Origin of the sequence: Psychrobacter sp. NPDC078631 (genome assembly GCF_050268165.1) — a bacterium.
Lineage (GTDB): Bacteria > Pseudomonadota > Gammaproteobacteria > Pseudomonadales > Moraxellaceae > Psychrobacter.
In genome coordinates, this window is sequence record NZ_JBNNGG010000001.1 from 1,076,110 (window position 1) to 1,133,780 (window position 57,671).

At 42.5% G+C, this 57,671-nt stretch carries 48 protein-coding genes (2 of these 48 only partly in view); 20 read left to right on the forward strand and 28 right to left on the reverse strand.

Annotated elements, in window-relative coordinates; all coding sequences use genetic code 11:
• The 3 genes in view from mutL to ACQKCP_RS04275 are tightly spaced (at most 53 nt apart) and all read right to left on the reverse strand, a layout consistent with a single transcriptional unit that may run on beyond the window.
• On the reverse strand, window position 1 holds a 1-nt sliver of the coding sequence (gene mutL / locus ACQKCP_RS04265; protein WP_427611406.1) for a DNA mismatch repair endonuclease MutL. Its footprint begins 1,778 nt before the window's first position; a 1-nt sliver of its 1,779-nt coding sequence is all that appears in the window; only part of the start codon is in view: it crosses the left edge, with 1 base visible at window position 1; its stop codon lies off the left edge, out of view.
• Window positions 2–54: 53 nt separating this feature from the next.
• On the reverse strand, window positions 55–585 hold the full coding sequence (gene tsaE, locus ACQKCP_RS04270; RefSeq protein WP_427611407.1) for a tRNA (adenosine(37)-N6)-threonylcarbamoyltransferase complex ATPase subunit type 1 TsaE: 531 nt from the start codon (window positions 583–585) through the stop codon (window positions 55–57).
• Window positions 585–1,205 carry a 6-pyruvoyl trahydropterin synthase family protein gene (locus tag ACQKCP_RS04275; RefSeq protein ID WP_427611408.1) on the reverse strand — a complete coding sequence of 207 codons (621 nt, stop codon included), beginning with the start codon at window positions 1,203–1,205 and terminating at the stop codon, window positions 585–587. Before ACQKCP_RS04275 ends, tsaE begins: the two co-directional genes overlap by 1 nt.
• Before the next feature lie 351 nt (window positions 1,206–1,556).
• Here ACQKCP_RS04275 and ACQKCP_RS04280 point away from each other — a divergent pair, with 351 nt between their 5' ends.
• Complete coding sequence (locus ACQKCP_RS04280) at window positions 1,557–1,679, forward strand: hypothetical protein (RefSeq protein ID WP_021815223.1); 123 nt, start codon at window positions 1,557–1,559, stop codon at window positions 1,677–1,679.
• Between the two features lie 108 nt (window positions 1,680–1,787).
• On the opposite strand, the gene ACQKCP_RS04285 is transcribed toward ACQKCP_RS04280, so the two are convergent.
• Entirely contained in the window at window positions 1,788–2,120 is a 333-nt protein-coding gene (locus ACQKCP_RS04285) for a YnfA family protein (protein WP_057760460.1), read from the reverse strand.
• Between the two features lie 221 nt (window positions 2,121–2,341).
• Here ACQKCP_RS04285 and htpX point away from each other — a divergent pair, with 221 nt between their 5' ends.
• Window positions 2,342–3,256 carry a protease HtpX gene (htpX, locus tag ACQKCP_RS04290; RefSeq protein ID WP_427611409.1) on the forward strand — a complete coding sequence of 305 codons (915 nt, stop codon included), beginning with the start codon at window positions 2,342–2,344 and terminating at the stop codon, window positions 3,254–3,256.
• 92 nt (window positions 3,257–3,348) lie between these two features.
• Complete coding sequence (locus ACQKCP_RS04295; protein ID WP_427611410.1) at window positions 3,349–4,308, forward strand: hypothetical protein; 960 nt, start codon at window positions 3,349–3,351, stop codon at window positions 4,306–4,308.
• A gap of 177 nt (window positions 4,309–4,485) precedes the next feature.
• Here the strand turns inward: ACQKCP_RS04295 and ACQKCP_RS04300 are convergent, their stop codons facing one another.
• Window positions 4,486–5,760, reverse strand: a complete 1,275-nt coding sequence (locus ACQKCP_RS04300) for a saccharopine dehydrogenase NADP-binding domain-containing protein (protein ID WP_427611411.1) — start codon at window positions 5,758–5,760, stop codon at window positions 4,486–4,488.
• A 275-nt stretch (window positions 5,761–6,035) separates the two neighbouring features.
• Window positions 6,036–7,277, reverse strand: a complete 1,242-nt coding sequence (nspC, locus tag ACQKCP_RS04305) for a carboxynorspermidine decarboxylase (protein ID WP_427611412.1) — start codon at window positions 7,275–7,277, stop codon at window positions 6,036–6,038.
• Window positions 7,278–7,376: 99 nt separating this feature from the next.
• Between nspC and ACQKCP_RS04310 the strand changes: the two genes are divergently transcribed.
• The gene (locus tag ACQKCP_RS04310) at window positions 7,377–8,042 is read left to right on the forward strand and encodes a DUF924 family protein (RefSeq protein ID WP_427611413.1); all 666 of its coding nucleotides are present in this window, start codon (window positions 7,377–7,379) and stop codon (window positions 8,040–8,042) included.
• Between the two features lie 136 nt (window positions 8,043–8,178).
• Here the strand turns inward: ACQKCP_RS04310 and ACQKCP_RS04315 are convergent, their stop codons facing one another.
• The 3 genes from ACQKCP_RS04315 to lpxB form a co-directional block, all read right to left on the reverse strand.
• On the reverse strand, window positions 8,179–9,420 hold the full coding sequence (locus tag ACQKCP_RS04315) for a CAP domain-containing protein (protein WP_427611414.1): 1,242 nt from the start codon (window positions 9,418–9,420) through the stop codon (window positions 8,179–8,181).
• 322 nt (window positions 9,421–9,742) lie between these two features.
• Window positions 9,743–10,621, reverse strand: a complete 879-nt coding sequence (locus ACQKCP_RS04320) for a ribonuclease HII (protein WP_427611415.1) — start codon at window positions 10,619–10,621, stop codon at window positions 9,743–9,745.
• A 22-nt stretch (window positions 10,622–10,643) separates the two neighbouring features.
• The gene (lpxB, locus tag ACQKCP_RS04325) at window positions 10,644–11,960 is read right to left on the reverse strand and encodes a lipid-A-disaccharide synthase (protein ID WP_427611416.1); all 1,317 of its coding nucleotides are present in this window, start codon (window positions 11,958–11,960) and stop codon (window positions 10,644–10,646) included.
• A gap of 428 nt (window positions 11,961–12,388) precedes the next feature.
• Here lpxB and ACQKCP_RS04330 point away from each other — a divergent pair, with 428 nt between their 5' ends.
• Window positions 12,389–13,471 (forward strand): 3-deoxy-7-phosphoheptulonate synthase, encoded by a 1,083-nt coding sequence (locus ACQKCP_RS04330; RefSeq protein ID WP_057760477.1) that lies wholly within the window; start codon window positions 12,389–12,391, stop codon window positions 13,469–13,471.
• 230 nt (window positions 13,472–13,701) lie between these two features.
• On the opposite strand, the gene pepN is transcribed toward ACQKCP_RS04330, so the two are convergent.
• The gene (pepN, locus tag ACQKCP_RS04335; RefSeq protein ID WP_427611672.1) at window positions 13,702–16,302 is read right to left on the reverse strand and encodes an aminopeptidase N; all 2,601 of its coding nucleotides are present in this window, start codon (window positions 16,300–16,302) and stop codon (window positions 13,702–13,704) included.
• 421 nt (window positions 16,303–16,723) lie between these two features.
• Here pepN and ACQKCP_RS04340 point away from each other — a divergent pair, with 421 nt between their 5' ends.
• The 3 genes from ACQKCP_RS04340 to ACQKCP_RS04350 all read left to right on the forward strand — a co-directional run bounded on the left by ACQKCP_RS04340 (window position 16,724) and on the right by ACQKCP_RS04350 (window position 19,016).
• Window positions 16,724–17,332: a DUF6231 family protein gene (locus ACQKCP_RS04340; protein ID WP_427611417.1), complete on the forward strand. Its 609-nt coding sequence runs from the start codon at window positions 16,724–16,726 to the stop codon at window positions 17,330–17,332.
• 141 nt (window positions 17,333–17,473) lie between these two features.
• On the forward strand, window positions 17,474–17,992 hold the full coding sequence (gene pal / locus ACQKCP_RS04345) for a peptidoglycan-associated lipoprotein Pal (protein WP_057760480.1): 519 nt from the start codon (window positions 17,474–17,476) through the stop codon (window positions 17,990–17,992).
• 208 nt (window positions 17,993–18,200) lie between these two features.
• Window positions 18,201–19,016 carry a 4'-phosphopantetheinyl transferase family protein gene (locus ACQKCP_RS04350; RefSeq protein ID WP_427611418.1) on the forward strand — a complete coding sequence of 272 codons (816 nt, stop codon included), beginning with the start codon at window positions 18,201–18,203 and terminating at the stop codon, window positions 19,014–19,016.
• Between the two features lie 137 nt (window positions 19,017–19,153).
• Here ACQKCP_RS04350 and ACQKCP_RS04355 read toward each other — a convergent pair whose 3' ends face one another.
• Entirely contained in the window at window positions 19,154–19,987 is an 834-nt protein-coding gene (locus tag ACQKCP_RS04355; RefSeq protein ID WP_427611419.1) for a hypothetical protein, read from the reverse strand.
• Between the two features lie 593 nt (window positions 19,988–20,580).
• Between ACQKCP_RS04355 and ACQKCP_RS04360 the strand changes: the two genes are divergently transcribed.
• Window positions 20,581–21,339 (forward strand): IclR family transcriptional regulator, encoded by a 759-nt coding sequence (locus tag ACQKCP_RS04360; RefSeq protein WP_341609202.1) that lies wholly within the window; start codon window positions 20,581–20,583, stop codon window positions 21,337–21,339.
• Between the two features lie 173 nt (window positions 21,340–21,512).
• Here the strand turns inward: ACQKCP_RS04360 and mmsB are convergent, their stop codons facing one another.
• The 8 genes from mmsB to ACQKCP_RS04400 all read right to left on the reverse strand — a co-directional run bounded on the left by mmsB (window position 21,513) and on the right by ACQKCP_RS04400 (window position 33,388).
• Window positions 21,513–22,433: a 3-hydroxyisobutyrate dehydrogenase gene (gene mmsB / locus ACQKCP_RS04365; RefSeq protein WP_427611420.1), complete on the reverse strand. Its 921-nt coding sequence runs from the start codon at window positions 22,431–22,433 to the stop codon at window positions 21,513–21,515.
• Window positions 22,434–22,626: 193 nt separating this feature from the next.
• Window positions 22,627–23,892 (reverse strand): enoyl-CoA hydratase/isomerase family protein, encoded by a 1,266-nt coding sequence (locus ACQKCP_RS04370; protein WP_427611421.1) that lies wholly within the window; start codon window positions 23,890–23,892, stop codon window positions 22,627–22,629.
• A 55-nt stretch (window positions 23,893–23,947) separates the two neighbouring features.
• Window positions 23,948–24,730, reverse strand: a complete 783-nt coding sequence (locus ACQKCP_RS04375) for an enoyl-CoA hydratase (protein WP_427611422.1) — start codon at window positions 24,728–24,730, stop codon at window positions 23,948–23,950.
• Between the two features lie 32 nt (window positions 24,731–24,762).
• A complete protein-coding gene (locus ACQKCP_RS04380) occupies window positions 24,763–25,923 on the reverse strand; it encodes an acyl-CoA dehydrogenase family protein (RefSeq protein ID WP_427611423.1) in 1,161 nt (386 codons plus the stop codon).
• 219 nt (window positions 25,924–26,142) lie between these two features.
• On the reverse strand, window positions 26,143–27,627 hold the full coding sequence (locus ACQKCP_RS04385) for a CoA-acylating methylmalonate-semialdehyde dehydrogenase (RefSeq protein WP_427611424.1): 1,485 nt from the start codon (window positions 27,625–27,627) through the stop codon (window positions 26,143–26,145).
• 342 nt (window positions 27,628–27,969) lie between these two features.
• Window positions 27,970–29,991 carry a propionate--CoA ligase gene (locus tag ACQKCP_RS04390; RefSeq protein WP_427611425.1) on the reverse strand — a complete coding sequence of 674 codons (2,022 nt, stop codon included), beginning with the start codon at window positions 29,989–29,991 and terminating at the stop codon, window positions 27,970–27,972.
• 315 nt (window positions 29,992–30,306) lie between these two features.
• Complete coding sequence (locus ACQKCP_RS04395; protein WP_427611426.1) at window positions 30,307–31,977, reverse strand: fatty acid--CoA ligase; 1,671 nt, start codon at window positions 31,975–31,977, stop codon at window positions 30,307–30,309.
• A gap of 220 nt (window positions 31,978–32,197) precedes the next feature.
• Window positions 32,198–33,388, reverse strand: a complete 1,191-nt coding sequence (locus tag ACQKCP_RS04400) for an MFS transporter (protein ID WP_201568044.1) — start codon at window positions 33,386–33,388, stop codon at window positions 32,198–32,200.
• Between the two features lie 536 nt (window positions 33,389–33,924).
• Here ACQKCP_RS04400 and ACQKCP_RS04405 point away from each other — a divergent pair.
• From ACQKCP_RS04405 to ACQKCP_RS04415, 3 genes are all read left to right on the forward strand, one after another.
• Window positions 33,925–34,857, forward strand: a complete 933-nt coding sequence (locus tag ACQKCP_RS04405) for a dienelactone hydrolase family protein (protein ID WP_427611427.1) — start codon at window positions 33,925–33,927, stop codon at window positions 34,855–34,857.
• Between the two features lie 309 nt (window positions 34,858–35,166).
• Window positions 35,167–35,913, forward strand: coding sequence for a hypothetical protein (locus ACQKCP_RS04410; RefSeq protein ID WP_427611428.1), 747 nt, complete (start codon window positions 35,167–35,169; stop codon window positions 35,911–35,913).
• A gap of 132 nt (window positions 35,914–36,045) precedes the next feature.
• A complete protein-coding gene (locus tag ACQKCP_RS04415; RefSeq protein ID WP_427611429.1) occupies window positions 36,046–36,792 on the forward strand; it encodes a hypothetical protein in 747 nt (248 codons plus the stop codon).
• A 113-nt stretch (window positions 36,793–36,905) separates the two neighbouring features.
• Here ACQKCP_RS04415 and ACQKCP_RS04420 read toward each other — a convergent pair whose 3' ends face one another.
• The 4 genes from ACQKCP_RS04420 to ACQKCP_RS04435 all read right to left on the reverse strand — a co-directional run bounded on the left by ACQKCP_RS04420 (window position 36,906) and on the right by ACQKCP_RS04435 (window position 41,147).
• A complete protein-coding gene (locus ACQKCP_RS04420) occupies window positions 36,906–37,421 on the reverse strand; it encodes an Rrf2 family transcriptional regulator (RefSeq protein WP_427611430.1) in 516 nt (171 codons plus the stop codon).
• Window positions 37,422–37,693: 272 nt separating this feature from the next.
• Window positions 37,694–38,941: an NnrS family protein gene (locus ACQKCP_RS04425; RefSeq protein WP_427611431.1), complete on the reverse strand. Its 1,248-nt coding sequence runs from the start codon at window positions 38,939–38,941 to the stop codon at window positions 37,694–37,696.
• A gap of 316 nt (window positions 38,942–39,257) precedes the next feature.
• Window positions 39,258–39,695: a DUF3429 domain-containing protein gene (locus ACQKCP_RS04430; protein ID WP_427611432.1), complete on the reverse strand. Its 438-nt coding sequence runs from the start codon at window positions 39,693–39,695 to the stop codon at window positions 39,258–39,260.
• A gap of 69 nt (window positions 39,696–39,764) precedes the next feature.
• Window positions 39,765–41,147 (reverse strand): DASH family cryptochrome, encoded by a 1,383-nt coding sequence (locus tag ACQKCP_RS04435; protein WP_427611433.1) that lies wholly within the window; start codon window positions 41,145–41,147, stop codon window positions 39,765–39,767.
• Window positions 41,148–41,346: 199 nt separating this feature from the next.
• Between ACQKCP_RS04435 and ACQKCP_RS04440 the strand changes: the two genes are divergently transcribed.
• On the forward strand, window positions 41,347–41,595 hold the full coding sequence (locus ACQKCP_RS04440; RefSeq protein WP_057760515.1) for a hypothetical protein: 249 nt from the start codon (window positions 41,347–41,349) through the stop codon (window positions 41,593–41,595).
• A gap of 109 nt (window positions 41,596–41,704) precedes the next feature.
• Here the strand turns inward: ACQKCP_RS04440 and ACQKCP_RS04445 are convergent, their stop codons facing one another.
• Window positions 41,705–43,183 (reverse strand): aldehyde dehydrogenase family protein, encoded by a 1,479-nt coding sequence (locus ACQKCP_RS04445; RefSeq protein WP_427611434.1) that lies wholly within the window; start codon window positions 43,181–43,183, stop codon window positions 41,705–41,707.
• A 428-nt stretch (window positions 43,184–43,611) separates the two neighbouring features.
• On the opposite strand from ACQKCP_RS04445, the gene ACQKCP_RS04450 reads away from it, so the two are divergent.
• From ACQKCP_RS04450 to ACQKCP_RS04480, 7 genes are all read left to right on the forward strand, one after another.
• A complete protein-coding gene (locus ACQKCP_RS04450) occupies window positions 43,612–44,211 on the forward strand; it encodes a TetR/AcrR family transcriptional regulator (RefSeq protein ID WP_165596853.1) in 600 nt (199 codons plus the stop codon).
• Between the two features lie 369 nt (window positions 44,212–44,580).
• Complete coding sequence (locus tag ACQKCP_RS04455; protein ID WP_101205076.1) at window positions 44,581–45,792, forward strand: iron-containing alcohol dehydrogenase; 1,212 nt, start codon at window positions 44,581–44,583, stop codon at window positions 45,790–45,792.
• A gap of 167 nt (window positions 45,793–45,959) precedes the next feature.
• Window positions 45,960–47,009 (forward strand): NADP-dependent oxidoreductase, encoded by a 1,050-nt coding sequence (locus ACQKCP_RS04460; protein WP_427611435.1) that lies wholly within the window; start codon window positions 45,960–45,962, stop codon window positions 47,007–47,009.
• Window positions 47,010–47,248: 239 nt separating this feature from the next.
• Window positions 47,249–47,926, forward strand: a complete 678-nt coding sequence (locus tag ACQKCP_RS04465; protein ID WP_427611436.1) for a type 1 glutamine amidotransferase domain-containing protein — start codon at window positions 47,249–47,251, stop codon at window positions 47,924–47,926.
• 30 nt (window positions 47,927–47,956) lie between these two features.
• Complete coding sequence (locus tag ACQKCP_RS04470; RefSeq protein ID WP_160021176.1) at window positions 47,957–48,586, forward strand: glutathione S-transferase family protein; 630 nt, start codon at window positions 47,957–47,959, stop codon at window positions 48,584–48,586.
• 401 nt (window positions 48,587–48,987) lie between these two features.
• Window positions 48,988–50,676 (forward strand): MFS transporter, encoded by a 1,689-nt coding sequence (locus ACQKCP_RS04475; RefSeq protein WP_427611437.1) that lies wholly within the window; start codon window positions 48,988–48,990, stop codon window positions 50,674–50,676.
• Window positions 50,677–50,761: 85 nt separating this feature from the next.
• Entirely contained in the window at window positions 50,762–52,024 is a 1,263-nt protein-coding gene (locus tag ACQKCP_RS04480; RefSeq protein WP_427611438.1) for an HlyD family secretion protein, read from the forward strand.
• 142 nt (window positions 52,025–52,166) lie between these two features.
• Here the strand turns inward: ACQKCP_RS04480 and pdxH are convergent, their stop codons facing one another.
• The 4 genes from pdxH to ACQKCP_RS04500 form a co-directional block, all read right to left on the reverse strand.
• Window positions 52,167–52,829: a pyridoxamine 5'-phosphate oxidase gene (gene pdxH, locus ACQKCP_RS04485; protein ID WP_427611673.1), complete on the reverse strand. Its 663-nt coding sequence runs from the start codon at window positions 52,827–52,829 to the stop codon at window positions 52,167–52,169.
• 87 nt (window positions 52,830–52,916) lie between these two features.
• Window positions 52,917–54,284, reverse strand: a complete 1,368-nt coding sequence (glmM, locus tag ACQKCP_RS04490; protein WP_427611439.1) for a phosphoglucosamine mutase — start codon at window positions 54,282–54,284, stop codon at window positions 52,917–52,919.
• 212 nt (window positions 54,285–54,496) lie between these two features.
• On the reverse strand, window positions 54,497–55,969 hold the full coding sequence (gene guaB / locus ACQKCP_RS04495) for an IMP dehydrogenase (protein ID WP_057760534.1): 1,473 nt from the start codon (window positions 55,967–55,969) through the stop codon (window positions 54,497–54,499).
• A 277-nt stretch (window positions 55,970–56,246) separates the two neighbouring features.
• A protein-coding gene (locus tag ACQKCP_RS04500; RefSeq protein ID WP_427611440.1) for a mechanosensitive ion channel family protein crosses the window boundary here: on the reverse strand, window positions 56,247–57,671 show its 3' portion. Its footprint extends 561 nt past the window's final position; 1,425 of the gene's 1,986 nt are visible here — the last part of the coding sequence; the start codon falls outside the window, past its right edge; it ends in the stop codon at window positions 56,247–56,249.

Genomic DNA, 57,671 nt, shown 5'->3' on the forward strand with positions numbered 1-57,671 from the left:
TTGATAGATGTCATATTTTTGGAAAGTAGCGAGTGGTATAATTTAGATATTCATTTAGATGCTAAGTTGTGATAAATCCAAACCTTGCGCTTGACCTGCCTTTGACAACCTCAACTGCACTTGGCGAGTTTCAGTGTCGTTATCATCACTGACACTTTGAGTCATATCGATGAATAACGTGGGCGGCGGAAGATAGCTATCAGCGCGGCTAGCCCATTCGATAATGACCAGAGCATTTGGCTCATCCAGATATTCATCAAACCCAATGAAAGACAGTTCTTCTGGATCTTGCAAACGATATAAATCTGCATGATAAACTGGCTTAATCGAGCCATCACTTTTCTGAATACTGTAAGGCTCAACCAAGGTATACGTTGGGCTTTTTACTGCACCTGTATGACCAAGCGCTTGCAGCCAATAACGAGTCAACGTGGTTTTGCCTGCACCCAAGTCACCTGCCAGCCACACACTGCCTGTCAATGGCAGATCAGCTAATTGCTGCGCCAATGATTGAGTATCTTGCTCAGAGTTCAGTATCAATGTTTGCGAGTATGTGTCGTCTTTTATAGATTCATCAGTGTGCATCAGTCTGAACCTGCCTGTGCTTGCTCTGTCTGTACCTGCATGGTCACAGTTGGATTGGTAAAGCTTTCACCACGAATCAGCTTGGCATACAGCTCAGGGTCAGTCCACTCAGCACGAACCTGCTCACTGAATTCAAAATCTTCTAAGACCAGTTTACCCATTTGATCGTTTGCAACATCATCAGCAAAGCACTGCGCATACCCTGTCGCCGTCTCGTGGGCAATCACTGAGTACACGCTGACATCAGCTTCACCATTTTGCATTTGTGTCTGACGTAGTATTTCTTGCGCCCAAAAGAATATCACTCGTGAAAACTGCTCTGCCGATGGTGAAACTGGTAAGCTGATCCAACGTGCGCTAAATTTCTTACACGCTGCGACATACTCAGGATCATCTTTGTTCCAAAAACAAATAGCATGATCAAAGCTATCGATAATGTCTTTGATCGAGGATTTTAGCAGACCAAAGTCATAAACCATTTGCCCATGATCTAAACGAGTGGCCTCAAGGATTAGCTCAATCTGATAGCTGTGGCCATGAATCGAGTGCTTACAACGCTCAGAACTACAGTTACGAACGATGTGAGCATTTTCAAATTTGAACAGTTTACGAATACGCATAATAATTTGACCAAAACAGTAAGCACTATGGTGCTAAATGTTAATAAATAAGAGTTTGCCGCGTTTATGAATCGGTTTATGACGCATTATAGCAAATCGCCATGTATCCGTAAGTAAGCACTTATTAATACAATGATTGATTGAACGAATCAATTGATAAACTAGGACTGACCGTAAACATAAAGGATTTGAATGATACTTGAATCGTAGACGAATTGTGCGAGCGCTATCTATTACTAAAGCTTAAGCCTATACTCTATTCAGTAAACAGCTATGTTAGCTGTATTCACACTGTCTTAGATTCGCTTAACTTGGCGTCAAGAGTAGTGTGCTGTAAAAAAGGAAACGATGATGAGCAAAGGTCAAGATAGTAAGAAGAACGTTAAGAAAAAGCCCCTTTTGACTGCTAAAGAGAAGAAAGCTGCCAAACAAGCCAAGAAAGACGACAATGGTAGTATTTTAGGCAAACATTAATAATCAATACATCAATATGCCAATCTGACCTAACCGTTCGATTGGTATTTTTTTGTTTCGTCATTGGCCTCTAGCTAAGCACTGTCTTTAATTAAGCTTAGGTTTTGATTAAGCTCCGCGCGGCGCAAACATAATAATCGCCATTCCTAATAGCGCAACTACCGAACCCACTATATCCCACATGGTTGGTCGTATACCATTGACCGTCCACAACCATAAAATCGCCATGCATATATAAACACCACCATATGCAGCATAGACCCTGCCCGCAGCAGTCGGATGTAATGACAGCAGCCAAACAAACGCGACCAAACTCAGCGCACCAGGTATCAGTAGCCAGATTGACTTGCCTTCTCGCAGCCAAAGATAAGGCAGATAACATCCTGCAATCTCAGCCAATGCAGTAAGCGCAAATAGCCCAACCGTCTTTAATTCTGTCAAAACTTACCACTCCTCATCTACTACTTTTCTAATCTGCTAAAACCAGTCAGGTATTGTACGGCATTCCCCAAAATAATCACTCTATCTCTGTCACCTCTTATAAAAGGCTATTTTTTCTAACATGACAGTCAAAATCACAGTAAAATCTATCATAACAAACAAACCTCTTGGATAACCATCTATCGAGGCCATACCGACATTGTCAATAGGAAGTTAGCATCATGATGCGTATTGGATTATTTTTATTAACCAACTTAGCAGTGATTGTGGTATTTAGCATTGTGTTTGGTATTTTATCGAGGTTTTTTGGAATCGGTGGTGTACATACTGCAGGCGGGCTTAATTATATTAGCCTTGCCATTATGTGTGGTATCTACGGTATGGTCGGCTCGATGATGTCGCTATTTATATCAAAATGGATGGCTAAAAGATCCACTGGTACGGTAGTCATAGAATCGCCACGCACCGCTACTGAGCAATGGTTGGTCGATACAGTGGCAAAACAAGCGCAAGCGGTAAACATCGGTATGCCTGAGGTTGGTATTTTTAACAATTCGCAGCCAAACGCCTTTGCGACTGGCTGGAATAAAAATAAAGCGCTAGTGGCGGTTTCGTCTGGTCTACTACAAAATATGAATCAAGATGAAGTCGAAGCGGTACTGGCGCATGAGATTGGCCATGTGGCGAACGGTGATATGGTAACCCTCGCCCTCATTCAAGGCGTAGTCAATGCGTTTGTGATGTTCTTTGCACGTATTGTCGGTAGTTTCGTTGATCGTACTGTGTTCAAAAACACCAGTGATCGCCCAGGTATCGGTTACTTTATCACCAGTATCGTAATGGATATTCTGCTTGGGTTTTTGGCGTCTGCCATCGTGATGTGGTTCTCACGCTTACGTGAATTCCGTGCGGATCAAATGGGCGCAAAACTTGCCAGCCGCGAAAAAATGATCAGTGCGCTTGATGCGTTGCGTCCTTCTGCACAGCGACCGGATCAAATGCCTGAGAGTATGAAAGCGTTTGCAATCTCGTCTGGGCAAACCCAGGGATTTAGTATTGCCAACCTATTCCGCTCACACCCCACGCTTGATGACCGTATTGCAGCGTTGAGAAAATATAATCCAAGTGAGGGATGAACTACCTCTTTTATGAATTACTATGAACATAGTTTTAAAAAGTGCTGATTTATACCGTCTCTATTAATCCAAAGCTCAATATTGAGATATTTATGGCTGAAAACAAAGATAGTACAGAAGAGCAATATATAGATAAGTTTTTTATTATTATACCTTCAGTTATAATATTTGCGTACTTAGGAGTTCCAATCTATTTTATATTTCTAAAAATTATTGAGTTTAACGAAGATTATTCTTTACTTACAACAATAGCTATATGCATTTTTCTTGCTTACAAATATTTCAAATATGATAAAAAAGATGAAATTATTGATAAAAAGGATAAAGCTATTGATAAAAATTCTGAAAATAAGCAGCAGAAGTCACATCGCGGCTTTACATACAGAGAAATACATGACATACCCGTAGAAGAAAATAATCATAAATATAGGAATACAACATTTAATGAAAACAAAATCAACCAGAAAGAGCTCGATAAATACGTTAGTAAAAATCATTCTAAAGAAGAAATTGGTCTATTCTACGAGAGGTATGTTGGTTATGTTTTCGAATCAAAAGGATGGCACGTAATATATTATGGAGCTAAAAAAGGAAAGAAAGATGAAGGTATAGATCTAATTTGCATTAAAAAAGATAGAGTGCGCTTAGTTCAATGTAAGTACTGGTCACAGAACAAAAGTTTATTTGAAAACAGTATATTCCAATTATACGGTACATGGCAGCTACGAGTTAAAAATAATGAATTTGGCTTTAAAAAAATAGACGCCTACATAATTACCTCGACAACATTAGGAGCAATTGCAAGAAACAGCGCTAAAACTTTAGATGTAAAATTTACGGAAAATTTCAATTTAGATAAAAACTATCCTAAGATAAAATGTACAACTACTAAAAATGGTGAAAAGATATATCACCTCCCTACTGACCAACAATACGATAATATAGGCATCAATAAAGATTCAAGACGTTTTTACGTACGTACTGTTGCTGATGCTGTCGCGAAAGGACATCGAAGAGCTTATCGTCATGCGTTTCATAACCACGACTTATGAAGTAAAATCATAAAACATTTTCTATCCAATCGGAAATTATATCCATTCTATAAGCCGCTCCTGCATTCAAACACGATCGATAGTAGCAAGAACGTAATGTCACCGCTAGCTCTCATTACCTAGACATAAAAAAAGCCTATCTATATAAGACAGGCTTTTCTAAATACAATTTGCTATTTAAATATCAAACTCAAGCGCTCTATCGCCTTCGCTATCTTTGATACGCGTTGGTAGGCCAATCTTGTTGAGCAGATTAATAAATGGTTTGGCATCTAGCTCTTCGACGTTGACCATTGTGCCTGCATCCCACTCACCAGTTGCAACTAGCATCGCCGCAGCAACAGGTGGTACGCCTGCAGTATACGAAATACCTTGGCTACCAACTTCATTGTAAGCATCTTTATGATCTGAAACGTTATAGATAAACACTTCAGTCTCAACGCCATTGATCTTGCCTTTGACTTTGTCACCGATGCAGGTCTTGCCTGTATAGTTCGGTGCAAGTGAGCTTGGATCTGGTAGTACCGCTTTAACGACTTTTAGTGGTACCACTTCTTGGCCTTCAGCAGTCATTACTGGCTGCTCAGACAACAACCCTAGGCTCTGTAGGACAGTGAAGACGTTGATATAGTGCTCACCAAAACCCATCCAAAAGCGAATATTTGGTACATTTAGATTGGCTGACAATGAATGTACTTCATCATGACCACTCAGATAGCTGTTTTGCACACCCACAACTGGCAAGTCGTCAGTACGTTTGACTTCAAACATTTTGTTAGACTGCCACTTGCTGTCTTGCCACGAGTAAACCGTACCGGTGAACTCACGGAAGTTGATCTCTGGGTCAAAGTTGGTCGCAAAGTATTTGCCATGGCTACCCGCATTGATATCAATAATATCGATATCCGTCACAGATCCTGCATCCATCATGTCATAGCCCAGACGCGCGTAGGCGTTGACCATACCAGGATCAAACCCTGCACCTAAAATGGCAGTGACATTGTTGTCTGCACAGCGCTCTTTACGTTGCCATTCATAGTTGTTGTACCACGGCGGTGTCTCACAAATCTTACGTGGATCTTCATGAATAGCCGTATCTATGTATGCAGTACCTGTCTCAATGCAGGCTTCTAGTACAGTCATATTGATAAATGCCGAGCCAACATTGATGACTATTTGTATTCCTGTGTCTTGTATCAGCTGCACGAGTGCTTGGCTGTCCATCGCATCGACTTGATGCGTATGCAAGACCGCAGCCTGCTTAAAGCTGTCTTTTTCTTTTACACTTTGGGCGATGGCATCGCATTTGTCTTTTGTACGTGAGGCGATATGAATCTCACCAAGTACATCATTGTGCATCGCACATTTATGCGCGACCACTTGAGCGACACCGCCTGCTCCGATGATCAGTACGTCTTTTTTGTTAGGCTTAGCTTGTTGGTTTGTGTTCAATGAACAATCCTCCTTTGTGTCCCTGTCGATACCATTGATAGCGGCTATGCAAAACAGAAACGAGTGAATGATATGCGTGAATTAAAAAGGAAGACCGAGGAAAACCCACGCACCCGTCGGGCAAATAATACTCCATTATTTGCCCGACGCGATTATAACAATTTTTATTCCCTTATCGGTAAAAAATAATGTATCAATAGCAGATACCTTAAAATCACCCATTATTAAGACTAAGCCTTTGTTTTCTAATGTAGAAAAGGCGCCAAAGTATCGCGTTAAGACAAGCTGGCTTTATAATCTTGATAATCAAACTCACGCTGGATATCGATACTGCCATCCAATCGGCGGATGACTATCGCTGGCATGTTGACACCGTTGAACCAGTTTTTCTTAACCATCGTATAACCGGCAGCATTGCCAAAGGCAATCTTATCGCCTATCTGAAGCTTACTCGGTAATGCATACTCGCCGAAGATATCACCTGCTAAACAAGAACGACCATAAATAATGGTATGGTCTGCTGACTCAGCATTCGCTTCAGACGGTGCAGCTTCTGCAGGATTGCCAATAGGCGCAATATCGGCAGCTGTATGGTTAATCGCAGCAATCGGTGCGGACTCACGATAAATCAGTAAATCAAGCATATGCGCTTCGATAGACGCATCGACGACTGCTAGATTTTTTTCATTATGCATGGTATCTAATACAGTAGTTACTAACGTGCCTGCACCATGAATACTGGCTTCACCTGGCTCAAGATACACTTGCACGCCATAGGTTTCGCTAAACGCTTTCAAACGTGCAGCTAGCTTCTCTAATGGATAGTCAGGCGCGATAAAGTGGATACCACCGCCCAAACTCACCCATTCAAGCTGCGCTAAGATATTACCAAATCTTTCTTCAATATCAGCCAAGCTTTCACTAAAGGCTTCAAAACTGTCATTTTCACAATTGTTATGAATCATAACGCCAGTGATATCACCAAGTACTGCTGCAATTTTATCTTTATCATGCTCACCAAGACGGCTGAATGGACGCGCAGGATCAGCAATCAAAAACGATGAATTGCTGGTCTTTGGATTGAGTCGTAGACCTACAGGTATATTTTGTGCGGCGGCTTGCGCTTTAAAAGCGTTGAGCTGTGAGATTGAGTTAAAGATTATTTTATCTGCATAGTTCAGTACTTCAGGGATTTCATCTGCACTATAAGCGACGCTATAAGCATGTGTTTCTTTTCTATCTTGGCTATTGGCATCATCGTTATTGCCAAAGGTCTCATAGCCCAATCTCACTTCATTAAGTGAAGATGAAGTCGTGCCATGTAGATAAGGCTGCATCACATCAAACACGCCCCATGTGGCAAAGCACTTTAGTGCCAATAATGCTTTTGCGCCAGACAGCTCACATAGTCTTGCGATGATTTTCATATTGGCAACGATGGCCGCTTCATCAAGCACGTAGTAAGGCGTTGGTGGCAATGTCGCGTTGATAGAATTCTCTAGATTTTTTGCATTCATAATAGATTACCTAATAGACACTCTGCTGTTGGTATCTTGACAGACAGATATAAATATTTGCGCTATAGTAGACTAAATTCATCATAATTAGAATATCTTATGGCACTCTCAACCGATTATTCCACCTCAGCCAGTCGATCCCATTCATCACAATTGGATCCGAAAAACATAGATTTGACTTATCTAGATCCTGATGCGCGTGCCGTGTTGGATTTTTGGTTTGATAAAAACAATGAAGCTTACTGGTTTGAACAAAACGATCGTTTTGATAAGCAAATACAAGATAAGTTTGGCGGCATTTGGGAAGCAGCGAAACAAGGCGAATGTGTCACTTGGCGTATCGCAGAGTCTTCATTGGATGGTAATAGTTCAATAACGGCATTGGCAGGACGCTTGGCAGAAATTATTGTGCTGGATCAGTTTTCACGCAATTTATGTCGCGGACAAGCAAGTGCATTTTCGCAAGATGGTATGGCGTTAGCACTCGCCCAAGAAGCCATTCAACAGCCTTATTTTGATACTCTACCAATGCAATGGCGTAGATTTATTATCATACCGTTTATGCACTCTGAGTCAGCCATAATTCATAAGCGTTATTTACCACTATTTGAACAATTAGATGATGCAAACACGTTAGACTTTGAACATCGTCACAAACAAATCATTGATCAATTTGGGCGATATCCACATCGCAACGAGGTACTAAATCGCGACTCAACTGAAGATGAAAAGAACTTTTTAAAACAGCCTAACTCATCGTTTTAGGCGAGACTCCTAGTATTGTATGAAGATAATTAAAGTTATTACAAAAAAAATCATCACATAAAAAGAAGGTCTGAATCATATCACTGGTTCAGACCTTCTTTTTTACGACAAATATTTAGAGCGTATTAAATGCTTATTAGTAATTTACCTTACCAGTAGTAAACGTAAATGACTGCTGCTCTAATACTTTATCGTCAACCAAAATATCAAAGCTGACCTTATATTCGCTATTACCATAAAGTCCACAATTACCACCTTTATTACTACCTGATTCACAGCTCTTGAGCGCATCCGTTAATGGCAAAATAAATGCTTCATTCGCTGGCAATGCATAATTCGTACCTTTGTACGGATCATTGTCAGAATCAAGCAGTTGAATCGGCAAATCTATATTACGCTGCACATCTCGGAATTTAACGTTACTCACTTTAACTTTATCAGCGGATGGCATGTTGATATAAACCGGCTGTCCGATAGGATCAGTACGCAAATTGCGCCCAGAGCCTCTGACTGGATTTGGGGTTTCGTTATAAAGTGCAGTAACTGTCCCCGTCACATCTTGACATGGGTACGTAAAAACACCTTCAAGCGTTTTATTTGTCGTGGTTTTTGTTCCTGCAGCATTGCTTACCAAAACATAGCCTTTGTTGTTAGCAGCATTTTTACCACTAGGCGTATAGGTAACCATTCCTGTTCCTACTACGCCTGAGGTTGGCAACATTAAAGAGCGTAGATGATAAGGCGCTGACAACAACGACTTTGCCATAGAACTTGCCACAGCTTCTGTACTCAAAAAATTGCCTGCCGAACTGTAATAGACAGACTGGGCAATGTTTTCAGTAACACTATATTGCGAGTTGCCATAGTCTGCATTGATCAATCGATCTGCCAGATCTAACCCACTGAAAAAAGGATTATTAGAACCTGTCACACTAGCAATATCGCTGATTTCATTTTCAAAATGCGCGTTAAAGCTGGTTGGCGAGCTATGGGCAAATACATGTTTAATATAATTTGCGTGCTGAATAGCAATATCATCTAGTTCTGTATCAACAGATAAACCATTTAGACCACAACTGGTTCTTGCTAGACTGAACTGATTGTTCGCACTTAATGCTGCTTGTACATTGTTCTCAGCTGACCCATTGCCACCAGCGTTAGGAGCACCACCACTTTGTTCAGTTGGTGTCGCTATAATCGGAGCAGAAATAATAGGTTCCGACGTTGTTGGCTCGGCAGTTTCATCACTTTGTGAGTTATCTGGTGTATTAGCAGATGTAGAACTGCTGTCAGAATCACCGCCTCCTCCGCACGCGCTGAGAAATATGGTTAAAAATAGCACTGCCGCAAGATTTTTCTGAGAAGTATAAGAAGTCATCGCTCATCCTATAAAATAATAACTTGCTTGTGAAAAGCAATGAGAATAAAAATCAGTTACAGGGTGGTTAGTGATTGATTTAACAGTGTTTTATTTCAATATAATATCTATTGTATTACAAGTTATGAACTTTTGCTCGTTATTTTGTAAAAAAACCTGTTACTTGCTGATTGCAAGTAACAGGTTCCTTTTTAAGTATATAAATCAACACTAAGCTTAGGCTATTTTTAAGGCAAAGACATCATCTATAAAGCACGATTCTTTTGTATCCGCTATACAGTCACTTTTTCATGAACACGTTTCTATAGTCACTTTTTTATAGCTACTGTATTTCTAGCGCTTTTCTTACTGGTGCAAAACTACGTCTATGCATTGGCAAGATACCATGTTTTTCGATTGCTGCCATGTGCGCGCGCGTCGGATAGCCTTTGTGTTTGGCAATACCGTATTCCGGATATTTAGCATCCAGTGTATACATTGACTCATCACGACTTACTTTTGCCAATATACTGGCCGCTGCAATACTAGTATGACGCGCATCGCCTTTTACCCATGCTTGACAATCAATTGCAAATGGCGCTACCTCTAACTTTTTAAAGCTATCATAATTCAACTCAGGGCAACGATTTCCATCAAATAGTACTTCGACTTTAAATTGATTGAGCGACGTGCTTTTAGCATTTTCCGCGGTCGAAAAGCTTTTAAAAATCACTTCTAGCAATGATTCAGTACATAAGCGCATACCAAGCATTGTTGCCTGCAAGATATTCACTTGATCGATTACTGCTGCTGGTATATCAGCGATGATATAACCGATAGCATGCTGCTGAACCAATGGATAAAGGATATCGCGCTTTTTTTCACTCAGTTGTTTGGAATCTGTCAGTATCGATAACGGCGTGTCTTTGAGCGGTTGTTCCTCAATCAATCCTGACCAGGTCGCAGGTAATATTGCCGCCGCCACATTGACACTACCTAGTAATGGCCCACGTCCTGCTTCATCAACGCCGATTTGCAGTATTGACTGCTCTGTCTCTTGGTTATCATAACTGAGATATTGGGTAAGCAGCTCAGCGGTATTCATTTGCCCATATAAACGTATGGGCGCTGCTAACTGTATATATTGTCCTTTCACATCAATATGCTCAATATTGATGTCAATCGTTTGAACTGAGTTTTCTGTATGTTGGTTGATATGCATAATGTTAGTAGGTCTTTCTCATTTAATTGGGATTAATAGTATCGGTATTTTGGATAAACCACTGTTCAATCACGCTGTTTGCAGGCTCATGATTACTTTGCTGCTGTAATGACTGCTTTGTCACTAGTAAGTCATGTAATTGCTCGGCATAAGCGCGTGGTTGCAGCAATCGCATTACGGTGCGGCAAATATTGTCACCGCTCGCTTGCTCTTGAATGAGCTCAGGTACGATTGGCGCGTTAGCCAATATATTAGGCAATGCCACATATGGCACTTTTACCAGACGCTTGGCTATTTGGTAAGTCAGCTGATTTAATTGATAGACCACTACCATCGGACGTTCAAGCAGCATTGCCTCCAGCGTTGCTGTCCCAGATGCCAGCATCACGATATCTGATGCCGCCATGGCATGTTGGCTAAATTCCGGCTGGGTATCATCATAGACCACAACGATTGCCGCACGCAGCTGTTCTGAGCGTTGGTCGATTACCTCTTGCACAATATATTGATGGTTTTGATCGACCGTTGGAATAATAAAGCACAGCTTAGGATCTAATAGGATTAACTTTTGGATGCCATCAAGCATCAATGGCAGAATAGCTGTAATTTCACCGCGCCTAGAGCCTGGCATCACACAAATAAGCTGACTCACATCATCGAAGCGTTCAATAAAAAACTGCTGCAACCCATCATTGTCCCAAACGAGCTCACTGCGACGTTGGTTGATTGGCGTATCGATTAGGTTCTGATCAATGGTTCGTAGTAAGGGATGGCCCACACAAATCGCCGGATGGTTATGTCGCTCATAAACTGGCAACTCAAACGGGAATAGGCATAGCACCAAATTGGTCGCCGCTTTAATATTATGGATACGCGACTCGCGCCACGCCCAAATAGAAGGACTGACGTACTGCACACAGAACACGCCTTGGGGCTTTAGTTTTTTGGATACTCGCAAATTAAAATCAGGCGCATCAATACCGACGAACCAATCAATATTAGCAGCCTTAAATGCGCTCAGTAGCTCGCGGCGCGCTTTGAGCAAATCGGGTAGCTGCGACATGACCTCAACCAGACCCATCACTGCCAAGCGCTCCAACGGAAAAATACTCTGTAGCCCTTGCGCTTGCATCTTTGTACCGCCTACGCCTACCCAGACAATATCATCACGTAGATTATTCATCTGCCGCATAAAATCTGCGCCTAAGCTGTCACCAGATACCTCACCTGCGACGATGCCTATCACTAGCGGCGTAGCATTTATATTTGCTACTTGAGAATCCGTCTCGGCTTGATGAATGAGGTCAGTATGGTGATGAGACGTAGCAGAATCTGTCATGACAAGTTCTCGATATTAGAAATACACAAAATAAAATAAACCGTTATTATAAAATATAACGTGATAAATCAGCGATACAGCATCACGGATAATGTGCGCACTCATCCGTACTGTTTTAATGCCACAGTTTGGGCCACCCATGCTAATGTTGCTATCATACTTGACGACGGTACAAATAGCGAAATTCACGCATAAAATCTGAGCGTTATGCCCCAGAAACTCAACCAACTCTTATTAATAGATAGAAAAACCAAATGCTAAACGTGCATTTAGAACGTCAAATATCACGCTAAGTCTCTATAAGTATAACTAAGTTTTAGTTTTCTCATTCCAGTTATCAGTCAATTAACTGCTCGACTACCCTTGTCAACCAACACTTTTGTCCGCATAATGAATGTTCCTATAAATCAGCTAGACGATATATAACCATGACAACATCAGTTACCCATAATGCAGATATTGACGACGTGAATATTGAAAAATTTATTCCTTTGATTACCCCCGCCGAGCTAAAAGCCGAGCTGCCTCTGTCAGACGACGCGTATAACACCGTACTAAAAGGTCGTAATACCATTCAAGATATCTTGGATGGTAAAGACAAGCGTTTGTTTGTGGTCATTGGCCCTTGCTCTATTCACGATATCAAAGCCGCTCACGAATATGCCGATCGTTTGGCCGTATTGGCAAAAGAAATTGAAGACAGTGTATTTGTGGTCATGCGTGTTTATTTTGAAAAACCTCGTACGACGGTTGGCTGGAAAGGCATGATCAACGACCCTGACATGAATGACAGCTTTGATATAGAAAAAGGCTTGCGCACGGCTCGTAAACTGCTACTTGATTTGAATGAAAAGGGTCTACCTTGTGCAACTGAAGCACTTGATCCAAATACACCGCAGTACATCCAGGATCTAATCAGCTGGTCAGCCATTGGTGCACGTACCACTGAGAGCCAAACGCATCGCGAAATGAGCTCTGGTTTATCGTGCCCAGTTGGCTTTAAGAACGGTACTGATGGCGGCATGACAGTTGCTGTAAATGCCATGCAAGCGGTTAAAGAAGGTCATAGCTTCTTAGGTCTATCATCAGATGGTAAAGTCTCTATCATCAAATCTAAAGGTAACCCTTACGCGCATGTGGTACTTCGCGGTGGTAATGGCAAGCCTAACTATGATGAAACTGCGGTTGCTCAAGTCGAAAATGAGCTAGCAAAAGGCAAGACCAATAGCAAGATTATGATTGACTCAAGTCATGCTAACTCAGGTAAAGACCCTTACCTACAACCGATGGTTATCAAAAACGTTGCCGAACAAATTCAAAATGGTAATAAATCAATTATTGGTATGATGATCGAGAGCCATTTAAAAGGCGGCAATCAAAAATTGACTGCTGATTTAAGTCAGCTTGAGTATGGCAAATCGATCACCGATGGCTGCCTAGATTGGGATAGCACCGTCACAGCATTACGCGAATTACGTGATATGGTAAAAGATGTACTACCAAATCGATAATAGCTATCAGCGATAATTTGTCGTCGAGCAAGCCATAAAAAGCCCCTTTTGCACTGATGCGAAAGGGGCTTTCTATTGGGAGAATTTTAAGAAAAACACTTTCTTGAGCAGCTTAATTCTTAATGATAATTAATGCTATACACTCAATTAAATAAAGCCAACTCTAATTTGGGGCTGGCTTTATTTTAAAATTAATACTACAGCTAAAATTATTTCCTAGCTATTATCAGTCAGCTATTTGCAGCACCTAACACGCTCTCTAAGCTTTCGAGCACATGCTTAGATGAGACATTCTTTTGTAAATTTACTAGTTGCTTATGCGCCATTTGACGACGCGGCTGAGTCAACGTATTCCAGCGGGCCAGTACTTGCAGTAAGCGTGAGGCTAATACAGGATTGGCATCATCTAATTTCTGAATCACGCCTGTATACATCTCTAGACCTTCTGCCGTCCAGAGTACCGTCGGTTGCGAGCTAAAAGCGCTGACAACTGAACGGACACGGTTAGGCGTATTCCAATCAAATTCCGTGTGCGTCAGTAGCGACTTGACCATATCAGGCGTTACATCGTCAGCCGCAGCTTGTACACTGAACCACAAATCGATAACCAGATCGTTTGCTTGGAAACGATCATAGAAGTCTGCTAAGTACTTATCTGCACCTGCCAATTGATGATTGACCATGGCCTTCAATGCACCAAAGCACTCAGTCATACAGCTCGCATTGTCATACTGCTGCTGTGCCCAGTCTGCTGCTGCATCTACATTGGCCGTCAATGCCATATCAAGTACGACATTACGCAACGCACGAATGCCTCGTGCTTCAGCGCTGTCTTCATAAGACTGCATTGGCAAGTTGTTGTACAGCTCAGCCCATTGATCTTTTAACTTATCAGCTACTTGCTTGTATAGCCCATCGCGCTGCTCTTTAACCAGCACTGGATCGTAGTCTTTAGAAATAGCAGAAGCCAACTCTTGCGCTGATGGAATATCAAGCAACCGTGCGGCTAGCATCGCATCGTCAGTCGCTAAGACAGGCAGCGTCTGCGCCAATGCTTCTAGGTATACATCAGGGCTGCTCTTCGTACCTTGTCCTTGTAGTAAAATACGATTTACCAGCATTTGAGTAACTTGCCAGCGGTTAAACCCATTGGTTTCGTGCTTGAGCAAAAACGCTAAGTCTGCATCTTGGTAGTCATAGTTAAGCTGTACTGGCGCGCTAAAGTCACGTAATAGTGACACAACAGGCTCGCTCGCGACATTCTCAAAGACAAACGTTTGCGTCGCCTCGTCAAGCAATAACATACGCTCAGCAACGATAGCGCCTGAGTCTTTATCAAACAATGCTGTTGCTACAGGTATCGGCAATGGTTTTGGTGCATCAAAGCCTTTGACATGGCGTGTCTGCTGATTCAAAGTAATGGTCAGCGTCTGTGCAGTGCTATCATAGGTTTGAGAGCCTGATACCACTGGCGTACCTGGCTGACGATACCAATCAATGAAATTCTCGATTTTGTCATCAGTGATACTCAGCGCTGATAAAAAGTCCTCAACCGTTACCGCTTGTCCATCATAGCGACGGAAATACTCATCTGTTCCTTTGCGGAAATCATCTGGCCCTAACGTATTGGCAATCATGCGTACAATTTCAGCGCCTTTCTCATAGACAGTCGTCGTATAAAAGTTATTAATCTCAACGAAGCTCTCTGGACGTACTGGATGTGCTAATGGGCCTGCATCTTCGCTAAATTGATGGGCTCGCAGTGTCGCTACGTCATCAATACGCTGCACTGCACTTGACTGTTGATCTGCTGAGAATGACTGATCACGGTAAACGGTAAAGCCTTCTTTCAAACAAAGCTGAAACCAATCACGGCAGGTAATTCGGTTACCAGTCCAATTATGAAAGTACTCATGAGCAATAATGGCTTTTACGCTGAAACTACGTGCATCGGTGGTCGTCTCAGGGCTAGATAACACGCAAGCAGTGTTAAAAATATTCAAACCCTTATTTTCCATTGCACCCATATTGAATTGGCTGACCGCCACAATCATGTAGCGATCTAGATCGTAGGCTCGCCCGTAATTGACCTCATCCCATTTCATGGCATCCTTTAAGGCTTGCATACCAACATCGCATTTATCAATATCAGCAGACTTGGCATACAACTCAAGCAATACTTCTCGACCTTCGCTAGTCGTATAAGAATCTGTCAATACATCTAAATCGGCAACCACACAGGCAAATAGATAGCTTGGCTTATTGGTTGGATCATGCCAGATTGCGTAATGACGGTCGGGCTCATCGGCTACTTCACCTGCTTCGACTAAGTTACCATTGGCCAATAACGTCGGATAGCGCTTATCTGCTTCAAGTCGCGTGGTAAATATCGCTAGCACATCAGGGCGATCAGGATAAAAAGTAATCTTACGGAAACCTTCTGGCTCGCACTGAGTCACAAACATCGTGTCGTCACCGCTACCGGCCATATATAAGCCTTCAAGCGCCGTATTGGTCTGTGGGCAGATACGCACTTGAATATCTAAAGTAGCTCGCTCAGGAGCATTATAAATCGTCAGCTTACCCGCTTCCTGCTGATAATCCTCAGTGCTCAGTGCCTTACCATTCATCGTAATCGTTAACAGCTCTAATGACTCGCCAAATAAGACAATATCCCCTGCCGTTTGGCGTACCATCTCAAGCTTACTGTCTACCTGCGCGTAGTCTTCAAACAGCTTAATATCTAAATGTACCGTATCGACATCAAAACTTGGTTTGGTATAGTCTTTTAGATTAATCTTGCTTGGCGCATGGGGCGGTACATCTGGCATTTCAGGATTGATGATTTGTGCATCAGTTTCAGCAGTAGACATATGGTGTCCTATTATTATCGTTGATTTGGTTATAAGTTATTTTTACTAGGGGTGAATAATATAATAATGAGTAGTATCATTTCGCTATTTGCAAAAGGCAATAGTGTAAATAAAGACTTTATCTCTAGGCTAACTAATCAGCTAAGCGCTTAATAAACTAAGCATATACACAAAACTTTGCAATGATTAAGCTAATTTTACTTTCTCTTTAAGCTTATAGCTAGATTGACCTGAATCGCCAAATTTCAAGTATGTAGAATAAGATATCGTCGGTTCAAGATAATTTAAATATGAAACATACGTTATCAATTGGATAATGTCGTTGAAAATGATTTAATAGTCGTACTGATGACCAACCATTTAACTAACGGCCTATTATATGACAAAAAATACGGTGAAACGCGCAGATATAACCCTACCTTTGCTTATAGAGTATGTTGACGCGCTACTACCCTCATTGACGACTCAGACAGAACTGTCACCTGAGCATAACAAAGATAATAGTGAAGCATTATGGGTAACACATAACAATGCGGATTTATTGGCACTACAAGCACAACTTGACGATACTACATCTACTAATGAGAACACCGAATCAAGGCTGAACGCAGTACACTTATCAACGTTATCAGATCTTGCTAAACAGCATGTACCTGATCGTTATGAGCTTGCTTGCTTTTGGATTCCCACCTTGTCAGAAGAGTTGACTCAACACTATGTACCGCTACTGATGCGTTACCGTGACCTGTATGCCGCGCATTTACTTATTGCATTAGATAGCTCGATAGACCTAAAACCTTATGGCTTTACGCCATTTGATATATTGAATGAGCCATCTCTAAATATTGATGACATTCAATCTATTACCTCATCAACCGTTACTGCGACGCTTTGGCAATTTAATCTATATGACTACAAAAAACTGCCAAATTGGCTCAATGCTGATTACTGGGCTAACCCTGAAAACTGGGGCAAGCACCGCTGGTAATACGCTTAATTTTATCTATCGTAATTTACAGTAAAAATACTTACATAAATTAACATTTAGTATATTATAGATAGAGATTGCCTAAGTTTTATCGGAAGCAGTTTAAAAAAACAAATTTAATTAAAATTTTAGGAGCTCGTCATGTCAATCAGTTTTTCTAAGATCGCTGTTCTTGCTGTACTATCAAGCGCCGTTGCACTGACCACTGGTTGTGCTACCAAGCGTTCTACCTCAGAAGTTGTCGTTGCCCCGCTAGGTATTCCAGGTGGACAAGTTGGCTATAATGGTGCGGTTATCGTTGATAATTCAAACGCTGTCATCACTGGCGCTGAGAATATTCAAGCAGTGGTCTACTTTGCCTTTGATAGCAGCGAAATTACTGCTCAATCAGCGAGTGTCCTTAACCAACACGTAAGCCTGCTAAATTCAAACCCAGCAGCAACTGTCGTTATCGCAGGTCACACTGATGAGCGCGGTAGCCGTGAATACAACATGGCACTAGGTGAGCGACGCGCACAAGCTGCACGTAACTACCTTGCTGCTCAAGGTGTCACTGCAAACAACATCCGTGTGATTAGCTATGGCGAAGAGCGCCCTGCAGCAGCTGGTAATACAGAAGACGCGTATGCACAAAACCGTCGTGCTGAGCTGTCTTACTAAACGTTATTTATAGCGTTCAATAGTTTAATAAAAGCCCAGCAATAGTATATTGTTGGGCTTTTGATATTTTTGACCAGATAATTAAATATAGATTATTTAGACGTAGTTATTGAGATCTGACTATCTACGTATCAAATACATAGCGTTCAGACTTACGCAATTTTATATACTCGATTCTATAATAATCGTTTTTGACGACTAGTACTATATGCCGACTTCCAACCTTACCCAGATACAGTACACTCAGCTCGACACCATGACATGGTGTGTGACGGCTCAAGTGAGCGAGTCAATCAGTCATTTAGTCACTGGAAACTTGTGCAATACATCCTCATGGTTGTCATCATGTAATACGTCGTATAAAGATATCATCAAGTTCAGTAGCTTAAAATGGCACTATCAGATAGCGACAGCAGTGCCTAGACACTCAGTACCTACTCTAGCGCGTAAACAACGTCAGCAGCAGCGACAAGGTGTCAGGCAACTATTGCAAGAGCTGCTTAAAAAACTAGAAATAGATGACATCCTAGATGAGTCAAGCTTTCCCTATCGGCTCGTCAACAGTCAGTATTATGTATGCTTTAGCCATACAGACGATAGTAGTACAAAGCAAACTACAAAATCGAATCAAACAAATTTGACGCGTTTACGGAGTAAAATAGCTGTCGTGATCAGTCGTCAGCGTCCTGCTGGTATCGATATAGAGACCAATAATATTGCATGGCATGTAGTCAAGCGTTTCTATTCAGAAAGCGAGCTAGCTATTTTACAGGAGCTATCTACAGATCAGCGAGAACGCACTGCCAAACTGTTATGGCAAATAAAGGAAAGCTTTATCAAAGTCAACCAATATACATTAGCTCAAGGCTTGGGTATGGATTACTCTCACCTTATTCCTAGCTTGACTGAAAATAACAAAGAGATTAACTCTCCTTCTATACTCAGTGATATTGAAAATATGAAGCATCAATCTGTTTATCGTATTACCACGTTACAATCTCAGCAGACTGTCATCGTTTTCTGAGCAAGGTTTTCCGAGCAAAGTTTAAACCTAATTTTTAGCATATCTTTTAACACTTTATTTTAAGCATAAAAAAAACGACCCTAAAAAGGATCGTTTTTTTGTTTTCTACTAATGACAGTCTTTAAACTGTGATTAGATTAGAAACGGTAAGTTGCACCAACTTTAACAATTGGGAACCACTCTAACCAATCTTTATCTTCTAGCTCTTGCTCAGCAGCTTGTGCAGCAGCAGTTGCTTCAGGAGTATTACCTGTAGCAGTTACGTTAGCATCTGTTTTGCCCATATAAGCTGCACCAACTTCACCAAATACACCGAAGTTATTTGTGATGTTTGGACGGAAGCCAACAGTAGCATAAGGAGCTAGCTTGTTACGATGCTCAATAGTACCTTGTAGAGTACCTACATCGTCTGCACTATAATCAACGTCATTAATTCTGTAGTTATTATCTTCAGAGTTCGCACGTACATCAATATCGTTATCAGGAACGATGATACCAGCACCCATTGTGAACCAGTTACCAGTAGGACGTAATTGTACGCCTAGGTATGGGTTGCTAAAATCAGTATCAACATCATAGTTTACGTCGTCTGCATCAAAGTCACCGCCGAAAAGGTCAGCAGCATCGCCACCTGCCCAACCAGCTTGCAGTTCAGTTTTCTCATTCACTGACCAACCGATGTTAGCACCGTAACCTAGAGTACCAACTTCAGCGCTAACAGATGCTGGGTTAATAGCTGTTTGGAACAAAGTTTTAGTGCCACCAAGTACCGCACCAGTAGTGTTGCGTACTACACCAGCGTCAGCATTGTATGCATAAGCAGCAGGTTCTGCTTCATAGGCTACAGCAACTGGCTCAGCTTCATATGCAACTGCAGCGTTGTCATCAACAACGATAACTGGATCAGCAGCTAATGCAGCAGTTGATGCTAGAACAGCAGCAGAGATTGCCGTCAATTTAATCAATTTCATAATTATTCTCCTAAAGTGTGAAATAAATCCGCCCATAAAAAACGATGATTATGCTTTTTTTAAACCATCATTTTGTTGAGGTGATTAAAACAATTCTGACTTAAAAAGTCACCCCTACTGATGCTGTTTTTATTTGCCATTATGTAAAGATTGCATAGGTACTGTAATAATTACTACACCAATCTGCAAAAATTTGCCTTTATGTTACATAACGTCCTTAAAGTAACCAAACAGCGTAAACATGAGACTTTGTTCGCTTAATGTTTATGTGAGGGTATTGCAAAATATGTCCACATAATTATCTACAACGCCTTTTGACTCAATGACAGTTATATGGCTTAACCTTACAGAATAGTGTGCTTTGTTAGTTGACGTATCTATTGTTACTTGTATAAGAAAATTTACGACAACAAATAAAACGATATAAATGATCTCATATAACGTGACTAACGCTTGCCTCAAGCGAATATTATGCTAAATTAGTTGTTATAATAGATTTGTTATAGAACGTCATTAATGTCACCATTTGTCTTATTTATGAAAATCTTGTGATGTTGTCTGCTCTATTTCTTTACTCCTACTGAGTCATATATATGCCTAAAGTATCTTCGATTACCCGTGTCCTAGAAATCATCGAAGCAGTGTCCTATGCTTCAAAACCGCTTTCTCCACTCGAGCTTTCACAAGAGCTAGATATACCTAAACCGACCATTCATAGATTGATTCAAAATTTGGTCGATGATGGTTTTTTGACTGTTGATATTGGTGGCGGTATTATCCCTGGTAAGCGCGTACGCAATTTGAGCGTTGAGTTATGGCAGCAACGACTGTTCTTTAATGAACGTCAGATGATTTTGCAAAAATTGGTTGATGAGCTAAAAGAAACCTGCGGTATTGGCATTCCCTATCATATGGATATGATCTATACCAACCGAGCTCAGACAACCTTGCCACTACAGATTTATCTTCCTGTCGGGGCAAAGTCACCTATGTGGTGTACCGCGACTGGCAAGCTCTATTTAAGCCAATTATCTACGACTAGCCGTATGAAAATCCTACAAGGGTTGCCATTAGATAAGTTCACTAAGAATACGATTACTGATATCGATGCATTAAATGCCGAGCTTGATCGCATTGCTGATACTGGTATCGGCATCGATAATGAGGAGTTTATCTCTGAGATGGTCGCAGTGGCTGTACCTATCTTGGATAAAAAGCAACGCTATCTGGCCTCACTCTACTTACATGCGCCCACCATACGCGTCTCATTAGATGATTTGCTGACGCACGTACCAAGACTGCAAGAAGCAGCACAAGACGTTCAGAGTCTCGTATATGATCTGCAAAGCTAATACTATCTATTAGCCATAAAAAAGGTCTACGCTATGATTTTAGCGTAGACCTTTTTCTTTTCAGCAAATACATTCTCTTAATTAATGCCACCTACTAGTGATACTAAAAATTCGTAATACTAGTATGTCTAAGAAGGTTATATTCAAAAGAGGCATAGTCAAGGTAGTCATGTTTAAGACAATAATGAGACATCATGACGTCCGATAATACTAGAAAAGTCTTTATCACCATTCTCTACAGTATGTGAGGCATACAACTCTGTTGCTTTAGCACCCATTGGCGTTTCTACTTCAGTGTCTTGAGCAGTTTGCATCGCAAGGTTTAGATCTTTTTGCATCAATTTGCTCATAAAGCCGCCTTGATAGCCATTGCTAGAGGGCACATTTTCCATGACTTTTGGATAAGGATTATAAACTTCTAGTGTCCAATTACGCCCTGAGCTCTGTAACATGATGTCTGATAGCACTTTGGGGTCTAAGCCGTTCTTGACGCCTAAATTAATTGCCTCTGCCGTTCCTGCCATTAGAATTCCTAGTAGCATATTGTTGCAAATTTTTGCGACTTGTCCTGCGCCGTGCTCGCCTGCATGAAAGATATTTTTTCCCATCACGGCAAGTATTGGCTCAGCCTTAGCAAAAGCAGCATCATCGCCACCAACGATAAAGGTCAAACTACCAGCAACTGCCCCGCCTGTGCCACCAGAGACTGGCGCATCCAAAAAGTCGATGCCAAGCTTACTTGCCGCCTCTGCTACTTTCCTTGCATCAGCTGCCGCAATGGTACTACTGTCAATTACAAGCGTACCTTTTGGCAGTTCTGCAAGTAACCCATTAGATCCGCTATCGCCTAAATATACAGAATGTACATGCTGGCCTGCAGGTAACATACTAATCACAACTTGAGCATTACTTGCAGCATCTTTAGGACTTTTTGCGACACTAGCCCCTGCTTGTTGCAAGCGCTTAGTAGCTGTCTCAGACAAATCAAAGACAGATAGCGCGTAACCTGCCTTTAATAAGTTCTCTGCCATTGGTGCACCCATATTACCAAGCCCAATAAAGGCGATATTCGGTTTAGAGTTATTATTATCCATCGTACTTATATCCTTTGTACCCATCTCATCACTCCTTGATGATTTATGATGTAACTATTGCTACATACTATTTAACAGTGTTTATCAGTGAATATTGATTATTAATGAATGCTGCTATCTTATGTCTTAGCATCATTATTTAAAACTTTATGAAATCGCTGACAGTCTTACGTTATAAATTTCTTTTAGGCAGTCAGCCGACGTACCGACTACCCAAGGCATCGTTACCCAGCCAATCGCTCAAAGGATGCTCACCTTTTGGATAAGGATTGACAAAATGCTGATCGATATACGCTTGCCCTTCTATACTGAGACAGTCTGCTAATGGTCGCGACCATTTAGGACTTCTATCTTTATCAATCAATAATGCCCGCACGCCTTCTTTGAAATCAGGATTGGCCGCGCAATGTACTGCGACGTTGGTTTCTAAATACAGTACTTGTTCGATCGATAGGTCAGCGACTTTGTGATACAGCGCATAGGTCAATGCTGCCGTCACTGGGCAACCATGACGATAAGTGGCGACTGCTCGCTGTGCCCAGCTGTCTGCTGCAAAGTCTTGGTTTAGCTGTGCGAGCGCAGTATCGCTTTGTAGCAACGCATCGATATCGACCAGACCGCCACTATTCATCAGTTGCTGAATAGGCTGCCAGTAAGTTGCAAGCTTACTATCAGGCAGTTCGGCTACGGGCAGTTCAGCAAGTGCACGACTGACAATACTATGTGCGCTATTGTCATGACACTTATTCGAACTGCTTGCGTTATCAACTACCTGCCAGTTGCTCTGTTTGAGGCATTGGATAACGGCATCATAGTCATGGCTGGCAACAGCGTACTCTGCGAGATTGGCCAATAGCGCGTCACTGCCATTACACATCGCGCCAGTTAAACCCAAGAACAGTCCTGTTTTGGCAGGCATGCGCTGCAAAAACCAACTGCCAGAAGCATCAGGGAACAGTCCAATTGTGACTTCAGGCATGGCAAAACGTGTGCGCTCAGTGACCAGACGATGACTACATCCTGCCATCAGCCCCATGCCGCCACCCATGATAATACCGTCACCCCAAAGTATTAGTGGCTTTGGATAAAAGTGCATTTGACGATAGAGACGGTACTCGTGACTAAAAAACTCAGTGGCATACGGGTTTGGCATTGGTGCACTGGTAGACATGCTGTCATAGAGCTTACGAATATCGCCGCCCGCACAGAACGCTTTATCGCCCGCACCTTTTAATACAATCGCTACCACTTGCTCGTCCGCTTGCCACTGCTCTAGCTGTGCTGACAATAATTGACACATATCAACGCTAAGTGCATTAAGCGATTTGGGTGTGTTGAGTGTCATGACCCCAATCAAGTGCCCGCAATCTGTCGGTTCAGTATTGAACAATACAGGCGCTTCTTGTGCTGCATTATTTACTGAATTTTGGGAGTTAATATCCTTCGTCGCTGCTGTCATAAAAGTGACCTACAAAATTAAATAATAAAAATGGCTTAAGTGTTTTGACTGCTGTTTATTTGTTTTGCCAATTGGGTTGACGCTTTTCTAAAAAGGCCTGTACCCCTTCGCGCTGATCTTTGGTATCAAACAACTTCACGAACGCTTCACGCTCATGGATAAGATTTTGCGCAGGCGGCATATCTCTAGCCGCTTGAATAAGCTTTTTAGAATAACTGACAGCGACGGGTGATTGCTTTGCGACTTTTTTTACCAAGGCCTGAGCTACTTGCAACCCCTCACCTTTTGCAGCGACTTCTTCAACTAGGCCGATACACAATGCCGTATCTGCATCAACACGCTCACCGCACAGTATCATACGCTTTGCCCACCCTTCCCCTACTAACATAGGTAGGTTTTGCGTGCCGCCAGCACATGGCAATAATCCTACGCCTGTCTCTGGCAGTGCCATCTGGGCGTGCGCTTCTGCAATACGAATATCACATGCGAGCGCACACTCTAATCCGCCGCCCATCGCATAGCCATTGATGACAGCTATGCTGACACCGCGATAGGCAGATAGCGCTTCAAATGCTTCACCAAATGCAATCGCCATGCTGATGGCGCGGCCTTTATCGCCGTCTGAAAAATTGTTTAAATCTGCACCAGCTGAGAAAAACTTTTCGCCATCTCCATGCACGATTAATGCGTAGACATCGTCGTTGGCATTGAGGTCGGTGATGAGCTGCCTAAGCGCATGCAAACTGTCCATCGTCCACGTATGCGCAGGTGGGTTGTTCAACGTCAATGTTGCGGTATGACCATCAATTGATAGCTTTATATTGGTATAATCTGTCATAAAACATCCTTGTTTCAGTAAATCAAGATAAATTAGCGGAGCTGACTTAACCCTTCATCTTGCAAGACTTGACGTGAAATAATCACGCGCATGATCTCATTGGTGCCTTCTAAGATTTGATGTACACGCAAGTCTCGTACATGGCGCTCAAGTGGATACTCATTTAGATAACCATAGCCGCCGTGCAACTGTAGGGCTTCATTGGCAACATCGAAACAAAGATCTGTAGACAGACGTTTTGCCATTGCGCAGTAGGTAGACGCTTGTCCATCTTTATTGTCAACTTTATCAGCTGCTAGATACAGCATTTGGCGTGCGGCAATGGTCTGAGTCAACATATCAGCAAGTTTAAACTGTACCGATTGTAAGCTAGCAATCGGACTACCAAACTGGCTACGCTCTTGTACGTAACTGGTTGCGGTTTCTAACGCAGCTTGTGCCGTACCTACCGCACAAATACCGATATTAATACGACCACCATCTAGTCCTTTCATCGCGATACGAAAGCCCTGACCTTCTTCACCTATCAGGTTCTCTACTGGCACTTTTACATCTTTAAAGCTAATCGTGCGTGTTGGCTGTGCTTTCCAGCCCATTTTGTGCTCGTTTTTGCCATATTCGATACCAGCACTATTGGCGTCTACAACGAACGCTGACACGCCTTTGGGCCCAGCGCCACCAGTACGTGCCATTACTACCAATACATCGGTTGAGCCTGCGCCAGAAATAAAGGTTTTTTCACCGTTTAGTACGTAATGATCGCCTTGCTTATCCGCTTTGGTACGTAAGGAGGCTGCATCAGACCCTGCATTTGGTTCTGTTAAGCAGTAGCTGCCAAGCCACTCACCGCTGACCATATTGGGTAGATATTTTTTGCATAGCGTATCGCTACCATATTCACCAATCATCCATGCAGCCATGTTATGAATACTCATATACGCTGCCACAGCCGTATCGCCCCATGCAAGCTCTTCGAATACCATCGCTGAGTCCAGTCTTGGCAAGCCTAATCCGTCATATTCTGGATTGGTATACAGTCCCAAAAAGCCAAGCTCACCAGATTTTTTAATAACATCTATTGGGAAGTGCGAGTTGCGATCCCATTCGGCAGCATTTGGCTTTAGCTCTTTTTGCGCAAACTGACGGGCGGTTTGGCGAAAGGCGACTTGGTCATCGGTCAATGAAAAATCCATAGGGTCATCCTTGTTCTTATAGATCAAATATAGGGCTTAAATCTCGGATAAACGTTGATAAAAGCGCTAATAAAAAGGTTGGTCAGAGATTTTATAAGACATTAGCGCGACATGATAGCGGTATAACGATAATAAAATTGCGTTCAATATTACCGCAAGTCGCATTATCGTCATACCTAAAACACAAAATGTCATACTGATAAAACAATGAGCTGACGATTACATTGAAATCGTTGTATTGACACCGCGGCTCGCTTCATCATCAAACCAACGTGCAGTCACTGTCTTTGTCTGAGTATAGAACTGTACGGCTTGCTTACCATAAGGACCTAAGTCACCAAGCTTGCTGCCACGTGAACCTGAGAACGAGAACATAGGTAGTGGCACAGGGATTGGCAAGTTAATACCGATTTGACCAACTTGAATGTCTTGCTGGAATTTATGTGCAGCTGCCCCTGACTGAGTAAATATCGCCGTACCATTGCCATGTGGATTGGCATTCAATAGTGCAATCGCTTCATCTAAGCTCGCAGCACGCATGATACACAGTACTGGGCCAAAGATTTCTTGTTGATAAATTTGCATATCGCTTGTGACATTATCAAAGATAGTCGGGCCGACAAAGTTACCTTTTTCGAACCCTTCAACGGTAATGCCGCGACCATCTAGTATCAAGCTCGCGCCCTCTTCTACCCCAGTCCCAATCAAATGCTCGACACGGGCTTTTGCCGCAGGAGAAATCAGTGGGCCCAAATCCTTGTCATTTTTGCCAGCTGAGACGACCAAGCTTTCTGCTTTGGCTTTAATCTCATCAATCCACTCACCAGCAGCGCCTACTAAGACGACGACCGATAGCGCCATACAGCGTTGACCAGCTGCACCAAATGCTGCGCCTGCTAACTGATTGAGCGTTTGCTCTTTATTGGCATCTGGCAGGATAACGCCATGGTTTTTGGCACCCATCATGCACTGGGCACGCTTACCTGATTGACTGGCACGCTCATAGACGTGTTTGCCTACATGAGTAGAGCCTACAAAAGAAACGGCTTTGATATCTGGATGGTCGCAGATAGCATCGACGGTTGCTTTGCCTCCATGTACCACGTTTAGAACGCCTTCTGGTACGCCCGCTTCAATCGCTAGCTCAACCAAACGCATAGTCACCATCGGATCTTGTTCAGACGGTTTTAGGATAAATGTATTACCCGTAGCAATCGCCATTGGGAACATCCATAGTGGAATCATCGCTGGGAAGTTAAATGGTGTGATACCAGCGCAAACGCCAAGTGGCTGCCAAATACTATAAGTATCGACCCCTGACGCAACATTTTCTACAAAGTCGCCAATTTGCAAATTAGCAATACCAGCGGCATGCTCTACCACTTCTAGACCACGGAACACATCGCCACGCGCATCAGCAATCGTCTTGCCTTGCTCTGCGGTCAAGATTTCTGCTAACTCATCCATATGATCACGAATCAGAGACTGATACTTTAAAAAGATACGCGCACGCGTAGTGATTGGCGTTTTGCGCCATGTCTCAAACGCTGTCTGTGCAGCGGCGACAGCTTGGTTAATCTCATCATTGGTGGTTTGCGGAACTTTGGCGATGACTTCTTGCGTCGCTGGATCAGTGATATCAATCCATTCGTCGGTGTTAGATTGTACGAACTGACCATTAATGAGCTGTTGAACGTGGTGCATAAGATATCCTTATCTTTTTTGCGAGACTACCGTGTGACGGCACCTATATATTTATTAGAAAAATAAAAGCGATGAGTGTTTGTCTACAAAACATTATTAAAAACTAAATTTTAAAATGATTTATTTTGTATCGTTATTGACTATAACAATAAACCATTTTTACGGTCAAGCGCTTTATCAAATTTTTATATAAGTTTATTTTGATAGCACGTGTTCCTATAAAAATTGTCTAAATAACAAAAACGAAAAAGCCCATGATGACTCATGAGCTTTTTGAATTTAACCTATCTTTCGAGTGCGATTAACACCATCGCTAACTCATATAGTGCTAATTTATATCAATCAGTAATCCTTCATCGCTTGCTTGATCGCATCGATAGCGGTTGGGTTATCAAGCGTTGACATATCTCCTGTCGGTTGGTTTTCCGCCAGAGCACGAATTGAGCGACGTAAGATTTTTCCAGAGCGAGTCTTGGGCAGTGCCTGAGGGAAGTATATAGCAGCTGGTCGCGCGATGCCGCCCAAAGATTTGACGACAGCGCCTATCACTTGCTGCTCGATACGGAAGCGGTTTTCAGTGGTTTCAATTTGCGTTTGATCTTTTAGGACGCAGAACGCAATAGGTAGCTCGCCTTTTAGCTCGTCTTGAATACCCACTACGGCACATTCTGCCATCTCTGGATGCGTACTGATTGCCTCTTCAATCTCTTGTGTGCCTATGCGATGTCCTGCAACGTTTATCACGTCATCGGTACGGCCTAAGATGTAGAAATAACCTTCTTCATCTGTCACTGCATAATCCGAGGTTGAGTACTGCTGGCCATCAAACAGACCAAAGTAGCTGCTAATAAAACGCTCGTCGTTACGCCATACCGTGGTGAGACACCCAGGCGGTAATGGTGCTTTAATTGCAAGCAATCCTTTTTCGCCAGCCTGACAAGGATCGCCCGTTTCCTCATTGATAACATGCGCCTCATAGCCATACATCGGGTAACCAGGTGACCCCTGCTTGTGAGGCTTATGATTGAACTTTGGCGTATGACTGAGGATTGGCCAACCAGACTCTGTTTGCCAATAGTGATCTAAAATTGGTACGCCTAGATGCTGAGTCAACCAACTAGCCGTTGATTCATCAAGCGGTTCACCTGCCAAAAAGAACGACTTCACACTAGACACATCGTAACGCGTCATCCAGCTTTCGTCTTGTTTTCTGAGCATGCGCACACCTGTGGGTGCGGTGAACAAAATATTAACTTTGTTGGCTTCAACGATACGCCACCAGATACCAGGGTTTGGCATATGCGGCAAGCCCTCATACATGATACTGGTCATACCCGCCAGTAACGGCGCATAGATCGTATAAGAGTGCCCGACGGCCCAACCAATATCAGATATCGCCCAGAACGTCTCGCCAGCCTTGCCATCATAGACATAATCTATCGACGTCGTCAGCGCGACGGCATGACCACCCGTATCGCGCTGCACCCCTTTTGGTGTGCCAGTAGTCCCAGAAGTATAAAGCAAATAGGACGGGGTATTTGACTCAAGCCAAACTGGCTCTACGACTGCATTGGCCTCGCAGCTGTGACGACGCTCGGTTGCATAATCGACATCGATCGCTTTGGTTTCAAATGGCAATATTCCGCGATTGATGACTAAGACATGCTCTGGTTTGACAGTCGCTTGCTCAACGCCTTGATTGACTAGGTTTTTATAATTGACAACCTTACCGCCTCGTAGCCCTGCATCTACCGTAATGACCATTTTGGCTTCGGCATCGTCCATACGGATAGCCAAGTTATGGGCGGCGAACCCACCAAATACGACTGAATGGACGGCACCAATACGAGCACAAGCCAGCATGGCATAAGCCGCCTCTAATATCATCGGCATATAGATAATGACACGGTCACCCTTGCCAATACCGTGACGCTGTAGCACATCGGCAAAATAATTAACTTCTTTATATAGGTCATTATAAGTCAGGCGACGCTTGGTATAGTCTGTATAAAACTCGACGTTATTGCCCAAATCTTTAAACGAATCAACAACCGCTGGAAAGGTTTCTATCAATTCTTGATTAATCTCTGATGACACCCACACAAAAGCATCTTGCTCTGCTCGGTCTGCTAGATGGCGATCGACGCAGTTATAACAAAGATTGGTCTCACCGCCGACAAACCATTTGGCAAAAGGCAGATTACTGTCATCTAGAATTTGCTCAGGCTCTTTATGCCAATAGATACGCTTCGCCTGCTCAGCCCAAAACTGCTCTCGATCCGTAATAGACTCATGATAAATATCAGCGAAGTTTGGCGTGTCTGTCGTTTGGGTAGAAACTGGAGATTGGGAATGGTCGCTCATAGTAGCTGTCCTTAGCATAAACGAGAAATGAGGCAATAGTATTTTATAGTTAAGGCACATAATAAGTTATAACGGTATTCACCTCGCACGGCGCACTGTCTGCGTGCAACTGGCTAATACCAACTCTAAAATGCTTCAACTATAAAAAACCATGTCTTAATAAATACTGGTCATCCTTGCCAGAATTGAAAAAAACCGATACGATATGTATCGGTTTAAAATGTAGCAGAGCCTATCGGAAAGGTCAACTATTAAGCGTGTAATACGCGCTACATTTTGACGAATACAAATATTTGAACATTTAACTAATACTAATTAAATCTCAGTTTGATTGGCATACATCTCACGCATGACTTTTTTGTCGTGTTTGCCAACGGAAGTTTTGGGTAGCTCATCAACGAACTTAAACTGGCTTGGGACGCCATATTTAGGAATGATACCGCGCTCTACCGCTTGTTCTGCAATCGCTTTGATATCATCAGCACTGGTATCCTTAGCATCAGGCTTTAATACCACCAAAGCCAATGGACGCTCGCCCCATTGCTTATCACGTACGCCAATCACTGACACATCAGCCACTGACGGATGTAACGATAAAATCGTCTCAATTTCCAGCGACGATATCCACTCACCCCCTGATTTAATCACGTCTTTTAAGCGATCGGTTATTTTAATATAGCCATCAGGACGTATGTAGGCGATGTCTTGGGTGTGCATATAGCCGTTTTCCCACAGCTCCTTGCCAGCGTCGTCATTTTTAAGATAGCTTTGGGTCAGCCAAGGTGCGCGTAATACCAACTCTCCTGTATTTTCTTTACCGGTGCCAACTGATTTATTGTCTGTGCCCCAAATTTGGGCATCAACCATGAGCACTGGCTTACCTGTCATGCAGCGACGAGCAATGTCTTCTTCTTCCGTCATTGTTGGCTCATCGAGACTAAAACCCGTTAAGCTAATAAGCGGGGCGGTCTCTGACATACCATAGCCTGTGTAAACTTCAATACCTTGGGCCATCGCCATTTTTGCTAGACCTTCGGTCAATCTTGAACCACCAATAATCATTTTTAGACCATTAAAGCTGGCATCGCGATCTTGTGCTTCTTTGAGTACCATTTGCAAAATTGTTGGTACACAATGGGTGATACTGACCTTTTCATTGACAATTAAGTCCATCAACGTATCAGGCGCATAGCGACCTGGATAGACTTGCTTTAGACCTACCATCGTTGCTGTAAACGGAAAACCCCATGCATGCACATGGAACATTGGCGTCATCGGCATATAGACATCACCATAGCTCACGCCTTGCTTATCAGGCAGCATCCCCAAGGTTGCCGCTTCTGCTAGTGTATGTAGCACTAGCTGACGATGGCTAAAGAAAACCCCTTTTGGATCACCTGTCGTGCCTGACGTATAAAAGGTCGTTGCGATGGTGTTTTCATCAAAATCTGGAAAATCAAATTCGCTATTGGCAGCTTCTAATAGCGCTTCATACTCGCCTGTGACACGGCTTTGATTGCTACCAAAGATACCTTCAGCAGTGACACCGTTGTCATCAAGCCAGATAATATGCTCAATACTTGAGTTCTCGAACTGATAGTCTTTCACCAATGGCGCAAACTCAGAGTTGAGCATGAGCACTTTAGGCTTGGCATGGTTGATGGTATAAAGGATTTTTTCAGGCGATAGACGGATATTGACGGTCTGTAAAACGTACTCTGACATTGGCACGGCAAAATAAGACTCAAGATAGCGATGACTATCCCAATCCATCACGGCAACCACATCACCTGCATCAAGCTTTAGGTCTGCCAATACGTCGGCCAAACGATTGATACGCTCAAACAACTCTTTATACGTCAGGCGCTTTTTGTCCGCATACACAATCTCTTGATCTTGCGATACCGTTTTTGCACGGCTTAATAGCTGCTTGACCAGTAATGGATAATCGTAGGCAGATGGTGCACTGTGGTAAATGTTTGACATAGATCTGACTTCCTTGTTTGTCGTACTGATAAGGGATAAATAACAATAATAATAACAATCAAGTTAATAGCAGCATAAAACCTACTGCGCTAACCATTTTAATTTTTATAATGTAATAACATCGTTATTGATAGTAAGAAAAAAGCGGCGCTGTGTAAAGCGGTCTTACATTAAGTATCACAAGATGGCTGGCTATACACATACTACATAAGACAGCCAATCACTTTGCCCGTACTGTGGTTTTAATCATTCCAAAACTGGCTATTAATAACGCCAATACTTGCACAAACAATAACAACCATACGGTAAGAGACCACTGCCCTCGCGCATAAGCTATGCCACCCAGCCATGCCCCTAGCGTACCGCCTGTATAGTAGCCCATATAATATAGACCCGAAGCTAATGAACGACCCTTTTTCACATTGACCGCTATATAACTAATAGTCGCTGACTGCGTAATAAACACACCAGATGACATAATAGCCAGTCCTATAATCACCCCCCATAATGGCGTGACCAGAGTCAATAACACCCCAACCATAGATACGACGATAGCCACCCGTACTGTACGCGCCGATCCAAATCGGCGTAGCAATGTCGTAGATAATGGCGTGATAATAACACCAAGCAAATATACTGCAAAAATATTGGCGAGCGCACCAGTGCCAAGCTCATAAGGCTTATCTGCCAAATGTAAATTGATAAAAGTGAAGCAGCCTACAAGGGAGAACAGCACGCAAGCGCCAAGCAGACATGCTGTTACCACATAGCGATTGGTGACATGCTCACCCAGCGTCTGTATCGCTGAGCGAAAATTAGGATTGGCCACAAAATGACGAGACGATGGTAGCATCTTGCCAACCCATATTGCCCCCAATAGCGTCATCGCCGTCATCACATAGTAGCCATGACGCCAGCCAATCAGCTCATGTAAATGCCCTAACAAAAACCGACCCATAAAGCCGCCAAGCACGCATCCTGACACATAAAAGGACATCAGCTCAGTCATTGCCCGGCCCTCAAACTCCTCACCGATATAGGCAATTGTCACCACCGTAATACCCGGCACAGACAATCCTTGCATAAAACGCCAAATGCCGACCCATTCAATGCTCGAGCTCTGGGCAATGAGCGCTGTCGGTATCGCCAAAAACAATAAAGCACCAACGATAAACGACTTGCGCCCGACCGCATCTGAAAGCATACCTAGAAATGGTGACATAATGGCGATTGCCAACACAGTAGCACCAACGATCATGCCAGCCTGTACTTCGGTCGCAGCAAAGTCCACCATCATGACCGGTAGTACTGCCTGAATAGAATACACTTGCAAAAAAGCAAACATACCTATCAGGCCAATTGTGAGCTTCAATATCCACGACGTTGAATGATTGGATGTGACTGGTGGCACAGCTGTTATATCTTGAATCTGATCTTTAGAATTATTCACAGGGGATCTGACTATATTGGTTATACCATGACTGTAAATAATAACCGTCACTGGCGTGGATGATAGAGAGAAATAACGGTGATTTATGCTAAATGTATAAGCAAAAGCACCGTTATTAAACGATAAATGCTCATCATAATGACAAGCAAATTATGGTAGCACATTCATCAATATACTCAGGTTTAAAAGTGTTATTGCCACTTGATAGATTCTTTATTCGGGTACGAGATTATCGTAGAAAAACTTGACTAGGAATCACATTTCGACTTGAGACGGTGAAGACAGCTTTCGACTCACAAGTTCATGATCAACGTTACGTTTACTGCATATACAGGATAGTATGGTTAGATGCTCTTGACGCACTTGTTGAGTACTTAACTGCTTTAACGATTGATGACGTTGACAATTAACAATCACTACCTACGTCTATTTTTTCTAACCCATAGACATGCACGACCACACAACCTTTTAGAATACAATTTACTATGATGAAAAATATGATGCTTTCACAACTTATTATCGCGATGAGCACATTGGTTTTCTCTACAATGGCTATAGCAGAAGTAACTGTATCCGAGACTAGCGTTAAAAGCCTCAACCCAGTTAGATCAACACTCGACGCTACAAACTCACTAGCGGCAGTAGACTGTATAAAGGATGACGCTATCACTGCTACTGAGCTCACAAAAACACGTGATAACGGTCCGTTTTCTATAAAGTCCAAGCATGTGAGTCGCCAATCAGCCAATGGCTTTGGTGGCGGTACCATACATTATCCAACGGATGCTGCTAACTGTGGTCTGCTAGGTGGTATCGCGGTAGTGCCAGGTTATGTGTCATATGAGTCTTCTATCAAATGGTGGGGACCGCGTTTGTCCTCTTGGGGATTTGTCGTTATCACTATTAATACTAGCTCCATTTACGATAATCCAGATAGCCGTGCTGAGCAATTGAGCGCGGCTCTCGATTATCTCATCGTTAATGAAACAGTGGGGCATATGATAGATCCAAATCGTTTGGGCGCGATTGGCTGGTCAATGGGCGGCGGCGGTACGCTACGATTGGCAACTGAACGCAGTACGGTGCAAGCCATCATTGCACAAACACCCTATCACGATACGAGCTATGGCGCGATGGATACGCCTGCTCTATTCATCGCTTGTGAAAATGACCGTATCGCCCCGAATAAAAAATATACCAATACCTTTTATCAAAAAGCTGACGGTCCAAAAATGAAGGTCGAGATTAACAACGGCAGTCATTTCTGTGCTAGTCATCGTTTTAACGAGAAGCTACTGAGTAAGCCTGCTATTGCATGGATGCAGCGTTATATTAACGGTGATACCCGTTTCGATAAATTCTTATGTGGCAATGAAAGCTACAAAAATGATCCTCGTATATCAGCCTATGATTACAAAGACTGTTTATAAGCTATTTTTAACCTACTTACGAAAAGAAGAACAGCTTTCACTGCTGATGATGACATTTGAATAACAACTCTTTTTTATTTTTACACATTTACATTGCTTCTATCTTTTTTCTTACAGACTTTACTGCCATAAAAATCAATAATCGTATAGTCAATCCTCTATAAATTGGATACGGTATCAGGCTCGTTTAGTCTACAACTTGTAGTGCTTTCACTCGCCTTCCTTGTATCCAAATTATATTGAACCGAATATAGGGTGCTACAAGCAAATAAAACGATTGAATAAATGAACGATTAAGGAGCAATGTTGATGACTGATGAGATGTATGATTTGGGTGCAGGATTTTGGAGTATTCGAGGCTCATTTATTAAAAACGGTATCCTTGATATTGGGGTTCAATGTGCACTCATAAGACTATCATCAGAGCGATTTATCTTTTTAGATAGCTATACATTAACTGGTGATGTGCGTCAGCAAGTCATGGCATTGACCAATGACGGTCAAAATGTCGAAGCTGTCCTCAATGTTCATCCATTTCATACAGTACACTGTGCTCAAATGGCCAAAGACTTTCCGCAAGCAATATTCTATGGGAGTAGCCGACATCCAGAGCAAGTACCTGAAGTCAATTGGGCAGACGACTTGGTCGAAAGCGATGCCATTGTTGCGCGCTACCCTGAACTCCAATTCTCTATACCTCAAGGCATCCATTATATCTCACCTGACGAGACGGTTCATGCCAGCTCCTTATTGGTCTATCATCCTGCTAGCCAGAGCATTTATGTCGATGATACCTTTGAGATACCCCCTTCCAAGTTGTTGAACGCCGTGCAGCCTAATCTGGGCTTACACCCTACTACCAAAAAAGCGCTCAAAGATGAGCCAAACGCAGCTAAGCACTATTGTGATTGGGCAGTAGAGCTGGCAAGTGAGTGGCGTAATGTCCGTCATTTTTGTGGCGCACATTCAGGCTTAGTGGTATTTGAGGAAGGTCAATTTGAGACAGCACTTATATCAGCGATTGATTTGGCTCGCCCTGAGCTTGAGAAGGCATAAAAACAAACATAAAGGCGTAAAGAGTTAGAACACATACCATTAAAACAGCTCGAAAGACAAAGCTTATAGTGAAAAAGTAGCTTTGTTTTATTTACATATTTTATTTAATTAACTAGACGAGGAAAATTATAAATGACTGATCACATTCATGATTTAGGCGCAGGATTTTGGAACATACGCGGAACATTCCGTCTCGGTGGCGTGCTAAATATCGGCACTCAATGCTCGCTAGTCAAGCTATCATCAGGGAAATTTATTTTTTTGGACAGTTACGCCCTCACGGGTGATGTTCGAGATGAGGTTATGGCATTAACCAATAATGGTCAAGATGTCGAAGCGGTGCTGAACGTACATCCGTTTCATACAGTCAGCTGTGCTCAAATGGCCAAAGACTTCCCGCAAGCCACCTTTTATGGCAGTAGCCGTCACCATAAAAAAGTACCAGAAATCGATTGGGCAGATGACTTGGTAGAAAGTGACGCAGTCGCTGCATGCTATCCTGAGCTTAAGTTTTCAATGTCAGAGGGCATTTATTATATCTCGCCCAATGAGATGATCCATGCAGGTTCTTTATTGGCTTATCATCCTGCTAGTCAAAGCTTGCATGTAGATGATACTTTTATGAGTCCACCAATTAAGTTATTAGAAGCTGTATTGCCTGAGCTGATATTGCACCCCACGACCAAAAAAGCCCTGAAAAACGAGCCAAACGCTGGCGCGCAATACTGCGACTGGGCGACCAATTTGGCTCATGAATGGCGTGACGTACGCAATTTCTGTGCTGCGCATTCTTATCTTGTTCAGTTCAAAGAAGGTGGGTTTGAGAAAGCACTGGTGAAAGCCGTTAAGAAAGCACGTCCAAAACTAGAAAGCGCCTAATTTCTCACGCCTTAAACATATATTTTTAATAAACATAAAAACGGGTCGCTATTACTGTGCTTACTAATGTAGCGACCCATTTTTGTGAGCTGGTTATAATCATATCGACACTATTATCGAAACAGCAAAGTAGCCAATTCATCTTCATTGTTCAGAATATCTGCCAGTGTATAACGCTCAAGCACATTAACAAATGCGGTGAGCGCTTCAAAGAACACGCTTTTAAGCTGACAGGCTGGACTAATCACGCAGCCCAGTGATTTATTCTTTTTTTCCTCAATGAATGTCACTGGCAAATCCGCCTGATGAGCGCCCTGCTCACTATCCTTATGAGACGTTAGTACGGCAAAGCACTCTACCAAATTAAAATCAGGCTCTATCTGTTTGATCAATATGCCCAAATTTATATCTTTAGGTGCACGTGCCAAGCGTATGCCACCGTTTTTGCCACGCACACTTTCTATATAACCAAGCTGACCCAGCTGATGAATAATTTTGGTCAAATGACTTTTGGAAATACCATAGCTGTCAGCGATATCGCTAATATTAGCCAGTAGCGACAGATCTGGTCTCACAGCCAAATAAATCAATGAGCGTAGCGCGTAGTCACTATAATTGGTCAGTCGCATGTACTTGCGCTCCTATTTTTATACATTTTATATATTAAGCTAAGGCGTGTCATCAATTAGATTATGAGCATTAAAATAAGATAAATTGATGCTAAATAAGGAAAAGTTCGCAATGAATATGAACATATTGACAAGAACTTTGACACAGTTTAGCGAAAATTTAGCCTTTTTAAGGCCATAAATTGCATCAATGTGCTAATTGATGACACGCCCTAGACAAAGTAAGTCGCATTTTTGGTAATTGCATTTGAAAACAGTATCGTTAGCCCGCTTTAACCAAATAAACCATCTGGCCGAGGACGTGCCAGCATGGGCAGATAACTGATGCAAAATAGCAAAAAACACGCTATCCAAGCACTTTGCGCCACCATAATCCATATTAGGTAATGACTCATATCTACTAGCGGTAGTAGTACGCGACTGATAAATACCAATACCATCAAGCCATACATAACGTTTACCATTTTTGGCGGTTGATGAATGCTGCGACCCGTATGTCCCAAAGACACTCTAGTCATCATTGCTAACGTCATCATACCAACACCAGCAACTGCCAGTCCATGCATAGCGATGCTGTGCGGATAACTGAGCCAAGGCTGTAATGCGTATAGTAAAAAACTCAAACAAATGCCTAAAAACGCAATATACAACGACCAAAGTAATGGTTTTTGCCAAATACCGTGATGATACCACCCTATCAGACGAACGATATTAATCACTGCTACGCCAAGTGCAATAATCGTTAAAAAATACTTATTTGGATAAAATACATCACTAATAAAAAAGGCGAAGAAAAACACTAAGCTTGCGATATCTTGTGTCTTACTATTACGTAGTTTAATAGGTTCTGACGTTTCCATATCTACACTGAGACCACGTTCAATAAAAAATGGCACTACGCGGCGGCCAATCGTTAGCACTAACCCGATAATTAAATAGAACCCAATATAAATACCTATCTTAATTATGTTCATATCAGCATTGATAATGCCCCAATAGCAGAGTCCGTTGCCAAAGGTCAATAGTGCCAGCTTGGCCAAGATACCTATTTGCTTGTATTGCTTAACTTGCCATACTGCTCGACATATCACATATGCCATCGAGGCGATAAATACTACATCAAAAATGGCTGCTATATATAGCCACGATATACTATGACCTATGAGCGTTATGCCAATCCCAAAACCCAACCAGCTCAGACGTGCCAGCAACCAACAGACAAAGATACCTAGCAGCTTATAACCATGCGGCATCATTACCCCTGTCCATGTTTTGACCGCGGTTAGCAAGAACCCAGCTACCACTGCCAGGGCATAACCATACACCATTTCATGGCCATGCCAGTATAACGGGTTCAAAACCTGTGCATCGATATCCGTGTGACCAGTGAATACAAACGCCCATAGCAGCATCGTTACTACGGCAAATAGCGCAGCAGCACTAAAAAATATGCGAAAGCTTAAATTAAGGATGGAATGCGGGGAACTTGGTGGCTTGCTAGGTAACTTGATAGATTGCATAGCCATCTTCTTAGAGGAGTATAGATGGCTTTAATTATAACATTCATTTTAAATAAACTTTATAAATCTTTAGTCTGATTATTGAAATATTCTATCCATTAAAGTGTAGCGCCTACGGAAATCTCTAGAAGCAAAATCTCAAGTATAGTTGAATTCAAATAATTTCGATACAAGGAAACCGAGCGCAAGTTATACATTAGTATGCTTAGCGAGGATGACGATGTAGCGGATTTATATGGATTTGACTATATAAAAATAGAGAAAGCAATCTGGCTGTTCTTTAACTATTATTTAGACATGACTTAGTCAATTTTACTTACAACTGTAATGCCGCAATGACTAACGATATGACCACTATCGCCGTGACATACTGCCTTACTTTAAAGTAAGCATGACTGATAATCTGCGCTCGATTCAGATTATAATCGATAACCAACAGACTTATAAACCCAATTACTAATAGCCAAATAAAGCTACTGGCGGATAAGATCAAAAAACCAAGCCAGAGGCCAAGCGCAATGACATTGCTATACAGTGGAAGCCTAACAGCCCACTTATTGTCGTCAGCTAAATCCAAATGATTACCCCAATGCGCGCCTGCCATAAATGATGCAATCACTAGCCCATAAGCACTTAATACATCGCCTACTGAACCAAGCATAGGCACGGTAACAACGTCTACCATCAATAAAAATGCACAGGCTATAAATGGAATCGTACCTGCAAAAGTGAGATAAGGACTGGGCTTTTTCATTGTTTAAACCTATCTTATGATTACTCTAATAATAGTTGTCACCTGTTAAGTGAGAGTTTGCAACATACATCAATCGCTCTTTTGAGGGTTACCTTGCCACTGGCGGATAAATTCACCATTTGGATCGTATTGCTGGGTTTGCTTGTCGAGATTAAACTGCCTGCACCCTCTTGGATCAGCACCCACGCCTGCCAGATATTGCCAATTGCCCCAATTGCTGCCAACATCATAATCGATAAGTTGTTGCTCAAAGTAAGCTGCCCCATAACGCCAATCAAGCCCTAGCTCATGGATAAAGCAGCTAGCAACCAGTTGTCGTCCGCGATTCGACATATAACCTGTCGTACGCAATTGGTTCATGCATGCGTTGACGATAGGATATTGTGTTGTACCATTTTTCCATTGTGCTAACAGACTCTCAATCAATTGAGTTGAAGGCGCGTGCTGAGCGATGCCCTTAAACCAAAATAACTTTTGCTGGTGGGTCACAGCATACCAGTAGAAATACTCACGCCACAGCAGCTCAAACCATATCCAATAAGTAGAGTCATTTGCGATGATATCGCGCTCATAACTGCGCAGACGATTCAATATCCTGTTTACAGACAGTGAGCCGTTTGCCAGCCAAGCAGAGAACTTCGTAGAATGTGTCCACTCATCTAGCGCGTTTCGGGTGGTTTTATAAGTGCTCGGCGCATCAGAATCGAAATAGGCATCTAAGTGCTTGAGGCCATTTGACTCACCACCTGTAAAACTGGATGGCTGCTGTGATGGCTTACCAAGCTCTGCCTGATTAGAAAACTGCGATTCAAAAAAGTACTCTTTCCTACTCTGCATATTGTCAGGCAATGGAGCAAGTGTTTCTGGCGTTGGAGAAATGGCTATATCTTTTTCTGCATGCAGCAAATCACAATCGGTTTCGATTTGTTTACGAAACTGTGTAAAGCTCTTGGGTAAACTCTCTAGCGGTAACTTATCAAACAAAGTCGCTGTTGTATGTATATGCCACTGTATCTCTGGATATTTCGCCTGTAGAAGCTCATATACTTTGTTTTGATTATAATCTGCCGTCTGGCTGACGCAGATATCTGTCACTTGTTGCTGCGCTATTAGATCACTCAACTGAGTAAAGACGTCCAATGCTTTATCGCCTTTCTGTAAATACAGCAACCTATTACCAAGCTGCTTTATTGACGCATTTAAATCAGCTAGGCTCTCATGCAAAAACTGCTGGCGGGTTCGACCCATACTGTCGTAATGATAGGCATCGTAATGGTCTTTATCGTCTAATATATCTGTCAATGATGAGGCATAAACCAATAGCAGCTTTCCATCAGTGGAGATTTCAGATGCTTTTAATAGAGTGGCATTGTCGGCTACCCGCAAGTCATTATGGAATAGCACCAATGTGACATTTCTGTTCGCTAAGTTGTTCGTTGCTTGATTTGACATACCCTATCCTTCTAGCTATTTAGCGCTCATTTATTATTTTTAATCTTGAAATATCATATACAGTGTAAAACATACTGAGCATTCAACTATGATGCGAGCCTAATACTTGTAAGGCAATGCGCTCAGCCCCAGAAACCAATTATAAGCATTGACTATCATATGTCTGACTGCTTAAATGGCTTACCTCTAGGAGAACACCATGACTCAAAATAATACTACGACTGAAGAAAATAAATCAGATGAAAAGCGTAAACTTATCAATCGATTTTTGATGAGATTGACAAAAGAGCAGCCTCAAATGTATTACGCGACCACCTCTGAGATATCGCGGAGTATTCATACAATGATAAAAGAGCACACCAACCGCCTGTCGGTAGAAGAGCAAGCACTGGTAAGACGAATGACGATGGAAGAGATTGAAGGGTTGCTTGGTTTTCATGCCAGATAAATGATTGACTTTCAGATACGTCATTTTCAGTAAGTTGCCAAACGACACACAAAAAAAGACCGCTATCAAAGCGGTCTTTTCTATTAGCTATCAGCTAGATTTAAGACAATTAGAATGGATATTCACGTGGTTCATTTTGCATTGAGATCCAATGCGTTCTAGTGAACTCTTCTAGTACCCACTCACCGTTAAAGCGACCGATGCCTGAGTTTTTCTCACCACCGAATGGCGTATTGCTTTCATCATTGACCGAGATGTCATTGATATGGGTCATGCCAGCTCTGATACCGCGAGCGAAACGTAGGCCTTTTTGCATATCAGCAGTGAACACCGCGCTAGACAGACCATACATAGAATCATTGGCAATCGATAGCGCATCGTCTTCGTCTTTAGCACGAATGATACCAACCAATGGTCCAAACACTTCGTTGCGTGATAGATCCATTTCGCGAGTGACTTCGGTAAAGATGTGTGGCGGTACGACTTGGCCTTCAATATCGCCACTGAGTATCATTTTTGCGCCTTCTTCCTGCGCTTTAGCGATTTTTTCTTTGAGCGATTTAACTTGTTTTTCGTTGATGATTGGGCCCACAGCAGTATCTTGCTTATTAGGATCACCGACGTTCAATGTTTTGACGTGTGCTAAGAAACGCTCTACAAAGTCATCATATATCTCGTCTTCTACAATGACTCTGTTAATCGCGATACAGATTTGACCTTGATGCAAGAACTTACCAAAGGCGGCCGCTTTTACCGCTTGCTCAATGTCAGCATCTTTTAGTACCACAAATGGACTGTTACCACCTAGCTCAAGCGCCACTTGTTTGATGTATTCGCCGCCATTTGCCAACTCACCGATATGTTTGCCCACTGAGGTCGAACCTGTGAACGACACTAAGCTTGGCGCTTTGTGTTCAACGATTGCATCACCTATCTCGCTACCTGAGCCGACCACAACGTTTAATAGACCTTTTGGTAGACCTGCCTCTTCAAACACTTTGGCCAATAGCAAACCACCTGTCACTGGCGTATCACTAGCAGGCTTGAGTACCACGGCGTTACCAAGTGCTAAGGCTGGCGCGATAGAGCGCTGCGTTAAATGTAGTGGGAAGTTCCATGGGCTAATGACAGCGACAACGCCAATTGGCTCACGATAAATGAAGTTCTCTTTGCCAGGGGTATTCGATGGGCGAATCTCACCATGGACACGATTAGGGAACGTTGCTGCTTCAAGGGTAATCGCGCGCGTTGCACCGAACTCGACCATGGCTTTGATGCGAGTACTGCCCGACTCTTTGATTAGCCAATCGACGATTTCTTCTTGGCGTTGATCGAGTATGTTTACGACTTTATACAACACTGCAGCACGCGCTGCTGGTGTCTGCTTGGCCCACGCTTTTTGAGCTTGGGTCGCAGCATCATAGGCTTCGTTTAACTGATCTTTGGTCGCTTGTTGAATCTCTACAAGCGTATCACCGTTATATGGGTTGGTATTGGTGTTGGTGCTATCGTCTTTACCGGTTTGCCATTCACCAGCGATGAACTGCAAATGGAAGTCACTGTATGCACTCGTAATATTGGTTGACATAATCATCCTTATTTTTAATTTATTGTGTTAAGTATTGGTTTGCGATTATTAAAATAAAATTATTAAGTCGGCGATATCATAATGAGAAAATATCTGGCAAATAGTAAGTCTGAAATCGTTACCGAGCTATCAATCAATAGTCATCAATTAAAAAGAGCTCTAATGAAAAATGATCTTTAGCAGTAAATACTAACGGTAACGGATAACAACAAAACCTACCTTGCTAGACGACTGGTCTAATGCTACCATAGCTATTAATAAAACAAGACTACTTTGTCAGTGAATATTGTTGATAAAACGTAACACATATAACTATATCCTATTACAATACGCCATCAACGTGACGTTCAAATGAACGTTAACTGTTTCAACTGACTATCTAATACATACGCTAATATAAGCGACTACTAAGGGAGACAATCCTGTTTATGTCTACTACAGACGCAACTACCCCAGATACCAAAGCTCATTTACTTGCTACTGGCTACCAACTCATTGCTAAAAAAGGTTTTACCGCTGTTGGTCTAAAGCAAATTTTAGATACTGCAGGTGTGCCAAAGGGTTCTTTTTACCACTATTTCGCTTCTAAAGAAGCCTTTGGTGAAGCCATCATTAATCATTATTTTAGTTTATATAAGACTCGGTTGGATGTCATCGATGCACAAGATGTCAGTGCACAGCAAAAACTATATGATTATTTTCAAAACTGGTATGACACCCAGCAGAACGGCTGTGACCATGAGAAATGCTTGGTAGTGAAACTCAGCGCAGAGGTAGCTGATATGTCAGAAACCATGCGTAAGGCACTCGATACTGGCTATCAGCAGACGACCATGTGGCTCGCTAAGCAGATCAAAGCTGGCTGGCTCGATGAGTCCGTACCTCGTCACGATAACATCTCGGCTGAGAGTATGGCCAAGCGTTGGTATTTTGCATGGCTTGGCGCAAGCTTAATTGCAAAGATTAGCCAAACCAATACCCCTTTAGCAGAAATTTGGCAGATGACCACGACCCAAATGGGACGCTAATCGTTAACTGTTTGAATTTCTATCGAACGCACTTCTAACGTAACCATTAAAGCACATTGAATATTTACAACTCTCATAGATAGCAGCTGTCAGTACTATGCTTGAGTGTTCAGTGTGCTTTATTGTCTTCTCTTTTTTAAACAAATTTCTGAAAGACATCTGCATATGACTTAAACAGTTATACGAGAGTTTTGTAAATATCACTAGACGACTGGTCTAATTGGTGTACAATGCGCACAAATATTAAGAATGAATGTCTATACGAGCATTACTTATCATTCATTGATTAATATCAGACAATATCTCATGTCAAAACCATTTAATTGAACCGTTTTTATTAAACACTTTTTATTACTAATTAGGAATCTTATGAATAACTTCCAATACTACAACCCAGTTCGTATCGTTTTTGGTGAAGGTCAAATCGAGCAATTATCAGATCTAGTCCCTACTGATGCGCGTGTACTCATTACTTATGGTGGTGGTTCAGCACAGCGTACTGGTACTTTAGACGAAGTAAAAACTGCATTAGCGGCAAGCGGTAACCGTACTGTATTTGAATTTGGTGGCATTGAAGCTAACCCAGAATTCACTACGTTACTTAAAGCCGCTGATATGGTTAATGAGCATAACATCGACTTCTTATTAGCAGTTGGCGGTGGTTCTGTGATTGACGGTAGCAAATTTGTCGCACTCGTTTCTTCATTGACTGAAGAAGACGGCACTGTCTCACGTGACCAAGCTTGGGATGCCTTAACTGGTTATTGCAAAAACATCGACTCTGCTGTCGACTTGGGCGCGGTATTGACTATTCCAGCAACAGGTTCTGAGATGAACTCAGGCGGCGTGATCAACTATAGTGAACGTCAAGCAAAACTACCGTTTGGTAACCCACTTGCCTTCCCTAAATTCTCAATTCTAGATCCAATCAAAACACTTACCTTGCCTGAGCGTCAGGTTATGAATGGTGTTGCTGATGCATTTGTTCATGTAATGGAACAGTATCTGACTTACCCAGTAAACGCTAAAGTACAAGACGCCTTTGCTGAAAGCTTGCTTAAAATCCTTATCGATGAAGGTCTAGTTGTTAAGCAAGATCCAGAAAACCTAGAAACACGTAAAAACATTATGTGGACAGCAACCATGGCATTGAACGGTCTGATCGGTACTGGTGTACCACAAGACTGGACAACTCACATGGTTGGTCATGAGCTAACATCATTACACGCTATCGATCATGCACGTACGCTAACCATCGTATTACCATCAGTCATGCGTGAGCTAAAAGAAAGCAAAAAAGAAAAACTACTTCAGTATGCACGTAACGTATGGAACATTACCGATACTGACCTAGACGACGATGCTATCATCGAAACTGCTATTGTTTACACTGAAAACTTCTTCCGCGAGCTTGGCTTGCCAGTTAGCCTAGAAGATGTTGACTTGACGGAATCAGCGATTGATCCAATTATCAAGCAGCTTGAAGTGCATAACATGGTTAAGCTTGGTGAACATGGTACCAATGACTTAGAAGTATCACGTCGTATCTTGCAGCGTGCTGTAACTAGCAAAGCGTCTTAATAAGCGCTATAGCAAGAACTGTCAGAAGAATTATAAGAAAAATCGCGACAGTAACAATAAGTACATATCGTTATGCTATTTATAGTAGTAGCTATTCCATGCTGAGTAGCTACTACATTTAAAACCACTATAATAATGACAATTAATAAATATAAAGGAGTCCTACAATGAGCTTCGACAAACAACAGAATCAACAAACAAACCGTCAAATCAAATTAGCGAGCCGTCCTAATGGTGAGCCAACTGCTGACAACTTTGACATGGCAACTAGCGACATTCCTACGCCAAAAGATAACGAGATGCTACTACGCACTGTATATCTATCACTAGATCCATATATGCGTGGACGTATGAGTGATGCAAAAAGCTATGCAGACCCATTAGAAGTCGGTGACGTCATCATGGGTGGTACCGTAGCGCAAGTAGTCGAGTCGAATATCGACAACTTTGCGGTAGGCGACTTAGTCGTATCAAACTCAGGCTGGCAGGACTACAGTGTCAGTGATGGCGAAGGCGTCCTCAAACTGGACAAAAACATGTCTAACCCTTCTTATGGTTTAGGTGTGTTAGGTATGCCAGGGTTCACCGGTTATATGGGTTTGACTGATATAGGTAAACCACAAAAAGGCGAGACTTTAGTCGTGGCAGCAGCAACTGGACCGGTCGGTGCCACTGTCGGTCAAGTGGGTAATCAATATGGTCTGCGCACTGTCGGTGTGGCAGGCGGTAAAGAGAAATGCGACTTTGCAGTTAATGAGCTTGGTTTTGATATCTGTATCGATCACAAAGCTGACGACTTCGCTGAACAATTAAAGGCAGCATGTCCAGATGGTATCGACATCTACTATGAAAACGTTGGCGGCAAAGTATTTGATGCGGTAATGCCCTTACTTAACGACCACGCACGTATTCCAGTATGTGGTCTGGTATCGCAGTACAACGCAACTGATTTACCGGATGGCAAAGATCGCTTAGGTATGTTGATGGGTCTTATTTTAAGCCAACGCCTAACTGTCAGAGGTTTTATTATCTTTGAAGAGTACGGCGACCACTTCCCAGAGTTCTTAGAAACCATGAGCAAATGGGTGGAATCAGGCGAAGTGAAAACCAAAGAGCACATTACTGACGGTTTAGATAATGCCCCAGATGCATTTGTCAGTATGTTGAACGGTGATAACTTTGGTAAGACTGTAATCAAAGTATCTGACGTTAACTAGTTATTGGTTAAACATTCACTAGTTAAGTAGCTACTGACAGTTAGCAATCGTTGTGAATAACTACTTAACAACATAAATTGCTAATATCACTACTGAAAGTTGCTCACAAAGCAGGAATAATGCTAACAGTCATTATTTGCATTTAGGCTAATTAAGTAAAAACGGCTAATGATGTAACGTAAAACTTATGACTGTTGGCTATATAGTTACTAACACATAAATAATAAACAAGGATAATTATGAACATTTTAATGGTACTAACTTCTCATGACCGTTTAGGCGATACTGGTAAGAAAACTGGCTTTTGGCTAGAAGAATTTGCTGCTCCTTACTACGCATTTCTTGACGCTGGCGTAAATGTAACTCTAGCTTCTCCAGCTGGCGGTCAACCACCACTAGATCCTAGTAGTGACACAGAAGACACGCAAACCAAAGATACCACTCGTTTTAAAGACGATAAAGACGCGCAAGAGCATTTGGCTAATACCAAAAAACTTGCTGATATGAACGCTGAAGATTTCGATTCAGTATTCTACCCAGGTGGCCATGGCCCATTGTGGGATTTGGCAGTAGATAAAAACTCTATCAATCTGATCGAGACTTTTGTTAAGCAAGACAAGCCTGTTGCTTTTGTTTGTCATTCTCCTGCAGCGCTTAAAAACGTTAAAGTCGATGGCGAGTACTTGGTAAAAGGCAAAACAGTGACTGGTTTTACTAACTCTGAAGAAGACGCAGTTGGCCTAACAGACGTAGTACCGTTCTTAGTAGAAGACGCATTGAAAGCCAATGGCGGTAACTACGAAAAAGCGGCTGATTGGGAATCATTTGTCGTTGAAGATGGTCTGCTAATCACAGGTCAAAACCCTGCATCATCAGAAGAAGCTGCTAAGCGTCTAATAGCAAAGCTGAAAGGTTAGTCAAATTCACTACGCAATAAGGTCGATACCATGATTCGTTTACATCATCTCAATCAATCACGTTCACTACGTACGCTATGGCTTTTAGAAGAGCTAGGCGTTCCTTATGAAGTCGTTAGTCATCAGCGCGATGCCAAAACTCATTTAGCACCAGATTCTCTAAAGGCTGTACATCCACTCGGTAAGTCTCCGGTTATCGAAATGGATGGACAGATTTATGCTGAGTCAGGTGCTATCACTGAGCTGTTAATTGAACGGTTTGCGCCAGAGCGTCTGCGCCCTGCTACAGGAAGCTCAGACTACGGCTACTATCTACAGTGGATTGATTTTGCAGAAAGCTCGCTCATGTTGCCATTAATGCTTGAATTATTTACTAACAAAGCGGGCATTAATGACAATGAGTTTTTAAATGGCTATATCGAAACAGAGAAAACCAGACTGTTTAAGTATCTGGATACCTCAGTTGAAGGTAAGTCGTTTATCGTGGGTGACAAGCTAAGTGGTGCCGACTTTATGCTGTCATTCGATTTGATTATTCTTGCTAAGCGTCAGAAACTTGATGCTTATCCGCATATCAAACAGTATGCTGAAAAGCTGGCCGGTCTTGATAGCTATCAGCGTGCGATGCAGCTAGAAGCAAAATATGATGAATCGATTTAGTATTTGGTATTAATTGATACTATGGTGTTAGTCAAAATGCTACGTAGTAATTGACCACCTAATTTTTCGATACACAAAAACAGCTCTGTATAGAGCTGTTTTTTATGCGTATAGTATTTTTTACTTGTTGCATCGTTTGTTTTAATGTTCGTTAAATTGCACGAAATACTGGTATATCTTTATTCAGCAGCGCTGATGAGTTACGCGGTGATGACAAAAGCGTTGTAGAAGTTATGATAAAATATGCCCTGCATTTCTTGGGCTATCTTTCCAGTTTGACCAGCATTTATATCAGCTACCCCGCTATTTTTAAGCTATGAACATTCATCGTACTGACCTGATTTTGCGTCTGGAATCTGTTCTATGCCGTTCTATTTCCTTATACAGATTATGGTACGTCCATGAGTAACGAATATCAGTTTAAGCCCCACGAACAACCGATAATGGTGGGCTCTCCTGCCAATCCTGATCATCCTGCACGCCGCAAATTATTTTACTTACTGATTGGAATTTTCGTTGGTCTCACTGCCAGTTTCCAAAACGGTCTGCTCGTCGCAAATCTTACTCAAATTCAAGGTCAACTGGGCTTAACGCCAGCCGAAGGTGGCTGGATATCTGTTAGCTATAATATGACCAATGCCTGTATTACTGTTCTGCTGTACAAAATTCGCCAGCAGTTTGGTATGTCACTTTTTAGCAAAATCACTCTGTTCTTTTTGTTAGCCGCCACAAGTTTACAGTGGCTAATCAGTAGCCATTTGTTAGATACGCCTAATATTGGAATTGAGCCTTATTACCTAGAGATTGTCGCCAGAGGACTTAGCGGTATGGTCGCAAGTGGCATGACCATTTTAGGGTTATTCTATTGTTTGCAAGGTATGCCAACCGTCAAGCGTACCAGTGGCTTGATATTGGGTTTTGGCTTGGTGCAGTTTGGTATTCCATTATCACGAATCATCTCGCCCTATCTCGCCATTGACGGTCAGCTTGAGAATTTATTTTTATTTCAATTTGGTTTGGCACTGATTTGTTTTGGACTGATTAACATATTGGAGTTACCGCCAGGCAATACCGAAAAAGTATTTGAGAAACTCGACTTTTTAAGCTTTGCTTTTTTTGCGAGCGGTCTGGCGGCACTGGCTGTTATTTTGGTGCAAGGTAGGATTTTATGGTGGACGACGCCTTGGCTCGTCTATCCGCTGATTATTGCTATCGTTGGGATTGGCGTCGCTCTATGGATTGAAACGCATCGCAAAAACCCGATGTTACAAGTCCGCTGGATGCGTAGTCGCAATATTATTGCCTTTATGATTACCGGCGCTGTCATGCGAATTTTGCTATCTGAGCAAAATGTCGGTGCTGCAGGACTGCTCGCTAATTTGGGCTATGGCAATGATCAGCTGGTTACTTTTTATGCTGTCATAATGGCTGCCAGTGTGTTGGCTTTGGTGATTAGTATTTTTAGTACCAATCCGATGGACTTGCGCCGTCCCGTTATTTTTGCAGTGGCATTGATTGCCTTGGGCTCTTGGATGGACGTTGGGGTCTCTATCAACTCCGCACCTTATATGTTTTATATTAGCCAGTTTTTGATTGCATTTGCCGCGGTGTATTTTATGGGACCTTTGGTTTTCGAAGGATTCTTGCGGGCTATTGCTAGTGGCCCTGCTTATATCATTAGTTTTTCGGTTATCTTTGGTATTTCTCAAACGGTTGGCGGATTGGCAGGTGCAGCGGCTATTCAGGCATTTACGACCATTCGTACGCAAGTACATTATGCGGATATGGTCAGCTCACTGAATTTGGGTGATCCTACGTTCAGCGCTCAAATTGCTGGTACTCGCAGTGTATTATCAAATCAAACGACGGATACAGCGCAAGCGAATGTGGCCGCGATGAGCCAAGTGTTGCAAGGGATTCAACGCCAAGCAACTGTCTCCGCTTATAGCGATCTGTTCTTTTTGATGGCCAGTTTTGCTACTTTCGTTACGATCATTTTATTGATCAACTATTTTTATAACCGTTACCACAAACGCAATCCCCTTGCTAAAGAGCTTGCCGTTATTGCAAAAATGCGTGAGTCAAAATAACTCAGCTTATTATATTAATCATGTTTCACCTCATTCATTTATAGCCAGTCCATTTTAATATTTATTAAAAATTTAGGAGCACGTCATGAGTCAAGAAAAACCAAATGAGCTTAGTCAAACACCTCAGACGTCCACTGGCGCTCCAGCAACAGACACACTTATAGCGTCCGATATAAGCAAAGAAGAGTCTGCTGCAACTTCTTCGCCATCAGCAACTAAGACAGCAGAAGGTGATGTAGAAAACAGTTCAGACAGCAATGAACCACCGATGCCGCCAAAAGAGCCAATACCCGATACTACTGGTTGGTCGCCTAAGAAAAAATCCTACCTAAACTTAGGCTTATTAATTTTATTGATTGTCATTGGCGTGGCATTGATTTTGTATGCATGGAAGCTCCCACCTTTCACCCCAACGGTACAGCAAACCAATAATGCTTTTGTCAAAGGTCAGACGACTATTATTAGCCCGCAAGTTTCCGGCTATGTCACCAAGGTAGTAGTGCAAGACTTCGCCAATGTAAAAGCGGGCGACTTACTCATAAAGATTGACGATCGAACCTTTCAGCAGCAGCTCGAACAAGCCCAAGCAAATACAGAGGTGGCAGTCACCAACCGCTCTACCAATGACCAGGATACGCAAACCAGCCAAGCGCAAATCGAAGCACGTAGAGCTGATTTGTATAGTGCCAAAATCAATGTAGAAAGCGCGCGTGAAGATGTAAACCGTTATCAAGGTTTAGATGCTATTGGTGCAGTATCGAAAGCAGAAGTTGCTCATATCAAGGCGCAGTTGGCTCAAGCACAAGCAGGTGTACAGCAAGCAGAAGCTAATTTGCAAGCCGCTCAAGAAAATCGTGAAAAGACTAGCGGCAGTCGCTCATCGCTGGACGCAAATATCAAAAATGCTGAGGCAGGCGTCAAGCAAGCGCAAATCAATCTAGACAATACTATCATCACTGCGCCTGAATCTGGCCAGCTAAGCCAAGTCAGTGTCAAAGAAGGCCAATACGTCAGCGCTGGTACGCAGCTTATGTATATCGTGCCAAAAGGTATTTGGATTATTGCAAATTTTAAGGAAACTCAAATAGCTAATATGGCAATCGGTGAGCCTGCGACCATTCATGTCGATGCGCTTGGCGGCGCCAAATTTACGGGGCACGTGAGTAATATCTCGCCAGCGACTGGTAGCGAGTTTAGTGCTGCTGCAGCCAACCCTGCGACAGGTAACTACATAAAAATTGCTCAACGTATTCCTGTACGCATCGATCTAGATCAAAACCAGCCTGAACTTGCACGCTTACGCCCTGGCATGTCTGTCTCAGTGGATGTCGATACCAATATTAAATGAAAGGTTGAATAAAAAGTTAAATACGAAATCATGCCAAATAAGGTCAATAGTTAACGTAAAAAAGCCACTCTAGATACCAAAGAAATTGGATTTAGAGTGGCTTTTTTAGTTTTCTATAATCTATAGCTTCAAACTACAGCAACTATGGTAATAAACGTTTGGTTGTCCAGCTTGTATTGCCTTCACTGTCGTCGCCGCTACTCTGCGTATACACAATTCGGTCATGCATCCGATTGGCGCGACCTTGCCAAAACTCAATACTTTCAACCGTAATCTCATACCCACCCCAAAACTCTGGCGTTGGTACGGTAGTATTGTCAGGGTGCTCTGCTTGAAGCCGTTCAAACGTTTGCTCCATGACTTCACGATTGGCCACTTCACCACTTTGCGGTTGACTCACCCAAGCGCCTACTTGACTATCATGAGGACGCTTTTGGAAGTAAGCAGCCGATTTATCAGCAGCAATTTTAGCGATACTACCGCTGATACGGACTTGGCGCTCTAGCTCATGCCAAAAGAATAATGCTTCGGCATTAGGATTTTCTGCTATATCCTGCCCCTTTGCGCTTTCATAATTGGTATAAAAAACAATACCTGTCTCAGTAATCTCGCGTAATAACACAATACGGACGCTAGGCTTATTGTCTGCGCCACATGTTGCCAAACTCATTGCATAAGGCTCTTGCACCTTTTGCGCTAGCGCTTCATTCATCCAAGCTTTAAAGAGCTCAAATGGTGACGTTGGTACTGACTGTTGGTCAAGCTCGCCTTTCTCATATGAGAGGCGTTGGTCGGTAAAGTCCATGCTCATGGCAGTTCCTTATTTGAAAACTATAATGTTGTCTTAAATACCGGTCATTATCTTGAATACCACTTATTGCCTTGAATGCTATTAGCCTAGTACCGACTTTATAAGATCAGCTAAGTCATTAGCCATTACATCACACTCTATCTCATCATCTGATTCCACCATCACACGAATCATAGGCTCTGTACCTGACTGACGTATCAGAAGACGACCACGACCCTCTAGCGTTGCCTGTGCTTTATCAAAAGCAGCAAGCAACTCTTCATGTTTAAATGGGTCTTGCATTTGAGATAGGCGTACATTGACTAGCTTTTGCGGTAACACTTCAAAACCTTCAACAAGTTCACTTAACGCACGCTCTCTGGCTTGCATTACTGCTAGTACTTGCAAGCCAGCAATGATAGCGTCCCCTGTACGACTTTTATCTAAGCATAAGATATGGCCAGATGGCTCACCGCCCAATATCCAACCATTAGCTTCTAAATCCTGCATCACATAGCGATCACCAACCTTTGCGCGAGTAAATTGAATATTTGCATCTTTTAGTGCCAGCTCTAACCCCATGTTGCTCATGAGCGTGCCGACAACACCTTCAGCTTTGGTTTTACCTTGGGTGGCAAGTACATATAAGATACCATCACCATCAACTAGCTTACCCGTCTCATCAACCATTACAATACGGTCGCCATCCCCATCTAGCGCAATACCGACATCTGCTTCATGCTTAAGCACAGCCTTTTGTAAGCTTTCAGGATGAGTAGAACCACATTCAGCATTGATATTAATGCCGTCTGGCGTATTATTTATGGCAATCACGTTGGCCCCCAACTCGCGCATTACTCTAGGTGCTACGCTATAGCCTGCGCCATTGGCACAATCCACTACTACCGTCAGATGACTGAGATCATATTGATAAGGGAAGCTGCCTTTGCAAAATTCAATATAGCGACCTTTAGCATCATCAATACGATTGTTCTTACCTAAATTTGCAGGATCAAGAATAGGCATCATAGCAAAGTCACTACTAACGTCGTTCATAATTGCTGTCAATTTATCATTGATTGCAGTTTGCATCTCATCACTTATCTTTTTGCCGTCACCTGAGAAAAACTTGATGCCATTATCATAATAAGGGTTATGCGAGGCTGAGATAACCACGCCGGCATCTGCATTAAAGCTACGGGTCAAATGCGCAATCGCTGGAGTCGGAAGTGGTCCAAGCATATAAACATCGACACCAGCCGCATTAAAACCTGCTTGTAATGCTCCCTCTATCACATAGCCTGACAGACGCGTATCTTTACCAATCACAACACTTGGCTTACGCGTAGGATTTTCATTTTTTTCTATGAGAACAAGCCCAGTGACGTAGCCTAGTTTTAAGATAAAGTCCGGTGTAATTGGTAATTCACCAAATTTTCCACGAATTCCATCAGTGCCAAAATAGCTCATTATGTGTTCCTCAAGTCAAAAAAATAAAAGGCCAAGCGTATACGCAGGCAATACTATTGTTGTAATAATCTGTTTCTGTATTTTACAAAAAAAACAGCCAACAATAACAGAGCATTGTTGGCTGTTTGTATCTTAAGCTCGCTGCAGCCTTACGTCTCAGCTAACATTAATACGATTTAAATCTATAGAAAGGAAGCATTTCACGGAACGATCTAGTTTACTCGATAGTTCGGTGCTTCTTTAGTGATTTGCACATCATGCACATGCGACTCTTTCATACCTGCTGAGGTTACTTTGATAAACTGCGGATTGGTACGCATATCTTCGATAGTGGCAGAACCCGTATAACCCATTGATGAACGTAAGCCACCAACCAACTGGTTAACGATACCCGCAACTGGTCCTTTATAAGGAACACGACCTTCGATACCTTCTGGCACTAACTTCTCTACGCCGTCTTTTGCATCTTGGAAGTAGCGATCTGAAGAACCATTTGATCCGGACATCGCACCCAAACTACCCATACCACGATAAGCTTTATAATAGCGACCTTGGAACAGCTCAACTTCACCTGGTGCTTCTTCCGTACCAGCCATGAGTGAACCAACCATGATACATGATGCACCAGCAGCGATTGCTTTTGCCATATCGCCTGAGTAGCGGATACCACCGTCAGCAATCAATGGAATGCTGTCTTTTAAAGCACTAGCAACATTATCAATGGCTGATATTTGTGGCACACCGATACCTGCGATAATACGCGTAGTACAGATGGAACCAGGGCCGATACCTACTTTTACTGCATCAGCACCTGCATCACGTAAAGCAATTGCGGCCTCACCTGTTGCGATGTTGCCACCGATTACTTGTACATGCGGATAGTTTTTCTTGATCCAAGATACTTTATCGATCACGCCTTTTGAGTGACCGTGCGCAGTATCAACGACGATAACGTCGACATCAGCAGCGATTAGTGCTTCAACGCGTGCTTGTGTATCAGCACCAGTACCAACAGCCGCGCCAACACGTAGGCGACCTTGTTCGTCTTTACATGCATTTGGATTATTTTCAGCTTTGGCAAAATCATTAACAGTAATTAAACCACGCAGGCGGAAGTTATCGTCAATAACGATGACTTTTTCGATGCGGTGCTCATGCAACAATCTTTTGATATTTTCGTTGCTTTCACCTTCATGCACAGTTACTAGCTGCTCTTTAGGTGTCATGATCTGGCTAACTGGCAACGATAAATTGGTCTCAAAACGCCAATCTCTATGGGTAACAATACCCACAACGTTATCTGTGCCTTTTTCGACCACAGGCACACCTGAGATATTGTTATCTTGTGTCAAACGCAGCAATTCACCAATCGTCATCTCTGGATGGACAGTGATAGGATCAACAACGGTACCCGCTTCAAATTTTTTGACACGGCGTACTTGTGTGGCCTGCTTTTCGATGTCCATGCTCTTATGCAAAATACCCATGCCACCAAGCTGTGCCATAGTGATAGCCATTTCAGACTCAGTCACCGTATCCATCGCCGCAGAGATTAGCGGAAGATTAAGTGTGATGTTTTTGGTCAAACGAGTAGACAGATCAGCAGTTTTTGGCAGAACTTCAGAATAGGCTGGTAATAATAAAACGTCATCAAAGGTTAAGGCTTCATCGACAATTCGCAACATACAGACCCCTAGTGGTGGTTATTTTGATGGGTAGGAGCTCAGGGTCAAGCGTATCAATCATTGCAGCTGCAAGCACAGTGCCGACTCATCGCTAACCACTCAGTTATCCTATAAAAATAACGCCACATTATAACAAATAAGCGCCTCGCTGACACACTATATTTGTCAGATTATTTTACACAAGTGCGTCTTTATCGATGACAATTATGCTTCAAACCATTAATAACTCGCTTTTAAAGCCAATCAAGCTCGCAAAGCCCATTGTTACTCCTGAATCCTATTCGCCTTTAGTTAACGTAAAGCGCTCTGTAGGTAGATATTTGTTTTGCTGCGCATGCAGGTAGCCAAGCATTTGCTCTCGTATCTCACAAGCCAGCGTCCATGCCTCTATAGGCCCTACCGATGAAACAGCGCCGCGTAGTTGAATGGTATTTTCGGTCACATCAACCACATACATTTCAGGTTCTGTTTTATCATCCCAAAGTTTATTGTCCTTGACCATCGATATAAACGCCTCTCGAATAGCGTCGATATCTGCACCATAATCAATATACAAAAACACAGGACAGGTCTGATGTACTTCCGTATGTGACCAGTTTTCCACTCGTTCAGTGATTAGCTCACGCATTGGCACGATCAAGCGACGCTCATCCCATGTTTTTAACACGGCATACGTGTAACGCAGGTCTTCCACCGTACTAAAATTGCCATCCATTATCACACTATCGCCAATTCGCACTGGCTGCGTCACTGCTACCTGCACACCAGCAATGATATTTCCTAATATTGGCTGTGCCGCAATACCGATAACCACACCTGCAATACCCGCTGAAGTCAGTAACGTCTTGCCAAGGCCTTCCATATTGGCAAATTCACTAAGACCTATCCAGAAACTTCCCAAAATCATCGCGAAAATAAACACACGACGGAATATCGATACATAAGTACGGCGACGACGTTCTTTATCAAAATGCTCTGCAGCCAAATTTTCAATCTGCATGTCTTGATAGCGATTGGCAAAAAAGTTAATGATACGAATACCTAACCACATGGTACTAAATACCAGACCAATCCAAATAAGTGGACGAGTAGATGAGGCAACTGCATCTAAATAAGGAAAACCACCAGAAACTAAGGTAAAAACCAGTGAAAAACTGATAGTAAAGGTTAATGGTACTGTCAGCTTACTAACCAAATCTGCCACACCGTTGGTGCTGCCAACATACATGCTGTATTTTTCTTCATCGATATAATGATTGATGATTTTTGCAGTACCTTTACTCAGTAGCCAACCCATGCCCATGGTTAATAAAAAGAACAATATCAGCGCTGAGAATTCCCATAGCGCAATTCCAAAAAACTTTAACTTTAACCAAGTAGGCAAATAACGCTCGAACTCAGCTGGATGATACTGTTCATAGAGATTATCAATATTGCCTACTGTCTGCGCCGAGAACACCCAGACAGGGGCTTCATCCCCTACCCGCACTCGCTGCAAATAGATAGGAACACGGCGCTCGCGATAATCAACATAGCCAAGCTGAATAGAACGTCTGGCAATGCCCATGACACTGCTATTATTACCAAGTGGTGGTTCAATTAAGCCATCGGGACGATCTGGCATATCATCGAATACATAGAGCTCTTTTTCAGACAATAAAAAATCTAATCGCTTTGTGAGATCAAGCGCACGGCTCCGTTG

Bases quoted from the DNA above. Each gene is read 5' to 3' on its own strand.
- ACQKCP_RS04320 (WP_427611415.1), bottom strand. From the start codon at position 10,621: ATGCATATCAACCAACATACAGAAAACTCAGTTCAAACGATTGACATC.
- ACQKCP_RS04275 (WP_427611408.1), bottom strand. From the start codon at position 1,205: ATGCGTATTCGTAAACTGTTCAAATTTGAAAATGCTCACATCGTTCGT.
- ACQKCP_RS04480 (WP_427611438.1), top strand. From the start codon at position 50,762: ATGAGTCAAGAAAAACCAAATGAGCTTAGTCAAACACCTCAGACGTCC.
- glmM (WP_427611439.1), bottom strand. From the start codon at position 54,284: ATGAGCTATTTTGGCACTGATGGAATTCGTGGAAAATTTGGTGAATTA.
- ACQKCP_RS04370 (WP_427611421.1), bottom strand. From the start codon at position 23,892: ATGACAGCAGCGACGAAGGATATTAACTCCCAAAATTCAGTAAATAAT.
- nspC (WP_427611412.1), bottom strand. From the start codon at position 7,277: ATGAATGCAAAAAATCTAGAGAATTCTATCAACGCGACATTGCCACCA.
- ACQKCP_RS04435 (WP_427611433.1), bottom strand. From the start codon at position 41,147: ATGTCAAATCAAGCAACGAACAACTTAGCGAACAGAAATGTCACATTG.
- mmsB (WP_427611420.1), bottom strand. From the start codon at position 22,433: ATGGATAATAATAACTCTAAACCGAATATCGCCTTTATTGGGCTTGGT.
- ACQKCP_RS04405 (WP_427611427.1), top strand. From the start codon at position 33,925: ATGATGCTTTCACAACTTATTATCGCGATGAGCACATTGGTTTTCTCT.
- ACQKCP_RS04310 (WP_427611413.1), top strand. From the start codon at position 7,377: ATGGCACTCTCAACCGATTATTCCACCTCAGCCAGTCGATCCCATTCA.
- guaB (WP_057760534.1), bottom strand. From the start codon at position 55,969: ATGTTGCGAATTGTCGATGAAGCCTTAACCTTTGATGACGTTTTATTA.
- ACQKCP_RS04425 (WP_427611431.1), bottom strand. From the start codon at position 38,941: ATGCAATCTATCAAGTTACCTAGCAAGCCACCAAGTTCCCCGCATTCC.
- ACQKCP_RS04440 (WP_057760515.1), top strand. From the start codon at position 41,347: ATGACTCAAAATAATACTACGACTGAAGAAAATAAATCAGATGAAAAG.
- ACQKCP_RS04450 (WP_165596853.1), top strand. From the start codon at position 43,612: ATGTCTACTACAGACGCAACTACCCCAGATACCAAAGCTCATTTACTT.
- ACQKCP_RS04455 (WP_101205076.1), top strand. From the start codon at position 44,581: ATGAATAACTTCCAATACTACAACCCAGTTCGTATCGTTTTTGGTGAA.
- ACQKCP_RS04430 (WP_427611432.1), bottom strand. From the start codon at position 39,695: ATGAAAAAGCCCAGTCCTTATCTCACTTTTGCAGGTACGATTCCATTT.
- htpX (WP_427611409.1), top strand. From the start codon at position 2,342: ATGATGCGTATTGGATTATTTTTATTAACCAACTTAGCAGTGATTGTG.
- ACQKCP_RS04355 (WP_427611419.1), bottom strand. From the start codon at position 19,987: ATGAAATTGATTAAATTGACGGCAATCTCTGCTGCTGTTCTAGCATCA.
- ACQKCP_RS04315 (WP_427611414.1), bottom strand. From the start codon at position 9,420: ATGACTTCTTATACTTCTCAGAAAAATCTTGCGGCAGTGCTATTTTTA.
- ACQKCP_RS04350 (WP_427611418.1), top strand. From the start codon at position 18,201: ATGCCGACTTCCAACCTTACCCAGATACAGTACACTCAGCTCGACACC.
- ACQKCP_RS04330 (WP_057760477.1), top strand. From the start codon at position 12,389: ATGACAACATCAGTTACCCATAATGCAGATATTGACGACGTGAATATT.
- ACQKCP_RS04410 (WP_427611428.1), top strand. From the start codon at position 35,167: ATGACTGATGAGATGTATGATTTGGGTGCAGGATTTTGGAGTATTCGA.
- ACQKCP_RS04395 (WP_427611426.1), bottom strand. From the start codon at position 31,977: ATGTCAAACATTTACCACAGTGCACCATCTGCCTACGATTATCCATTA.
- pal (WP_057760480.1), top strand. From the start codon at position 17,474: ATGTCAATCAGTTTTTCTAAGATCGCTGTTCTTGCTGTACTATCAAGC.
- ACQKCP_RS04470 (WP_160021176.1), top strand. From the start codon at position 47,957: ATGATTCGTTTACATCATCTCAATCAATCACGTTCACTACGTACGCTA.
- ACQKCP_RS04420 (WP_427611430.1), bottom strand. From the start codon at position 37,421: ATGCGACTGACCAATTATAGTGACTACGCGCTACGCTCATTGATTTAT.
- pdxH (WP_427611673.1), bottom strand. From the start codon at position 52,829: ATGGACTTTACCGACCAACGCCTCTCATATGAGAAAGGCGAGCTTGAC.
- ACQKCP_RS04415 (WP_427611429.1), top strand. From the start codon at position 36,046: ATGACTGATCACATTCATGATTTAGGCGCAGGATTTTGGAACATACGC.
- pepN (WP_427611672.1), bottom strand. From the start codon at position 16,302: ATGCCAGATGTACCGCCCCATGCGCCAAGCAAGATTAATCTAAAAGAC.
- ACQKCP_RS04460 (WP_427611435.1), top strand. From the start codon at position 45,960: ATGAGCTTCGACAAACAACAGAATCAACAAACAAACCGTCAAATCAAA.
- ACQKCP_RS04360 (WP_341609202.1), top strand. From the start codon at position 20,581: ATGCCTAAAGTATCTTCGATTACCCGTGTCCTAGAAATCATCGAAGCA.
- ACQKCP_RS04385 (WP_427611424.1), bottom strand. From the start codon at position 27,627: ATGCACCACGTTCAACAGCTCATTAATGGTCAGTTCGTACAATCTAAC.
- ACQKCP_RS04280 (WP_021815223.1), top strand. From the start codon at position 1,557: ATGAGCAAAGGTCAAGATAGTAAGAAGAACGTTAAGAAAAAGCCCCTT.
- tsaE (WP_427611407.1), bottom strand. From the start codon at position 585: ATGCACACTGATGAATCTATAAAAGACGACACATACTCGCAAACATTG.
- ACQKCP_RS04380 (WP_427611423.1), bottom strand. From the start codon at position 25,923: ATGGATTTTTCATTGACCGATGACCAAGTCGCCTTTCGCCAAACCGCC.
- lpxB (WP_427611416.1), bottom strand. From the start codon at position 11,960: ATGACAGATTCTGCTACGTCTCATCACCATACTGACCTCATTCATCAA.
- ACQKCP_RS04375 (WP_427611422.1), bottom strand. From the start codon at position 24,730: ATGACAGATTATACCAATATAAAGCTATCAATTGATGGTCATACCGCA.
- ACQKCP_RS04390 (WP_427611425.1), bottom strand. From the start codon at position 29,991: ATGAGCGACCATTCCCAATCTCCAGTTTCTACCCAAACGACAGACACG.
- ACQKCP_RS04475 (WP_427611437.1), top strand. From the start codon at position 48,988: ATGAGTAACGAATATCAGTTTAAGCCCCACGAACAACCGATAATGGTG.
- ACQKCP_RS04340 (WP_427611417.1), top strand. From the start codon at position 16,724: ATGACAAAAAATACGGTGAAACGCGCAGATATAACCCTACCTTTGCTT.
- ACQKCP_RS04465 (WP_427611436.1), top strand. From the start codon at position 47,249: ATGAACATTTTAATGGTACTAACTTCTCATGACCGTTTAGGCGATACT.
- ACQKCP_RS04445 (WP_427611434.1), bottom strand. From the start codon at position 43,183: ATGTCAACCAATATTACGAGTGCATACAGTGACTTCCATTTGCAGTTC.
- ACQKCP_RS04295 (WP_427611410.1), top strand. From the start codon at position 3,349: ATGGCTGAAAACAAAGATAGTACAGAAGAGCAATATATAGATAAGTTT.